The organism is Citrobacter sp. wls757 (assembly GCF_005280935.1).
GTDB classification, from domain to species: domain Bacteria; phylum Pseudomonadota; class Gammaproteobacteria; order Enterobacterales; family Enterobacteriaceae; genus Citrobacter; species Citrobacter portucalensis.
The window spans coordinates 16,766-72,009 of the sequence record NZ_SZWU01000017.1; the positions used below are offsets into that span (position 1 = coordinate 16,766).

Annotated in this window: 59 protein-coding genes, 2 tRNA genes, 1 pseudogene, 1 riboswitch and 1 other annotated feature; of the genes and pseudogenes, 34 read left to right on the forward strand and 28 right to left on the reverse strand. The window is 52.8% G+C overall.

Going from position 1 to position 55,244, the window contains the following annotated elements; genetic code table 11:
• Nucleotides 1–83: a sequence feature (His leader region), on the reverse strand.
• On the reverse strand, nucleotides 59–106 hold the full coding sequence (hisL, locus tag FDW94_RS04645) for a his operon leader peptide (RefSeq protein WP_100250077.1): 48 nt from the start codon (nucleotides 104–106) through the stop codon (nucleotides 59–61). Its footprint overlaps the feature before it by 25 nt.
• 174 nt (nucleotides 107–280) lie before the next feature.
• Here hisL and FDW94_RS04650 point away from each other — a divergent pair, with 174 nt between their 5' ends.
• From FDW94_RS04650 to plaP, 3 genes and pseudogenes are all read left to right on the forward strand, one after another.
• Nucleotides 281–1,105, forward strand: a complete 825-nt coding sequence (locus FDW94_RS04650; protein ID WP_008785162.1) for an SDR family oxidoreductase — start codon at nucleotides 281–283, stop codon at nucleotides 1,103–1,105.
• A gap of 41 nt (nucleotides 1,106–1,146) precedes the next feature.
• Nucleotides 1,147–2,131 (forward strand): annotated as a pseudogene (locus tag FDW94_RS04655) (LysR family transcriptional regulator).
• 214 nt (nucleotides 2,132–2,345) lie between these two features.
• The gene (gene plaP, locus FDW94_RS04665; protein WP_003834188.1) at nucleotides 2,346–3,707 is read left to right on the forward strand and encodes a putrescine/proton symporter PlaP; all 1,362 of its coding nucleotides are present in this window, start codon (nucleotides 2,346–2,348) and stop codon (nucleotides 3,705–3,707) included.
• Nucleotides 3,708–3,764: 57 nt separating this feature from the next.
• On the opposite strand, the gene sbcB is transcribed toward plaP, so the two are convergent.
• Nucleotides 3,765–5,189 carry an exodeoxyribonuclease I gene (gene sbcB / locus FDW94_RS04670; RefSeq protein WP_137377219.1) on the reverse strand — a complete coding sequence of 475 codons (1,425 nt, stop codon included), beginning with the start codon at nucleotides 5,187–5,189 and terminating at the stop codon, nucleotides 3,765–3,767.
• A gap of 399 nt (nucleotides 5,190–5,588) precedes the next feature.
• Here sbcB and phsA point away from each other — a divergent pair, with 399 nt between their 5' ends.
• The 7 genes from phsA (at nucleotide 5,589) to FDW94_RS04705 (ending at nucleotide 12,862) form a co-directional block, all read left to right on the forward strand.
• Nucleotides 5,589–7,862 (forward strand): thiosulfate reductase PhsA, encoded by a 2,274-nt coding sequence (gene phsA, locus FDW94_RS04675; RefSeq protein ID WP_137377220.1) that lies wholly within the window; start codon nucleotides 5,589–5,591, stop codon nucleotides 7,860–7,862.
• A 14-nt stretch (nucleotides 7,863–7,876) separates the two neighbouring features.
• Entirely contained in the window at nucleotides 7,877–8,455 is a 579-nt protein-coding gene (gene phsB / locus FDW94_RS04680; protein WP_003834185.1) for a thiosulfate reductase electron transport protein PhsB, read from the forward strand.
• On the forward strand, nucleotides 8,452–9,219 hold the full coding sequence (gene phsC / locus FDW94_RS04685) for a thiosulfate reductase cytochrome B subunit (RefSeq protein ID WP_137377221.1): 768 nt from the start codon (nucleotides 8,452–8,454) through the stop codon (nucleotides 9,217–9,219). Before phsB ends, phsC begins: the two co-directional genes overlap by 4 nt.
• A gap of 139 nt (nucleotides 9,220–9,358) precedes the next feature.
• Nucleotides 9,359–10,531 carry a serine-type D-Ala-D-Ala carboxypeptidase DacD gene (dacD, locus tag FDW94_RS04690; protein WP_048235085.1) on the forward strand — a complete coding sequence of 391 codons (1,173 nt, stop codon included), beginning with the start codon at nucleotides 9,359–9,361 and terminating at the stop codon, nucleotides 10,529–10,531.
• A 123-nt stretch (nucleotides 10,532–10,654) separates the two neighbouring features.
• A complete protein-coding gene (sbmC, locus tag FDW94_RS04695; RefSeq protein WP_137377222.1) occupies nucleotides 10,655–11,122 on the forward strand; it encodes a DNA gyrase inhibitor SbmC in 468 nt (155 codons plus the stop codon).
• A gap of 107 nt (nucleotides 11,123–11,229) precedes the next feature.
• On the forward strand, nucleotides 11,230–12,288 hold the full coding sequence (locus FDW94_RS04700) for an FUSC family protein (protein ID WP_137377223.1): 1,059 nt from the start codon (nucleotides 11,230–11,232) through the stop codon (nucleotides 12,286–12,288).
• A 238-nt stretch (nucleotides 12,289–12,526) separates the two neighbouring features.
• Entirely contained in the window at nucleotides 12,527–12,862 is a 336-nt protein-coding gene (locus FDW94_RS04705; protein ID WP_003834176.1) for a DUF496 family protein, read from the forward strand.
• Nucleotides 12,863–12,902: 40 nt separating this feature from the next.
• Here FDW94_RS04705 and FDW94_RS04710 read toward each other — a convergent pair whose 3' ends face one another.
• From FDW94_RS04710 to pduA, 21 genes are all read right to left on the reverse strand, one after another.
• Complete coding sequence (locus tag FDW94_RS04710; RefSeq protein ID WP_137377224.1) at nucleotides 12,903–13,769, reverse strand: L-threonine kinase; 867 nt, start codon at nucleotides 13,767–13,769, stop codon at nucleotides 12,903–12,905.
• A 92-nt stretch (nucleotides 13,770–13,861) separates the two neighbouring features.
• Complete coding sequence (locus FDW94_RS04715) at nucleotides 13,862–15,076, reverse strand: acetate/propionate family kinase (protein WP_137377225.1); 1,215 nt, start codon at nucleotides 15,074–15,076, stop codon at nucleotides 13,862–13,864.
• Entirely contained in the window at nucleotides 15,061–15,513 is a 453-nt protein-coding gene (gene pduV / locus FDW94_RS04720) for a propanediol utilization protein PduV (RefSeq protein ID WP_008785152.1), read from the reverse strand. The genes FDW94_RS04715 and pduV overlap by 16 nt, the downstream gene beginning before the upstream one ends.
• Nucleotides 15,514–15,517: 4 nt before the next feature.
• The gene (gene pduU, locus FDW94_RS04725) at nucleotides 15,518–15,868 is read right to left on the reverse strand and encodes a propanediol utilization microcompartment protein PduU (RefSeq protein ID WP_008785151.1); all 351 of its coding nucleotides are present in this window, start codon (nucleotides 15,866–15,868) and stop codon (nucleotides 15,518–15,520) included.
• Nucleotides 15,868–16,422: a propanediol utilization microcompartment protein PduT gene (pduT, locus tag FDW94_RS04730; RefSeq protein WP_003030201.1), complete on the reverse strand. Its 555-nt coding sequence runs from the start codon at nucleotides 16,420–16,422 to the stop codon at nucleotides 15,868–15,870. The genes pduU and pduT overlap by 1 nt, the downstream gene beginning before the upstream one ends.
• A gap of 2 nt (nucleotides 16,423–16,424) precedes the next feature.
• Nucleotides 16,425–17,780 carry a cobalamin reductase PduS gene (gene pduS, locus FDW94_RS04735; RefSeq protein WP_111465401.1) on the reverse strand — a complete coding sequence of 452 codons (1,356 nt, stop codon included), beginning with the start codon at nucleotides 17,778–17,780 and terminating at the stop codon, nucleotides 16,425–16,427.
• Nucleotides 17,777–18,889: a 1-propanol dehydrogenase PduQ gene (locus FDW94_RS04740; protein ID WP_111465402.1), complete on the reverse strand. Its 1,113-nt coding sequence runs from the start codon at nucleotides 18,887–18,889 to the stop codon at nucleotides 17,777–17,779. The genes pduS and FDW94_RS04740 overlap by 4 nt, the downstream gene beginning before the upstream one ends.
• Nucleotides 18,890–18,899: 10 nt before the next feature.
• Nucleotides 18,900–20,285, reverse strand: coding sequence for a CoA-acylating propionaldehyde dehydrogenase PduP (pduP, locus tag FDW94_RS04745; RefSeq protein WP_137377226.1), 1,386 nt, complete (start codon nucleotides 20,283–20,285; stop codon nucleotides 18,900–18,902).
• A complete protein-coding gene (gene pduO / locus FDW94_RS04750) occupies nucleotides 20,282–21,289 on the reverse strand; it encodes a two-domain cob(I)yrinic acid a,c-diamide adenosyltransferase PduO (protein ID WP_137377227.1) in 1,008 nt (335 codons plus the stop codon). Before pduO ends, pduP begins: the two co-directional genes overlap by 4 nt.
• An 8-nt stretch (nucleotides 21,290–21,297) precedes the next feature.
• Nucleotides 21,298–21,573, reverse strand: a complete 276-nt coding sequence (locus FDW94_RS04755; RefSeq protein WP_003030211.1) for a EutN/CcmL family microcompartment protein — start codon at nucleotides 21,571–21,573, stop codon at nucleotides 21,298–21,300.
• Nucleotides 21,574–21,576: 3 nt separating this feature from the next.
• The gene (gene pduM, locus FDW94_RS04760) at nucleotides 21,577–22,068 is read right to left on the reverse strand and encodes a microcompartment protein PduM (protein WP_137377228.1); all 492 of its coding nucleotides are present in this window, start codon (nucleotides 22,066–22,068) and stop codon (nucleotides 21,577–21,579) included.
• Nucleotides 22,065–22,697, reverse strand: a complete 633-nt coding sequence (locus tag FDW94_RS04765; protein ID WP_008785145.1) for a phosphate propanoyltransferase — start codon at nucleotides 22,695–22,697, stop codon at nucleotides 22,065–22,067. Before FDW94_RS04765 ends, pduM begins: the two co-directional genes overlap by 4 nt.
• Nucleotides 22,697–23,161, reverse strand: coding sequence for a BMC domain-containing protein (locus FDW94_RS04770; protein WP_048235096.1), 465 nt, complete (start codon nucleotides 23,159–23,161; stop codon nucleotides 22,697–22,699). Before FDW94_RS04770 ends, FDW94_RS04765 begins: the two co-directional genes overlap by 1 nt.
• Before the next feature lie 24 nt (nucleotides 23,162–23,185).
• The gene (gene pduJ / locus FDW94_RS04775; protein WP_001057752.1) at nucleotides 23,186–23,461 is read right to left on the reverse strand and encodes a propanediol utilization microcompartment protein PduJ; all 276 of its coding nucleotides are present in this window, start codon (nucleotides 23,459–23,461) and stop codon (nucleotides 23,186–23,188) included.
• A 19-nt stretch (nucleotides 23,462–23,480) separates the two neighbouring features.
• Entirely contained in the window at nucleotides 23,481–23,831 is a 351-nt protein-coding gene (locus tag FDW94_RS04780; RefSeq protein WP_137377229.1) for a glycerol dehydratase reactivase beta/small subunit family protein, read from the reverse strand.
• Complete coding sequence (locus FDW94_RS04785; RefSeq protein ID WP_137377230.1) at nucleotides 23,821–25,653, reverse strand: diol dehydratase reactivase subunit alpha; 1,833 nt, start codon at nucleotides 25,651–25,653, stop codon at nucleotides 23,821–23,823. The genes FDW94_RS04780 and FDW94_RS04785 overlap by 11 nt, the downstream gene beginning before the upstream one ends.
• A gap of 15 nt (nucleotides 25,654–25,668) precedes the next feature.
• Nucleotides 25,669–26,187, reverse strand: a complete 519-nt coding sequence (gene pduE / locus FDW94_RS04790; protein ID WP_003030243.1) for a propanediol dehydratase small subunit PduE — start codon at nucleotides 26,185–26,187, stop codon at nucleotides 25,669–25,671.
• Between the two features lie 14 nt (nucleotides 26,188–26,201).
• Nucleotides 26,202–26,876 (reverse strand): propanediol dehydratase medium subunit PduD, encoded by a 675-nt coding sequence (gene pduD / locus FDW94_RS04795; RefSeq protein ID WP_003834131.1) that lies wholly within the window; start codon nucleotides 26,874–26,876, stop codon nucleotides 26,202–26,204.
• Between the two features lie 10 nt (nucleotides 26,877–26,886).
• Nucleotides 26,887–28,551: a propanediol dehydratase large subunit PduC gene (gene pduC, locus FDW94_RS04800; RefSeq protein WP_003030249.1), complete on the reverse strand. Its 1,665-nt coding sequence runs from the start codon at nucleotides 28,549–28,551 to the stop codon at nucleotides 26,887–26,889.
• 18 nt (nucleotides 28,552–28,569) lie between these two features.
• The gene (gene pduB / locus FDW94_RS04805; RefSeq protein ID WP_003834129.1) at nucleotides 28,570–29,382 is read right to left on the reverse strand and encodes a propanediol utilization microcompartment protein PduB; all 813 of its coding nucleotides are present in this window, start codon (nucleotides 29,380–29,382) and stop codon (nucleotides 28,570–28,572) included.
• On the reverse strand, nucleotides 29,382–29,663 hold the full coding sequence (pduA, locus tag FDW94_RS04810; RefSeq protein ID WP_003030255.1) for a propanediol utilization microcompartment protein PduA: 282 nt from the start codon (nucleotides 29,661–29,663) through the stop codon (nucleotides 29,382–29,384). The genes pduB and pduA overlap by 1 nt, the downstream gene beginning before the upstream one ends.
• A gap of 525 nt (nucleotides 29,664–30,188) precedes the next feature.
• Between pduA and pduF the strand changes: the two genes are divergently transcribed.
• The 23 genes from pduF to ldtA all read left to right on the forward strand — a co-directional run bounded on the left by pduF (nucleotide 30,189) and on the right by ldtA (nucleotide 50,253).
• Entirely contained in the window at nucleotides 30,189–30,998 is an 810-nt protein-coding gene (gene pduF / locus FDW94_RS04815) for a propanediol diffusion facilitator PduF (RefSeq protein WP_003030258.1), read from the forward strand.
• 203 nt (nucleotides 30,999–31,201) lie between these two features.
• The gene (gene pocR, locus FDW94_RS04820; RefSeq protein ID WP_003834122.1) at nucleotides 31,202–32,113 is read left to right on the forward strand and encodes a regulatory protein PocR; all 912 of its coding nucleotides are present in this window, start codon (nucleotides 31,202–31,204) and stop codon (nucleotides 32,111–32,113) included.
• 332 nt (nucleotides 32,114–32,445) lie between these two features.
• A riboswitch (cobalamin riboswitch) is annotated at nucleotides 32,446–32,621 on the forward strand.
• An 87-nt stretch (nucleotides 32,622–32,708) separates the two neighbouring features.
• Nucleotides 32,709–34,088 carry a cobyrinate a,c-diamide synthase gene (locus tag FDW94_RS04825; protein WP_079935269.1) on the forward strand — a complete coding sequence of 460 codons (1,380 nt, stop codon included), beginning with the start codon at nucleotides 32,709–32,711 and terminating at the stop codon, nucleotides 34,086–34,088.
• The gene (gene cbiB / locus FDW94_RS04830; protein ID WP_048235101.1) at nucleotides 34,085–35,044 is read left to right on the forward strand and encodes an adenosylcobinamide-phosphate synthase CbiB; all 960 of its coding nucleotides are present in this window, start codon (nucleotides 34,085–34,087) and stop codon (nucleotides 35,042–35,044) included. Before FDW94_RS04825 ends, cbiB begins: the two co-directional genes overlap by 4 nt.
• A gap of 10 nt (nucleotides 35,045–35,054) precedes the next feature.
• Nucleotides 35,055–35,687 (forward strand): cobalt-precorrin-8 methylmutase, encoded by a 633-nt coding sequence (locus FDW94_RS04835; protein ID WP_008785140.1) that lies wholly within the window; start codon nucleotides 35,055–35,057, stop codon nucleotides 35,685–35,687.
• Entirely contained in the window at nucleotides 35,684–36,820 is a 1,137-nt protein-coding gene (gene cbiD, locus FDW94_RS04840) for a cobalt-precorrin-5B (C(1))-methyltransferase CbiD (protein ID WP_003030269.1), read from the forward strand. Before FDW94_RS04835 ends, cbiD begins: the two co-directional genes overlap by 4 nt.
• Nucleotides 36,814–37,419, forward strand: coding sequence for a cobalt-precorrin-7 (C(5))-methyltransferase (locus tag FDW94_RS04845; RefSeq protein WP_003834111.1), 606 nt, complete (start codon nucleotides 36,814–36,816; stop codon nucleotides 37,417–37,419). Before cbiD ends, FDW94_RS04845 begins: the two co-directional genes overlap by 7 nt.
• A complete protein-coding gene (locus FDW94_RS04850; protein ID WP_008785138.1) occupies nucleotides 37,409–37,978 on the forward strand; it encodes a decarboxylating cobalt-precorrin-6B (C(15))-methyltransferase in 570 nt (189 codons plus the stop codon). Before FDW94_RS04845 ends, FDW94_RS04850 begins: the two co-directional genes overlap by 11 nt.
• Nucleotides 37,971–38,744, forward strand: coding sequence for a cobalt-precorrin-4 methyltransferase (locus tag FDW94_RS04855; protein ID WP_003030275.1), 774 nt, complete (start codon nucleotides 37,971–37,973; stop codon nucleotides 38,742–38,744). Before FDW94_RS04850 ends, FDW94_RS04855 begins: the two co-directional genes overlap by 8 nt.
• Nucleotides 38,725–39,780 carry a cobalt-precorrin 5A hydrolase gene (gene cbiG, locus FDW94_RS04860; protein ID WP_003834107.1) on the forward strand — a complete coding sequence of 352 codons (1,056 nt, stop codon included), beginning with the start codon at nucleotides 38,725–38,727 and terminating at the stop codon, nucleotides 39,778–39,780. Before FDW94_RS04855 ends, cbiG begins: the two co-directional genes overlap by 20 nt.
• Nucleotides 39,780–40,505, forward strand: coding sequence for a precorrin-3B C(17)-methyltransferase (locus FDW94_RS04865; protein WP_003030278.1), 726 nt, complete (start codon nucleotides 39,780–39,782; stop codon nucleotides 40,503–40,505). The genes cbiG and FDW94_RS04865 overlap by 1 nt, the downstream gene beginning before the upstream one ends.
• Entirely contained in the window at nucleotides 40,502–41,287 is a 786-nt protein-coding gene (locus FDW94_RS04870) for a cobalt-precorrin-6A reductase (RefSeq protein WP_008785136.1), read from the forward strand. The genes FDW94_RS04865 and FDW94_RS04870 overlap by 4 nt, the downstream gene beginning before the upstream one ends.
• A 10-nt stretch (nucleotides 41,288–41,297) precedes the next feature.
• Nucleotides 41,298–42,092 carry a sirohydrochlorin cobaltochelatase gene (locus FDW94_RS04875; RefSeq protein ID WP_008785135.1) on the forward strand — a complete coding sequence of 265 codons (795 nt, stop codon included), beginning with the start codon at nucleotides 41,298–41,300 and terminating at the stop codon, nucleotides 42,090–42,092.
• On the forward strand, nucleotides 42,089–42,802 hold the full coding sequence (locus FDW94_RS04880) for a cobalt-factor II C(20)-methyltransferase (RefSeq protein WP_111465413.1): 714 nt from the start codon (nucleotides 42,089–42,091) through the stop codon (nucleotides 42,800–42,802). The genes FDW94_RS04875 and FDW94_RS04880 overlap by 4 nt, the downstream gene beginning before the upstream one ends.
• Entirely contained in the window at nucleotides 42,799–43,536 is a 738-nt protein-coding gene (cbiM, locus tag FDW94_RS04885) for a cobalt ECF transporter S component CbiM (protein ID WP_003834098.1), read from the forward strand. Before FDW94_RS04880 ends, cbiM begins: the two co-directional genes overlap by 4 nt.
• Nucleotides 43,537–43,538: 2 nt before the next feature.
• On the forward strand, nucleotides 43,539–43,820 hold the full coding sequence (locus FDW94_RS04890; RefSeq protein WP_003030289.1) for an energy-coupling factor ABC transporter substrate-binding protein: 282 nt from the start codon (nucleotides 43,539–43,541) through the stop codon (nucleotides 43,818–43,820).
• On the forward strand, nucleotides 43,807–44,484 hold the full coding sequence (locus tag FDW94_RS04895; protein WP_008785133.1) for an energy-coupling factor ABC transporter transmembrane protein: 678 nt from the start codon (nucleotides 43,807–43,809) through the stop codon (nucleotides 44,482–44,484). Before FDW94_RS04890 ends, FDW94_RS04895 begins: the two co-directional genes overlap by 14 nt.
• Before the next feature lie 8 nt (nucleotides 44,485–44,492).
• Nucleotides 44,493–45,308 carry an energy-coupling factor ABC transporter ATP-binding protein gene (locus FDW94_RS04900; RefSeq protein WP_003839037.1) on the forward strand — a complete coding sequence of 272 codons (816 nt, stop codon included), beginning with the start codon at nucleotides 44,493–44,495 and terminating at the stop codon, nucleotides 45,306–45,308.
• Nucleotides 45,305–46,825 carry a cobyric acid synthase gene (locus FDW94_RS04905; RefSeq protein ID WP_137377231.1) on the forward strand — a complete coding sequence of 507 codons (1,521 nt, stop codon included), beginning with the start codon at nucleotides 45,305–45,307 and terminating at the stop codon, nucleotides 46,823–46,825. The genes FDW94_RS04900 and FDW94_RS04905 overlap by 4 nt, the downstream gene beginning before the upstream one ends.
• Nucleotides 46,822–47,367: a bifunctional adenosylcobinamide kinase/adenosylcobinamide-phosphate guanylyltransferase gene (cobU, locus tag FDW94_RS04910; protein WP_008785131.1), complete on the forward strand. Its 546-nt coding sequence runs from the start codon at nucleotides 46,822–46,824 to the stop codon at nucleotides 47,365–47,367. Before FDW94_RS04905 ends, cobU begins: the two co-directional genes overlap by 4 nt.
• Nucleotides 47,364–48,107: an adenosylcobinamide-GDP ribazoletransferase gene (cobS, locus tag FDW94_RS04915; protein WP_003834082.1), complete on the forward strand. Its 744-nt coding sequence runs from the start codon at nucleotides 47,364–47,366 to the stop codon at nucleotides 48,105–48,107. The genes cobU and cobS overlap by 4 nt, the downstream gene beginning before the upstream one ends.
• A 24-nt stretch (nucleotides 48,108–48,131) precedes the next feature.
• Nucleotides 48,132–49,196 (forward strand): nicotinate-nucleotide--dimethylbenzimidazole phosphoribosyltransferase, encoded by a 1,065-nt coding sequence (gene cobT, locus FDW94_RS04920; RefSeq protein WP_008785130.1) that lies wholly within the window; start codon nucleotides 48,132–48,134, stop codon nucleotides 49,194–49,196.
• A gap of 127 nt (nucleotides 49,197–49,323) precedes the next feature.
• Nucleotides 49,324–50,253, forward strand: a complete 930-nt coding sequence (ldtA, locus tag FDW94_RS04925; RefSeq protein ID WP_048235113.1) for a L,D-transpeptidase — start codon at nucleotides 49,324–49,326, stop codon at nucleotides 50,251–50,253.
• A gap of 24 nt (nucleotides 50,254–50,277) precedes the next feature.
• On the opposite strand, the gene FDW94_RS04930 is transcribed toward ldtA, so the two are convergent.
• The 5 genes from FDW94_RS04930 to mtfA form a co-directional block, all read right to left on the reverse strand.
• Nucleotides 50,278–50,961, reverse strand: a complete 684-nt coding sequence (locus FDW94_RS04930) for an ABC transporter ATP-binding protein (RefSeq protein ID WP_137377232.1) — start codon at nucleotides 50,959–50,961, stop codon at nucleotides 50,278–50,280.
• 10 nt (nucleotides 50,962–50,971) lie between these two features.
• Complete coding sequence (locus tag FDW94_RS04935; RefSeq protein WP_137377233.1) at nucleotides 50,972–52,660, reverse strand: iron ABC transporter permease; 1,689 nt, start codon at nucleotides 52,658–52,660, stop codon at nucleotides 50,972–50,974.
• Complete coding sequence (locus FDW94_RS04940) at nucleotides 52,644–53,681, reverse strand: extracellular solute-binding protein (protein ID WP_003834073.1); 1,038 nt, start codon at nucleotides 53,679–53,681, stop codon at nucleotides 52,644–52,646. The genes FDW94_RS04935 and FDW94_RS04940 overlap by 17 nt, the downstream gene beginning before the upstream one ends.
• Before the next feature lie 260 nt (nucleotides 53,682–53,941).
• Nucleotides 53,942–54,017 (reverse strand) — tRNA-Asn (locus tag FDW94_RS04945).
• 132 nt (nucleotides 54,018–54,149) lie between these two features.
• A complete protein-coding gene (gene mtfA, locus FDW94_RS04950) occupies nucleotides 54,150–54,914 on the reverse strand; it encodes a DgsA anti-repressor MtfA (protein WP_032943883.1) in 765 nt (254 codons plus the stop codon).
• 93 nt (nucleotides 54,915–55,007) lie between these two features.
• Between mtfA and FDW94_RS04955 the strand changes: the two genes are divergently transcribed.
• Nucleotides 55,008–55,097 (forward strand) — tRNA-Ser (locus FDW94_RS04955).
• The last annotated feature ends 147 nt before the right edge of the window (nucleotides 55,098–55,244 follow it).

Here is a 55,244-nt window from a genome sequence, read left to right on the forward strand (position 1 = left end):
ATACGCTCATGCACCGCTGGAAGATTTAAACGTCTCCCAGCACACATCGCCTGAAAGACTAGTCAGGATGATGGTGATGATGGTGTTTGAATTGAGCGCGTGTCATAAATTTTCTCGATGAATGTTTATTCATTTGATGTCTTTTAACCTAAACCACTTTAGCTACGGAAAGCAAGGGCTTTTTTTGATCATTAATTCATTTCATATTGATACTATGAATTGTCAGCCACCGTGGGCTGGCGTAGCCTTGCGTTATAGGCCAAAAGTCAGGAGAGAAGGCATGAAAAAGGTCGCAATTGTCGGGTTAGGTTGGTTAGGCATGCCGTTAGCCATGTCGCTGGCGGCGAGAGGCTGGCAGGTTACCGGCAGCAAAACCACATTGGATGGGGTGGAAGCGGCCCGCATGAGCGGTATCGAGAGTTACTCGCTGCGCCTGGAACCTGAACTGGTCTGTGAGGCTGACGATCTCGATGCACTGATGGACGCCGATGCGCTGGTTATTACGCTGCCTGCGCGTCGTAGCGGTCCTGGGGAAGCATTTTACTTGCAGGCCATGCAGGAACTGGTCGACAGCGCGCTGGCGTATCGGATCCCACGAATTATTTTTACCAGTTCGACGTCAGTCTATGGTGACGTTCAAGGCACAGTGAAAGAGGGGACGCCGCGTAATCCGGTCACGGCGAGCGGTCGTGTCCTGAAAGAACTTGAAGACTGGTTGCACAATTTGCCAGGCACATCGGTGGATATTTTGCGTCTGGCCGGGTTGGTCGGTCCGGGAAGACATCCTGGTCGCTTCTTCGCTGGCAAGACGGCACCTGACGGACATCATGGCGTCAATCTGGTGCATCTGGACGATGTGGTTTCTGCCATCACGTTACTGCTGCAAGCGCCTAAAGGGGGACACATCTATAATATATGTGCGCCTATGCATCCAGCGCGTAACGTGTTCTATCCGCAGATGGCCCGCCAGTTGGGGATGGAGCCGCCGGAATTTCGCGGCGGTACGGATAACGGTAAAGGTAAAGTCATTGATGGCAACCGTATTTGTAATGAGCTTGGGTTTGAGTACCAGTATCCTGACCCGCTGGTGATGCCGATGGAGTGACAATCCAGCAGAGTGCCGCTGTATACCGCCAGGGGGCGAGTATGAAACCACTGCTGGACGTTCTTATCATCCTCGATGCATTAGAAAAAGAGGGCAGTTTCGCGGCGGCGTCGGCAAAATTGTTTAAGACGCCGTCTGCGCTCAGCTACACCGTCCATAAGCTGGAAAGCGATCTTAATATTCAGCTACTCGATCGCAGCGGACACCGGGCTAAGTTCACCCGCACCGGGCAGATGCTGCTGGAAAAGGGGCGGGAGGTGCTGCACACCGTCCGCGAACTTGAAAAGCAGGCGATTAAACTTCACGAAGGCTGGGAGAATGAACTGGTTATTGGCGTAGATGATACGTTTCCCTTTTCACTGCTGGCCCCACTCATCGAATCTTTCTATCAACACCACAGCGTGACGCGCCTGAAATTTATCAATGGCGTGCTGGGCGGCTCCTGGGATGCTCTCACTCAGGGCCGGGCGGATATTATTGTCGGTGCCATGCACGAACCGCCTGCTGCGAGTGAATTTGGCTTTGCGCGACTCGGGGTTCTGGAACAGGTATTTGTGGTTGCGCCGCATCATCCGCTGGCGCAGGAACAGGAACCGTTAAATCGTCGTACCATTCGCCGTTTTCGCGCCATAGTGGTGGGCGACAATGCGCAGCATGCCAACGTCTCAGGCTCCCAGGTGCTTGACGATCAAGAAGCCATTACCGTTTTTGACTTCAAAACCAAGCTGGAACTGCAAATCAGCGGTTTGGGATGTGGCTATATTCCGCGCTACCTGGCGCAGCGATTTCTGGAGAGCGGCGCACTGATTGAGAAAAAAGTGGTCGCGCAAATGGTCTTTGAACCCGTGTGGATAGGCTGGAATGAACAGACTGCCGGGTTGGCCAGTGCCTGGTGGCGGGATGAAATTTTAGCAAATAGTGCTATTGCGGGGGTGTATGTTAAAACGGCTGCTGACAAATCAATCAGTTAAGAAAAAATATTCTTTTGTGGTCGCTTCAATCTCTTGTTATTTCTCCCCAATTTAGGGCAAAATACGCCGCTTGCAAAAAATGACATTAACCGACGTTTTAATACGCGTCGGTTATTTTTTTGCATCAAACCAATCATTCATAAAAGAGGCCGGGCTTCGTACCGGATAGATACTTACTTAAAAATCGACAGTTGTTGTCGCTGAGGATTAACAAAAAATGGGGCAATTTTTTGCTTACGCGACGGTTTTCGCCGTAATGGGGGATAACCATGTCGCATAACGCTACTCCAAACACCTCTCGCGTGGAATTACGTAAAACGCTTACGCTGGTTCCGGTTGTCATGATGGGCCTTGCCTATATGCAGCCGATGACGCTGTTCGATACATTCGGTATCGTATCAGGAATGACCGATGGTCACGTCCCGACAGCTTACGCCTTTGCACTGATCGCCATCCTCTTTACCGCACTGAGCTACGGTAAACTGGTGCGTCGCTATCCGTCTGCAGGCTCTGCCTACACTTACGCCCAGAAATCCATTAGCCCGACCGTTGGCTTTATGGTGGGTTGGTCATCACTGCTGGACTACCTGTTCGCTCCGATGATCAACATTCTGTTGGCAAAAATTTATTTTGAAGCCCTGGTGCCGTCGATACCGTCATGGATATTCGTGGTGGCGCTGGTGGCCTTTATGACCGCCTTTAACCTGCGCAGCCTTAAATCCGTTGCGAATTTCAACACCGTAATCGTGTTGTTGCAGGTGGTGTTGATTGCAGTGATCCTCGGCATGGTCGTTTATGGCGTGTTCGAAGGGGAAGGTGCTGGTACATTGGCAAGCAGCCGTCCGTTCTGGTCAGGTGATGCACACGTGATCCCGATGATCACGGGCGCTACGATCCTGTGCTTCTCGTTCACCGGTTTTGACGGTATCAGCAACCTGTCAGAAGAAACCAAAGACGCTGAGCGCGTGATCCCGCGTGCGATTTTCCTGACTGCGCTGATTGGTGGCCTGATCTTTATCGTCTCCACCTATCTGTTGCAGCTGTACTTCCCGGATATCTCGCGCTTCAAAGATCCAGACGCTTCACAGCCGGAAATCATGCTGTACGTCGCTGGTAAGTTCTTCCAGGTTGGCGCGCTGATTTTCTCTACCATTACCGTACTGGCGTCCGGTATGGCGGCGCATGCTGGCGTAGCGCGTCTGATGTACGTGATGGGGCGTGACGGCGTGTTCCCGAAAAGTTTCTTCGGTTATGTACACCCGAAATGGCGTACTCCGTCTATGAACATCATTCTGGTTGGTGCGATTGCTCTGCTGGCAATCAACTTCGACCTGGTGATGGCGACGGCGCTGATTAACTTTGGTGCGCTGGTGGCGTTTACCTTCGTTAACCTGTCGGTGATCTCCCAGTTCTGGATCCGTGAGAAGCGTAACAAGACGCTGAAAGACCACTTCCAGTATCTGTTCCTGCCGATGTGCGGTGCGCTGACCGTTGGTGCGCTGTGGGTGAATCTGGAAGAGAGCTCAATGGTTCTGGGTCTGATCTGGGCCGGTATCGGTCTGATTTACCTGGCTTGTGTGACCAAAAGCTTCCGCAACCCGGTGCCGCAGTACGACGAAGATGTCGCGTAATAACAGCATTTAACTAAAAAAAACGGAGACATGTTCTCCGTTTTTTATGTGTGGGATTTATACAATCTCTTCGGCATACTGCCAGAGTGATTTCAGCAGCATCAACTTTTCTTTGTTATCCGCATACTGCTGGCTCAATAACTGCAGTTCATTGGCGTAATTTTGCAAAAACTCCGGTGTGAATACCTGGCGGCGATGGTCCAGCCAGCGTTGCTGTTCTGCTTCGTCCAGCGTTCCCGGGAAGTTACGTGCACGGTAATTAAACAACAGTTTTTCAATGCGCTTATCGACAAAGGAGATATCCAGCGCCGGTAAATTGCGTGGTTCGGTTTCCAGAACGATTTTCATCGCCGCACGGTCAGCATCGCTGAAAAAGCCGTTGTACAGTTGGGCATCCACGTTATCTGACGGTGTAAAGGGTTCCGCATCTGCAAAGATCGCGACCACTTTGTCGCGTATCTGCGGATTTTCACGCAGAACTTTGAGATTATCCAGACAGTGCTGGCGGTTAATGCCAAGACGGTCGGCATCTTCCGGACGCAGGGTATTAGCCTGTGCCAGTACCGGACATTTGTTGATGTGCACCAGTTTAACCGGTACGGCCGGGTTATCACCCAGATCCACTTTAGACGTGTAGAGCTGCTCGCGCAGGGCATCACTGTCGAGTTCGAGCAGCGGCGAAATATCACCGGCTAAGTCGACCATAATAACCGCGTTACGATTCTCCGGATGCCACGCCAACGGCGCTACCCAACTGGTGTTTCCGCGCCATGCGCCGAACATACCAGAGACATGGACCAGCGGCTTCATTTGCGGGACATCAATCAGCGCGGCCAGCTTGTGCTTATTACGATGGCTGTAGAGATAATCAAACAGACGCGGCTGGCGCGACTTCACTAATTGCGCCATTGCGATTGTGGCGTATACGTCCGCCATAGCATCGTGAGCATTGGTATGCTCAATACCGTTGGCTTTGGTCAAATGCTCCAGGCGGAAGCTGGGTAAGCCGTCGTCGTTTTCCGGCCAGTTAATGCCTTCAGGGCGCAGGGCATAGCAGGCGCGCATCACATCCAGCAGATCCCAGCGCGAATTATCGTTCTGCCAGCTCCAGGCATAGGGATCGTAGAAATTGCGATACAGGATGTTGCGCGTCACCTCATCATCGAAGCGCACGTTGTTATAGCCCAGAATACAGGTTTTCGGCACGGTGAACAGGGCGTGGATGCGTGCAGCAAATGCGGCTTCATTCTCTCCCTTTTCTCGTGCTTCCTGCGGTGTGATACCCGTAATCAACACCGCCTCAGGCTGCGGCAGATAATCGTCCGCGGGTTTGCAATAAAAGACTTCTGGTTCACCGATGATGTTGAAATCATTATCTGTGCGGATAGCCGCAAATTGCGCGGGTCTGTCCAGCGCCGGATGGGTACCAAAGGTCTCGTAATCGTGGAAGAGAAAACCAGGTTGCTGCTTGCCGTCATTCATTGTTCAGTTATGTCCGGGATCAATTTAGCGCTGGTTCAAGAATACCAAAAAATAGCGAGATAATCAGCTATGGCATTATCGAAGCTGGATTGTGTACGCAATAAAATTGAGATAAACAGGACATTAATGGAATTAATTAATAAATTCCGCACTGTTAAAATAAATTACGGAAATAAAATATCTTGAGGTTGCGGGTTTGTAAATAATCTAACTGATAACCATTATTGTTATTTCCCTTTTATTTACTGTGTTCTGGAAACTTTAAAAATCTTTTATAAACAATGGTTTTTTATTTATGTCAATTCGCTGTCATGCATTGTAATGAAATGTGATTGATGTAAAAAATAAATAATCCAAACGCCATATAATTATTGGATATATCTAATAACAGGAGGTTATATGAGCATTAGTCGGCGTAATTTTTTGCGAGGAGTGGGTATAGGCTGTTCAGCCTGTGCGATAGGCAGTTTCCCGCCTGGGGCACTGGCGCGAAATTCTCCAGAGAGCATCAAAGGGAAAACATCCCTGACGCCAAGTTTGTGCGAGATGTGTTCTTTTCGCTGCCCAATTCAGGCTCAGGTGATTAATAATAAAACGGTTTTTATTCAGGGAAACCCTAATGCGCCACAGCAGGGGACACGTGTCTGCGCTCGCGGCGGCAGCGGCGTTAGCCTGGTCAACGACCCTCATCGCATTGTTAAACCCATGAAACGCACAGGACCTCGCGGGAGCGGTGACTGGCAGGTTATTAGCTGGGAACAGGCGTATAAAGAAATCGCCGAAAAAATGACGGCAATAAAAACGCAATATGGTCCCCAGGGAGTCGTCTTCTCGTCTAAATCTGGCTCGCTGTCTGGTCATTTATTTCACCTCGCGACGGCTTTCGGGTCACCGAATACCTTTACTCACGCATCAACGTGTCCTGCCGGTAAAGCCATTGCCGCTAAAGTGATGATGGGTGGCGATTTAGCCATGGATATCGCCAATACCCGTTATATGGTCTCTTTTGGCCATAACCTCTATGAAGGGATCGAGGTTGCTGATACGCATGAGCTGATGACCGCGCAGGAGAAGGGGGCGAAGATGGTCAGCTTCGATCCCCGTCTGTCCGTATTCTCCAGCAAGGCGGATGAATGGCATGCGCTCAAGCCGGGCGGCGATTTACCGGTGCTGATGGCCATGTGTCACGTCATGATCAATGAAAATCTGTATGACGCGGACTTTGTTGCGCGCTACACCACGGGGTTTGAGCAACTGGCAGAAGCGGTACAAGAGACCACGCCGGAATGGGCGCAGCAGCTCGCGGATGTGCCTGCTGATGTCATTGTTCGGGTCACCCGCGAAATGGCCGCCTGCGCGCCTCATGCCATCGTCAGTCCGGGCCATCGCGCGACGTTTTCGCAAGAAGAAATTGATATGCGGCGCATGATTTTTACCCTCAATGTGCTGCTTGGCAATATTGAGCGTGAAGGCGGTTTGTATCAGAAAAAAGCGGCGGCAACTTACAATAAGCTGGCTGGAGAGAAGGTCGCTCCGGTGCTGGCAAAACCCGATGTCAAATTACCCAAGCCAACGGCGCAGCGTATCGATCTGGTAGCCCCGCAGTTTAAGTACATCGCGGCGGGCGGTGGTGTGGTGCAAAGCATCATTGATGCTGTGTTAAACCAGGCGCCTTATCCGGTGAAGGGATGGATTATGTCCCGACACAACCCTTTCCAAACCGTAACCTGTCGACCAGATCTGGTCAAAACCGTTGAACAGCTCGACCTTGTGGTCAGTTGTGATGTCTATTTAAGCGAAAGCGCGGCGTATGCCGACTACCTTTTGCCTGAATGTACTTACCTTGAGCGCGATGAAGAAGTTTCAGACATGTCGGGTCTGAATCCAGCCTATGCCCTGCGTCAGCAGGTAGTAGAACCTATTGGTGATGCGCGTCCGAGCTGGCAAATCTGGAAAGAGCTGGCCGTGCAGTTAGGCCTTGGCCAATTCTACCCATGGCAGGATATGCAAACGCGTCAGTTATACCAGCTTAATGGCGATCATGCGCTATCTGCTGAATTGCGTCAGAAAGGGTATCGGGAGTGGGGTGTTCCGTTGCTGCTGCGTGAACCTGAAGCGGTGCGTCAGTTTGTGGAACGCTATCCGGGCGCGGTGGCGGTTGACAGCGACGGTACCTATGGCGAGCAACTGCGCTTTAAATCTCCGTCAGGAAAAATCGAACTCTATTCCGAAGAGCTGGAAACGCTCCTGCCTGGCTACGGTATTCCGCGCGCGCGCAATTTTGCGCTTAAAGGCGACAGTGAACTCTATTTTATCCAGGGAAAAGTGGCGGTTCATACCAACGGTGCGACGCAATACGTGCCACTGCTTAGCGAGTTGATGTGGGATAACGCGGTGTGGATCCACCCGCAAACGGCCCGTGAAAAAGGCATCAAAAGCGGTGATGACATCTGGCTGGAAAATGCGACCGGCAAGGAAAAAGGCAAAGCGCTGGTCACCGCCGGAATTCGGCCCGATACGCTGTTTGTTTATATGGGATTTGGCGCCAAGGCGGGAGCCAAAACCGCAGCGACAACGCACGGCATCCATTGCGGTAATTTGCTTCCGCATGTTACCAGTCCGGTTTCCGGTACGGTGGTCCACACCGCTGGCGTTACGCTTCGTCGGGCATGAGAAAGGAGAACATCATGAATCAATCTACGAACCCTTATGTCATGCTGCATGACGAGAAACGCTGTATCGGCTGTCAGGCATGTACGGTTGCCTGCAAAGTTCTGAATGATGTGCCAGAGGGATTTAGCCGTCTACAGGTGCAGATCCGTTCACCCGAACATGAACCCGAGGTGCTGTCCCACTTCCAGTTTGTTCGCGTTTCCTGTCAGCATTGTGAAGATGCGCCGTGTGTCAGCGTTTGTCCGACCGGTGCATCATTTCGCGACGAAAATGGCATTGTGCAAGTGGATAAGTCTCGCTGTATTGGCTGTGACTACTGCGTTGCCGCTTGTCCGTTCCATGTCCGTTATCTCAATCCGCAAACGGGAATTGCCGACAAATGTAACTTCTGCGCAGATACCCGACTCGAGAGCGGTCAATCGCCCGCCTGCGTTTCCGTTTGTCCGACGGATGCGCTGAAATTTGGTCGTCGTGACGATCCGGAAATTCAGCACTGGATAAATCAAAAAGAGGTTTATCGCCAGCAGGATACGCGTAGCGGTCCGGTGAGTGTTTATCGGCGTAAAGAGATCCATCAGGAGGGTAAAGCATGAATTCTATCTGGGGAGCAGAGCTTAACTATGCGCCGGACTACTGGCCGCTGTGGCTCATTTATGCAGGCGTTGTTGTTGTGCTGATGATTGCGGGCCTGGTTATGCACGCGCTGTTACGTCGGATGCTGGCACCCAAGACGGCAACCGGAGAAGAGCACCGGGATTACCTTTATTCTCTGGCAGTCCGCCGCTGGCACTGGGGTAATGCGCTGCTTTTTATCCTGCTTTTGCTGAGTGGCCTGTTTGGTCACTTCTCTGTCGGACCGGTGGCATTGATGGTGCAGGTACATACCTGGTGCGGTTTCGCCTTGTTGGCCTTCTGGGTTGGTTTTGTGCTAATCAACGCAACCAGCGGCAACGGTTGTCATTACCGGGTGAAGTTTAACGGGTTGATATCACGCTGCTTGTTGCAAACGCGCTTTTATCTGTATGGCATCATGAAGGGTGAATCACACCCGTTTGCCGCAACGGCAGAGAGTAAATTTAACCCGCTACAACAGCTGGCTTATCTGGCCATCATGTATGCGCTGGTTCCGCTGCTAATCATCACCGGGTTGTTATGCCTCTACCCGCAGGTAATAGGGGCAGGGCCTGTGATGCTGGTGCTGCATATGGTGTTGGCGATTGTCGGCTTACTGTTCATCTGTGCACATATTTACCTGTGCACGCTGGGTGACACTCCGGGGCAAATTTTCCGCAGCATGATAGATGGCTATCATCGTCATCGCAGCCATCACGCAGAAACGGCACCGCGCAAAGGGTAACGTCAGACGCGGTCGAATTCTGAAATCCTTTCCTTACAGCAAGAAAATGTGCCTTATGTCACATTTTCTTGCAATTTATCCATGTTTGTTCGCCAGAACTTCCGTAAAAAGAACGGCTATTTCTCCATTTCCTGAGGACATGCTGTTGAAACGCCGTTTGTTTATTGCCGCTTCACTATTTGCGATGAGTTTTTCGCCCGCGTACGCGACCGACGTCGCCAGTTTCGCTCCACAGCCTCCGGCAATTAATGCCGGTGCGTGGGTATTAATGGATTACACCACGGGCCAAATCCTGACAGCCGGAAATGAACACCAGCAGCGCAACCCTGCCAGCCTGACCAAGCTGATGACCGGATATGTTGTCGATCGCGCAATCGACAGCAAGCGTATTAGTCCGACAGATATTGTCACCGTAGGGCGCGATGCCTGGGCGAAAGATAATCCGGTATTCGTCGGTTCATCCTTAATGTTCCTGAAAGAAGGTGATCGCGTTTCTGTGCGCGACCTGAGTCGCGGGCTAATTGTTGATTCCGGTAATGATGCCTGCGTGGCGCTGGCGGATTACATCGCCGGAGGGCAGCCGCAGTTTGTCGCGATGATGAACAGCTATGTGCAAAAGCTGAACTTGCGGGACACGCATTTTGAAACGGTACATGGTCTGGATGCGCCAGGTCAGCACAGCTCAGCATACGATCTGGCCGTGCTGTCGAGAGCTATCATCCATGGAGAGCCGGATTTCTACCATATGTACAGTGAAAAAAGCCTTACCTGGAACGGAATCACGCAGCAAAACCGTAACGGTTTGTTGTGGGATAAAACTATGAACGTCGATGGTCTGAAGACAGGACATACCTCCGGCGCTGGATTCAACCTGATTGCTTCTGCCGTTGATGGGCAGCGCCGCCTGATTGCAGTTGTGATGGGGGCGGAGAGTGCGAAAGGGCGTGAAGACCAGGCGCGAAAACTGCTGCAATGGGGACAACAGAACTTCGATACCGTGCAGGTATTACGTAGCGGTAAGCAGGTTGGTATTGAACGGATCTGGTACGGCGATAAAGAAAAAATTAGCCTTGGCACAGAGCAGGATTTCTGGATGGCCCTGCCTAAAGCCGAAGTCGCTAATATCAAGGCAAAATATGTTCTTGATAAGAAAGAACTGGTTGCCCCCATTGCTGCCCATCAACGTGTGGGGGAAATTGAACTCTACGATCGGGATAAACTGGTGGCGCACTGGCCTCTGGTTACGCTGGAGTCTGTCAACGAAGGCGGCGTCTTCTCGCGTTTGAGCGATTACTTCCACCACAAGGCGTAGTTTTTCCTGATGTGCCTGACTGGCAAGAGTGCGAATCTACTCACATAATAATCACTGATTCCTTGTGGCCGTCATACCTAAAAATTACACTGTATATAAATACAGTGTAATAACGGAGGTTATATGGAGTACGAGATAAAGCAGGTTGAGAAACGCATAATTGCCGGTTTCCATATGGTTGGACCGTGGGAACAAACGGTAAAGCAGGGTTTCGAGCAGTTAATGATGTGGGTCGACGGTAAGCAGATCGTACCGCTGGAATGGATAGCCGTTTATTACGACAATCCTGACGTTGTTCCGGCGGAAAAACTGCGTTGTGATACCGTGGTGTCTGTGCCTGAAGATTTTGAGATCCCAGAAAACAGCGAGGGGGTGATCCAGACCGAACTGGCGGGGGGCGACTATGCTATCGCCGTTGCGCGCGTTGAAAATCATGACTTCGCGACGCCGTGGTATCAGTTCTTTGAGCGCCTGCTGCAGGATTCGACGTATGCGATAGCCGCTAAACCTTGCTTTGAAGTTTATATGAACAATGGCATGGAGGACGGCTACTGGGACATTGAAATGTACGTGCCGGTACAGTCGAAGTAACTGTTTTTGGTGTAAATCAGGATGAATGTCCTGGTCATCAGGGTGATGTTTTCACTCAAAAAACAGGTACAATTCTGTTCTTTGCAATTCCCTGACGGAGTGCATGAGTGCGTGCAGATAAGTCACTGAGTCCTTTTGAAATTCGTTTGTATCGTCATTATCGTGTGGTGCATGGTGTTCGCATTGCGCTGGCGTTTCTTTTTACTTTTCTGTTGGTTCGCCTGTTGAACATTCCTGAAGGTACATGGCCTCTGATTACGTTGGTGGTAATTATGGGGCCTATTTCCTTTTGGGGGAACGTTGTCCCCAGAGCGTTTGAGCGTATTGGCGGGACAATACTGGGTTCGGTACTTGGGCTGGTGGCTCTTCGTCTGGAGCTCTTTTCACTTCCGCTAATGCTGATATGGTGCGCGGTGGCGATGTTTCTCTGCGGCTGGCTGGCACTGGGTAAAAAGCCGTATCAGGCGTTGCTGATTGGTATAACGCTTGCGGTCGTTTTGGGTGCCCCCGCTGGAGATATGAACACAGCGTTATGGCGCGGTGGCGATGTTATTCTGGGTTCATTACTGGCAATGCTGTTTACCGGTATCTGGCCGCAGCGGGCATTTATACACTGGCGAATTCAGCTGGCGCATTGCGTAACGGGGTACAATCGGGTGTATCAGGCTGCGCTATCTCCCAACCTGCTGGAGCAACCGCGACTGGAGAAGCATTTACAACAGCTTTTAAGTGATGTTGTCAAAATGCGTGGGCTCATCGTTCCTGCCAGCAAAGAAACCCGCATTCAAAAATCCATCTTTGAAGCTATTCAGACGGTTAATCGTAACCTGGTCTGCATGCTTGAGCTGCAAATCAATGCGCTCTGGGCCAGCCGTACAAGCCACTTTGTTATGTTGAATGCGCATACTTTGCGTGAAACACAGCTCAGGACACAACAGGCGCTACTGACGATAACCCACGCATTGTATGAAGGTAATCCACAACCGGTGCTTGCCAATACGGAAAAACTCAATGACACCGTGGTGGAGTTACGTCAGCTTATTGCTGAGCATAAGGGCGATAATGTCGCTGAAACGCCCATTCACGGCTACGTTTGGCTAAATATGGAAATGGCGCGACAGCTGGAGTTGCTCTCTCATTTGATCTGTCGCGCGCTGCGCAAATAAAGAGCAGATGAGGGGATTGGTTCTACTGCTGCTTCGATTCAGCAACGATTAGAGGTATGATACTGAAAAAGGCTAAAACCATTGGTAACTGCAATGGCTTTACCCTCGATAATTCAGGTTTCAACCATGCATGGTCGATGCAGATGCAACTTGAAGTATGGCGGGCATGAAAGTAATGTTGACCCACTTTAGCCGTTGTTTTAACGAATCCGAATCTCACATTATCAGGGGTGTAAAAATGGAAACTACCAAGCCTTCTTTCCAGGACGTGCTGGAATTTGTTCGTCTGTTCCGTCGTAAAAACAAACTGCAACGTGAAATCCAGGACGTTGAGAAAAAGATCCGTGACAACCAGAAACGTGTTCTGCTGCTGGACAACCTGAGCGACTACATCAAGCCTGGAATGAGCGTGGAAGCGATTCAGGGCATTATCGCCAGCATGAAAAGCGATTATGAAGATCGTGTTGATGATTACATCATCAAAAACGCTGAGATCTCTAAAGAGCGCCGCGACATCTCTAAAAAGCTGAAAGCGATGGGCGAAGTGAAAAACGGCGAAGCGAAAGCCGAGTAACGATTTTATGCTTGTCCGGGTCGCTGCATAGCGGCGGCCCTTATTGCAGTTTGACCCCGCCAGTTACCATCCGCAACAAATGCTGTTCCGGCCAGTGTTCCGTCAATTTTTTCTGCGTCAGCATCCATTTAATGTAGTCCACATCATGACGCTTTCTGTCGAGCATCAGACCGACTACGCTGCCACTGTGCGCAACGTTGACACCGTATAAATCACATTCTTCTACCAGCGCTAAAAGTGAATCAAAATTTGGTTTAGGTAACAGCAACTGGCTGGCGATCGCGCTCAGCGTGGCGGCTTCACCCATCCGATAAGGATTTTGACTGATACAGGCTTCCTGTACCTTTTCCCATGCGCGTTTCAGCGCTGGAGCGCCCGCCAGTAACCCTGACTGGCGTGGAGTACGGTGATAATCAGCAGTAAGCAAGGTTTCCGGACTTTCAAGAACCAGCAGATCGAGTTGAGGCTGGGCTTCACAGGCAATTTGCGTGGAGGCGTCGTTGTGATCGAACAGCGTAAGCTGGCGGAAAACGGTGCTGTCGGTAGGTTCCAGCGAAACGCAAAGCTGCGCCAGAGTGGATTCGTCTAGCTGATGCCCCAGATACTGCGCCGTGGCGATTGCCGTGGCGGCGATATCCGCTGTGCTGCTGGCCATCCCTTTAGCGACAGGAATGGTTGACTGGACATCAATTCGAATATCCTGACTCATTTGTGCCGGGTATTGCCAGTGCAGCAATAACCTCTCAACCATCGCCCGCGAAAGTGGACGTTCATCTGTCAGCGGTGAACCTGAAGTGACCTCAACGGTGCTATACCATTCAACCGGGCAGGAGACCAATTTCTCACTGCCCAGAATCCAGCCCTGGATAAGTTCTCCGCACGATGCGGGACATTGCGCAACAGCCACGTCTTCACCTATGTGATCAGAAATCTTCGGCGCATAGTGTCATGGCGATCGCGCTATTACCATGATTTGCCGCAATTTGCGGTGCGGCAGTATTATGCAGGAATGCCCAATGTCACAGTTTCAGATATCGCTAAACGCATAACGTCTTGCGCAATCATCAGCTCTTCATTGGTATTAATCACCGCCACTTTGACCATCGCATTTTCCGTCTGAATGAAGGTGGCATTACGCTGATTTTTTTCCTCATCAACGGCCAGCCCCAGGAAATTCAGATTACGACAAATCGCAGCGCGCACCCGTGCGGAGTTTTCGCCAATACCACCGGTAAACACCAGGGCATCCAGACCGCCCATCTGCATAATATAGCTACCAATGGTGGCACGAATGCGCTCAGCAAAAAGCGTCAACGCCAGCGCCGCCTGGTGATTGCCCGTATCTGCGGCATGTTCAACGTCGCGGTAGTCAGGTGAGATGCCAGAAACACCGAGCAATCCGGACTCATTGTTGAGCAATTGGTTGAGCTGCTGCGGTGTTTTGCCTTCTCGCAGGGCAATCCACGGTAAAATGGACGGATCGATATCGCCACTTCGCGTGCCCATCATCACGCCAGACTGCGGCGTAAAGCCCATTGACGTATTCACCGATTGTCCGCCTTTGATGGCGCAGATGCTGCTGCCGTTGCCCAGATGACAACAAACAACGCGCAGGGCGCTGAGTGGTACACCCAGTTTTTCAGCAAGCTGTGAGCTAACGTATTTGTGGCTGGTACCATGAAAACCATAGCGACGAATACCCAACTCTGCATAGTAACGCCAGGGCAGGGGATAGATGAAAGAAGGCTCATCAAGCGTTTGATGAAAGGCGGTGTCGAACACCGCAACGGCTGGTGTTTTGGGCAATAGCTGGCGGAATACCGCGATCCCCAACGCATTTACCGGGTTATGCAGAGGGGCCAGTTCCGCGAGTCGCTCGATTTCTGCCAGCGTTTCATCAGTTACCAGCGCGGAGTCTTTAAAGGATTCTCCGCCGTGCGCGACGCGATGGCCCACGCCGTCGATCTCTTCCAGACTGTTGATAATGTGGTGGTTGAGCAGTTTTTCCAGGAGCAACGTTACGGCTTCACGGTGATCGGCTACGGGCAAAGTCTCCTGCCATTTCTGCGCTGGCGTTTTTAGGGTGACCTGCGCATCAGACAAACCGATACGTTCAATCAACCCCTGACAGATCATTTCACCCTGCGGCATCGCCAGTAGTTGAAATTTAAGCGAGGAACTACCTGCATTAATGGCCATTATTTTGTGAGACATGAAGGTTCCTTTGCATTCAGAAAAATGAACATCTCATCGACCCCAGTATTCTCCAGCGCGCTGGTGACAAATACTTTTTGCGCACCAGCCTGAACTAACCAACTCTCCACAAGAGAAATACGCTGCGGATTGGCTAAATCGGCTTTGGTAACGAGGCCAATAACGGGTCGGTTCATTGGTCCGGTAAAACCGGGAGAAAATGGTGACCACGGCGCGTCAGCATTGAGTACCAGCGCAATAATGTCTGCTTCACAGGCGCTGGCCAGCAGCGCACTGTACAGGCAGCGGTTCTCAAGATATTCACCCGGTGTGTCTATTGTCGTAGGAGACCAGACTATGGCCTGGGTCTTCTGATAGTGAAGCGCTTCTCCCCGCATGCACTGCGTGAGCGACGTTTTACCGCACTGGCTGGGGCCAATTAGCATGATACGTTTCATGAGATTACGTCCGGGTGATGGGACACGCGGTAAAACGCATCATTTCGCCCAGCGTTCGGGTTACCTGTTTCAGCGCGTACTCAACGGCGGAAACATCACCCGTCAGTACCACCGCACCGGTAAACCGGTCGAGAAAACCAATCTCTACCGCCCCTGATTTCGTGGCGATATCACAGGCGATGATTGAGGCTTCGCTGGGGGTAATGGTCAGAATACCGATTGCGGAAACCGCATCTGGTAATCCCAGCTTCTTGAACAAATCTTTACCTGGATTAGCAATAAGATGCGCCAGCGTGACCTGTTTGCCAGGTACATATTCCTGAATCATTCGATCCGTGGTGGGTTGTCTTTCCATTATCCCTCCACCATTTGTCGCCACATGCTTTCATGCGGGCGGGGTATTACAGAGCGGTAAACCAGCAGGCCTTTTTCACCCGCGCTTTCACTGGCAACCGTCACTGCGTTATTCACATCGGATACATCGCCAGCAACGACCATGTAGCACTTGCCGCCAATACCAAATGCCATATGGACACGTACCAGCGTGACGTTGGAGGCTTTAACCGCCCGGTCGGCGGCGCAGATGCAGGCAGCAACGCTCCATGTTTCGACAATACCAACTGCCTGACGCTTATCCACGCTGTTTAGTCCGCTGATTGCGGGGAGTACGCTGGCATGAATGTTGGGGAGTACCAGACTGTCAACGAGCATATCGCCAGCAAGAGATGTTCCAGTGGCAATCGCCTGTTGTACGGCACCTACGTCACCACCGAGCATGAGTAGAAATTTTCCCGGGCAGATGGTCTTGCTGACCAGTAAATTCACATTCGCGCTTTTTAACATGGCATCACCAGCTTCCATCCCTTTGGCAATGCTGGTGAGTTCTAAAATCCCTATAGCCTGAGACATGATTAACCTCTAATTACCGTGATAGATTGCTCAGTGATTTCGCTGACAATACCGTCAATACTGGCGTGAACAGGCGCGCCTAATGCACCGGACGGCACATCGGCAACGCATTGACCGCGAACAACGCGTTCCCCTTGTTCTACACATGGGATGGCGCTGGCACCAATATGCTGGCGTAACAACAGCGTCGTTTTATCTGTGGAATAATCAGTCTCAGCCAGTGGCGCATCGTGATACCAGTCGCTAAGACCCAGTTTGGTAATAAGGCGCTTAACCGGGATCAACCGGTATTTCGCCATTTCATCCTCAGGATTTAGGGGCCCTTCATAACGATGGTTGAGCGCCCGCAGCTCGCGTTTCAGCATACGGTTGATGCGCATCGGTGAAATCCCAACCGGGCAGGCTACGCTTTCACACACGTTACATTCTGAACAGGTCAGGGCCGTGAGCAGCAACTGCGGTGTGGCCGCCTGCTGATAATTAACCGCACGAACCAACAGGTGCGGGGATAATTCATGGCCGATCAAATGCCTTGGGCACAAATCCGTACACAAACGGCACTGCTCGCAAACGGTTTTTGCTACAGAAAGCACGGTGCGTTCATCCTGCATCCGCCGCTGAATCAACGCATGAGACTTAGGCAAAACCAGCAGGCCCCCGGTGGTCTTGCTTACGGGGGTATCCAGTGAAGTAATCAGGCCGCCCATCATCGGACCACCGTTAATAAAGCCGGGATCGTCAACGGTTGCGCCACCGGCCAGCGCCAGAACGTCACGTAAAGGCATTCCGATAGGGACAGTGAGTGTGATGGGACTGGCGACTGCACCGTTAACGGTCAGGGTGCGACGCGTAACGGGGTACTGCTGCTCAACTGCTCTGGCGATGTTGAGCACGGTCTGGACGTTATTGACCACTACACCGACGCTGACTGGCAGCGCGGCAGGCGGAACTCTCCGACCTGTTGCCATCCAGATGGTCAGAACCTCGTCACCAGCCGGGTAGACATCAGGCAAAATATGTAAGCGGATCCCGGCAGGCAGAAGGGGCGTTAATGCATTGATAGCCTTCTGGTATTTCTCTTTGAGCGCAATAATCCCGGCACTGGCTCCGGTCGCCGTCATGGCATATTGAACGCCGCGGATAAGTCGCTCAGCCTGGACGGCCATCAACTGCTGGTCAACTTTCAGCATTGGCTCACATTCAGCCGCATTGACCAGAAAGGTATCGACCTGCGCCTGTAATTTTACGTGAGCAGGAAAGCCTGCGCCTCCGGCGCCGACAACACCCGCTGCGCGAACGCGTTCGCGAATGGTCTGTGCATCATAAAGCGTGGACTCTGCCGTCATGGCTGTCTTCATAATAATTCCTCAAGCAGTTCCTGCATGGCACTGGCATCGGCAACACGAGGATTGGTTTGCAGCGTGACGTCAGCCAGCGCGGCCTGAACCATCGACGGGATACGTTGTGACCAGGCTTGCTTTCCGTCTTTAAGCGCGTCAACAAAAGAAGGCAACGCACACTGTTTTTTCAGTAGCTCAATATGATGAATGAGCGCATTCAATGCTGCTGTATCGTTCGCGTTATCCGGGCATAGGTGGCAGGCTTTAGCAAAACGGGCATAGCGCTTCGCAGCTCGCGGATCGCGGGCATTAAAATGAATGACATGGGTCAGCAGCAGCGCATTGGCAAGTCCATGCGGCAGATGAAACTGACCACCCAACTGATGGGCAATCGCATGATTGATCCCCAGTCCAGCCTGACTAAATGCCATTCCCGCGAGCGTTGATGCATTGTGCATTTTCCCCCTGGTTGCCAGACAGTCGCCTTTGCTGACGGCGACAGGCAGGTACTGGAAGACGATTTGAGCCGCTTTTTCAGCCAGTGCGTCTGTGAAGTCGCTGGCCTTCGTGGACACGTAAGCCTCCAGCGCATGCGTTAACACGTCCATGCCGGTATTCGCGGTGATGGCAGGTGGTACGCTGACAACCAACGTTGGATCAAGGATGGCCATGTCCGGGTAAAGCGCATTATTGAATAATGGATATTTAATGCCTTTATCCGGATCGCTAATCACGCAGGCACTGGTTACCTCGGAGCCTGTGCCGCTGGTGGTGGGAATTGCAACACAGGTTTCAATTTCAATACCGAACTGTCGGCTGAACCAGACGATGGCTTTTGCGGCGTCCAGTGCTGAGCCGCCACCAAAACCCATCACGACGTCCGGTCGCAGGGACTGCATTTGTGCAATCCCTTGTACTACCGTACCGATGGTGGGATCGGGGGTGATATCGCTGAAAATGCTGATGCGGTTATCCGCTGGCAGAGCGTTGCGCAGCTTTTCAATCAGGGGAGAACGCGCGAGAAAACCATCGCAAATAATCCAGATATGCTTATTCGTGAAACGCTTGAGCACATCCAGACTTCCCTGGCCGCTGTACAATCGAGTTTGCAGTGAAAAGCTATTCATAACGGCCCCATTAGCGAATAGAAAAACCGTTTGTCAGCACGCAACGACGAGAGCGTGCGAAAGTGCGCGCAGATGTTGTTCCTTCACCGGTTGGCGTCGCAATAGTGAAGGTTGTAAAACCTTCGCCACCAACGCCGATCCCGGCGTAAGAGGGGCCATTTTTCACAAAGATGGAGGTCTGAAGCGTGCGCGCGGCAAGGTTCAAACGTGACACATTTTGCGAATGCATAATGGCGGTGTGATGCAATCCCTCTTCAACTTTCAGGGCCAACGTTAATGCACTGTCAAAATCGCTCACCGTTACGACGGGGAGCATTGGCATCAATTGCTCGCTGGTAACCCACGGGTCGTCAGCCTTGACGATGCCTGTCAGTAATCGAGGTACTTTTGCCGGAACAGGTATTCCTGCTGCTTCCAGTAAGGTTGCCGGGCTTTTACCCACCAGTTTTTTATTGGCTATGCCTTCTGGTAGACAGACAGCGCGCAGTTTGTCTACCTCTTCGCTATTGAGAAGCATCGCACCAAAAGACTGCATCTGTTGAACCAGTCGTTCGGCAACGGCATCAACAACAATCAGGCTCTTCTCAGCGATGCAGGGGAGGTTGTAATCAAAGGATGCGCCATTGATGATATCCTCTGCCGCCTTAACCAGGTCGGCCGTTTCATCAACAATGCAGGGTGGATTTCCTGCGCCTGCGCCGATGACTTTTTTCCCGCTTTTCATGCCCATAGCAACAATGCCTGGGCCACCGGTAATCGCCAGAACTGCGATTTTAGGGTGCGCCATCATCTGCTGGGTAGCCTCAAAAGTGGGTTCTGTGACCGTGACGACAAGATTACGAATTCCGCAGCAACGGAAAGCAATATCTTCGATCATGGCAATCAGCTTGAGTGAAACCTTTTTAGCACCCGGATGCGGACTGAAGTAAACGCTATTCCCTGCCGCCAGCATGCTGATGCTGTTGTTAATAATGGTCTCTGTCGGGTTTGTACTGGGGGCGACAGAACCAATCACGCCAAACGGTGAATACTCGAATAACACCATGCCGCCGTCACCGGTTAACGCCGTGGTGGTGAGATCTTCGATACCCGGAGTGTTGTCCAGCGCGGCTTTATTTTTAAGGAACTTAGCCTCTTTGTTACCCATCCCCGTTTCGGCAGCGCTCTCAGCAGCCAGTGAAGCAAGATGAGGCGTCAGTTCTTCGCGTAGGGCGTTTATGATGGCGCTGCGGGTTTTCAATGGACATTGCTGGTAACGCAGAAAAGCCTGATGCGCTGCATCGATAGCTTCGCCAACGGACGGAAAAATACCGTTACCCTGAACTTCTGCTTTTGCCGGGGCGAGTTGCTCACTCAAAATGTTACGAATAAGGGTTTCAAGTTCTGAAGTATTCATTGATGTGTTCTCACGTTAATCGCCGCAATGGCCGTTTCTGCAATGTCCATATCCTGTTCAACGCTTCCTCCGCTGATGCCAAGACCCCCGAGGAGTAAACCCTCACGCCATAATGCGTACCCGCCACCGAAGGTGACGACTTTTCCCTGCATATGGCTTTCCAGACCGTAAAGTGCAGCGCCGGGTTGCACTGCCGATGTCAGCTCATGCGTGGCGGTTTTCATCGCCACGGCAGTCCAGGCCTTTTTGGGTGCCAGTTCGCTACTCACGAGTAAAGCGTCAGGCATGCGCCAGGCCACCATTTGGGTCCCGTTCGCATCAACAATGCTTATGACGACCGGAACCTGAAGTTCTTCTGCTCTCGTCACCGCAGCGCGAGTGAGTTGGTGGAGCTCCTGAAAAGACAGAGACATAGTCGGCTCCTTTATGGCAGGTGCTTGAACGGCAGCGAGATAGCGCTCAGCCACTTTCTGAATGATGTCGTTTTGATGAGCGTCATGATCTTCTGCTCGTGCAAGCGCATATAAGCAGTCGGACAGGCGATTGATATAACGCATCAGCACGTGTCTGACGGATATCTCGGTGGAGAGTTCGACTAGTCGTCTCTCTGCACGGCGTGCCAGCGTACGGGCAAAGTGCAGTCGGCTGGCGGCTTCGCTGCGGCCAGGTAGAATAAAGCTGCGCAGGGGCGGTACTCTTCCCATTGCGGTATCGATGGCCGCTTCCAGTGCCGCAATTTCTTCTGAGCTGATGTAGCGCTGCTCTGGCGTTGGTTCTTCGCTTTCGCTTGCCAGTTCGGCGCTGAACCAAAAAAGCTGCAGCTGGATATTTTCAAGTAACTGCCGGTGCTGCGGGGTTTTCGCTGCACAAACGCACAGACTTAGCGCCGCATTCAGTTCGTCCAGCGTACCGTAGGCTTCCACGCGTGGATGCGTTTTGCTCACGCGCAGTCCGGTAAAGAGGGCTGTTGTTCCGGCATCACCAGTGCGGGTATAAATCGCCATAGTTCCTCCTAACGAGAAAGCGTGTCGACAATGCCGACGATAGCCAGATCGATGGCCTCATTAGGGCCAGAAAAAACGTGTCTGGCGCTGGATCCGCTGCTGAGTAATACCAGTTCGCCGGTCCCTGCGCCGACAGAATCAACAGCGACTTCATCTCCACTCACAGGGGATGCAGGAAGCTCTCCGTCAGCACTTACCCGACGTACCAGCAACAGTTTTTTTCCCACCAGTGATGGGGATTTTTGCGTGGAAACCACAACGCCTGTAACCCGGGCCAGATGCATAGCTCACTCCTGCTTAATTAGTTGGACATTTCGCAGACTGACTGCTTCCTGAGCCAGAGCCGTCACAACACACCGACGGCGCAACACCAGTACGCCATCCCTTAATTGGGCGACGTCGGCATAGCTGAGAAGCTTCTCAGGATGCAAAAAGATGATTCGTCCCCGTTCGTCATTGAACTCCAGCGGCAGACGTGCGAGTTTTTTCACGGGGATTGCGGGTAACAATCGGTGTTGTAGTGAAATTTTCACGCGGACTCCGCATGCCAGCGCGTCGTGAATCTTTCCCACCGACATGTTGGCTGGGCAGCCTTCGGCAATTTGTTCCAGTAATGGCAGATCCACTTGCTGGAGATGGAGCGACGAGTACTGGCAGCATACTGTCCGTGAATCGATTTCCGGTAACTGCGCGACGCTAAGAGTGAGCGTGCTTTCCGCGCGTTTTTTTAATCGGGAAACAACCTCCTCGATAATGCGTTGCAGCAGTTCGTTGTTCATCGTGAGGTCACCAGTGTGGCGAATGCCTGGGGATTATCAGCGCCTGCAGCATTGGCTTCGTCTGTATCAATATGCATTTCGAGGCGCATATCCGGCGAAACGCGTACGGCGACGTTATCGAAAATCAGTCGACGTTCATCGCCATTAATGGCGACCGAAACTTTATCGCCATGGGAAACCCGCAGAATCAGAGCATCGAGCGGAGACATATGGATATGCCGTTGGGCGACGATCACCCCGGATGCTAAGTCCAGTTCAGCAAATGGGCTGACGAGACGAACACCGGGTGTGCCCTGAATATTGCCCGACATCCGCAGCGGAGCAGCAATTCCCAACGTGCGGGCGTCGGTACGAGAAATTTCGACCTGGCTGGTACTGCGCAGCGGGCCGAGTAAACGCACATTTTTTAACTGACCTTTTGGCCCCACCAGCGTGACAGTCTGCTCTGCTGCATATTGTCCTGGCTGCAGCAGCCCTTTTTTCTCACTAATGGGGTGATTGGGAAACAAGCGACCGTAATCTTCAGCGCACAGATGAATATGACGATTAGAGATCCCCAGCGGAATCGGGCGCTCGCGCATTTCGTCCAGAACCTTAGCGACAGTGGTCTCCAGTTGCTGTTTATCCATTACGCTTCACCTCGTTTGCCAGAGTGAAGACAAAGCGTGCGCGGCTCGCCTTTTTGGCGAGGGCAGGCAGGATCAAGACACAAATTGCAGCTAATCAACTCTGCATCTTGCGGTGCTTCGGGTACATCATGGTCTACAAATATCTCTTCATGCGCTACGGCTGGTATGGGTTCGGGCGTTGGCTCAGGCTCCAGGACAACGCTATGCGACAGGATCCCATCCCCGGGTCTGGAAATGACTTTGTGAGCCACCAGTCCATCTCGCTGGTCAGCGAAACTGACACCGGTGGAAATGGCCGCCTGGACGGAGGCCACATCCCCGATTATCTTGATCACCGTCCAGCCTGAGCCGTTGGTTTTTTCGAGGCCCACCAGCGTGATGGAGGCGGCTTTCGCCATGACGTCCGCGCAACTGATGGCTAATGCCAGACCACTAACTTCAAGTAATCCCAGTGATTGCTTCACGCTGTGCTCCTTGGTTGCAACGACTTATGCGGATTTAGGTAAAATGGCTTCAACGTCGCTGTGCGGACGCGGGATAACGTGGCAGGATTTCACCTCACCAACGGCGCTTGCGGCTGCGCTTCCTGCATCTACGGCTGCTTTCACCGCGCCGACATCACCGCGAACCATAACGGTGATAAGGCCAGAGCCGATTTTTTCGTAACCAACCAACTGCACGTTTGCGGATTTCACCATGGCATCAGCGGCTTCAATAGCGCCGACAAGCCCTTTTGTTTCAACCAGTCCCAGTGCGTTATTCATACTGCTTTTCTCCTGTGGGTTATGAGTGGCATTCCCGGAACGGAATTCCTTTAACCAGCCGCGCAGCGTTGTTACCAATGCTGCGGCGATCGTGGCTATTTTGTTGATACGTCAGCGTAAAAAGTGGTGTTGATGTGGGTAAGTTTTTGTAGTGCACGACCAGTTTTTCGCGGCTACAGCCAATACCGACCAGCAATGGAGACTGGCAGGCGGCCAACCATGCGTTGTGGATAACGTCAGTTGAGCTACTCTCCTGAATCACAAAGGGGATCCCTTCTTCTTCAATACCCAGCAGTACGTCATTCCAGACGTCAGCACAGTCAGCACTGGTGAAGATAACGATGGCTGGGGTGGTGAGATTACTTTCCATGAGCGAATGCCTTATGCCAGGAGAGAATCAGTCCTGTCGCAACCGCATTGCGCGGACCTTCGGTACCACGAATGTTGCCGCGCCCGGCAACCAGTCGATAATGCGCCAGAGCATCGGTGACCAGCTGTGGAACTTCAAAATCCAGAGATGAGCCGCCAACCAGCACCACAAAGGGAATATCCCGAATGTTCCCGGTCGGACTGACCTGACGTAGCGCTCTGAGTGCGTTAGTAACGAAAACGCGCTCCTTGGCGCTTCGACGAATGGCCCGTACTTTCTCCAGCGCCAGTTCACCAGGCAGTGGCACCAGTTCATCGGGTTTCACTACGCACACGCGCGCAAAAACCGTTGGTGGGAGTGGCGTAGGGAAGAACTGAACGCTGCCGTCTTCGTGGCGAAGGTGGAACAAGCTCTCAACTTTCGCCAACGGATACTTTTTAATCTCTTCAGCGAGATAACGGTCATCCAGACCCAGTTCACGGGCAATGATCATCGTGACCATATCGCCTGCGCCTGCCAGATGCGTGGCAATAATTTCGTCCTTAGGATTGATGATAGAAGCGTCGGTTGAACCCGCGCCGAGATCCAGAATAGCCAGTGGTCGTGTTGTGCCCGGAGTTGTTAAGGCTCCCAGAATGGCAGCTTCGGCTTCGGCCCCGCCAACCTGGACATCAATGTTGAGCTTTTGCGTGATCTCATGGGCAATCATCGCCATTTGCAGGCGGTCTGATTTCACCATAGAGGCTATGCCGACAGCCTGTTCCAGCGAGAACTCACCGGCAAGTCCACCCGTCACACTGACGGGAACCGAGGTATCGACCGCCAGCAGATCCTGAATAAAAATTTCATGACTGGGTTTGTTGGTTAATTCAGCCATCGTCTGGCGCACATGCTCCAGCATGCCGCCAATATTGGTGCCAGCTTCTCCGGTCACGTTATCCAGTTTTGGGCATTCACCAACCGCTTTCATAATCGCTTCGGCGCCCGCGGCAACGTCGACCCGTACGGTACGACCCTGAGACTGTAGCTCCAGATTTCCGGCAGGAATCGCTCGCGCTTTCACATCACCTGACGGCGTTTTGACCACCACGGCTGAACGGTTGCCGATCAGCGCCCGTGCCATCGGAACAATGTTTTTAGTCTCATCGGCATTGAGGCCAAAGACAGTTGCAATGCCGTAGGGGTTAGAAAGGGTTTCAATGACCTTTCCTGGTACAGCGACCTCAATGGCAGCCAACATCCCCAACGGGATACGGTCGATATGAAGGACTTCATCGACGATGGGTAGGGGATGAGTCAGACGATTACTGACCAACACACCGTCGTCCTGCTGCAAAATAACGCCAGTCAACTGGTATCCGGCACGGACGGAGGCATTAATCATCGTAGCGACATCGGCGAAATCAAATGCCGATGACACCACCAGAATATAGGGCGTATCCGCCGGGAGACTGAGAAGGTCTTCCGGCGTAATAGTGACGCCCACGCCTAACCCGACGCCGCCCGGTGTTTTAGGGTTATGGCCGATCATGGTGGATTCAGTGATGATGGTTTCGGTTATTGTTTCCATCGCCACATCGCCAATGACCGGGGTGGCTTCGTTAATACGGATGAGCGAAATATCGCTGACATTGATACCGGCGTTTTTTGCCGCCAGCGTAAGGGCCTCCTGAATGCCAAACACATTACGTAATGTGCCCTTAATTCCGGTGGTTTCTGCCAGCGCGCTGCCGGTGATGCTCAGCACGCCAGACTCATCCTGAGTAGCCAGAGCGACTTCTGTTGATGAGTTGCCTATGTCAATGCCAGCTATATATCGCATGATCCTTTCCCTGAGTTAGTCGTCGCCTTTGAGTTTTTTACGCTCAACGTACAGCGCTGCCGCTTCACGAACGAAAGCTGCGCAGATTTTTGCCTGATAACGATTTTCGAGATCGTCGGCGATAGCCATCAGCTCATCTTTTGTTGAGCGGTACGGGCGCAGCGCGTTGTAGATCTCAAGAATGCGATCGTCAGGAACAGCGGTTAGCTCGGCTGCGCGCTCGAAGTTCATCGCCAGCCTGTCACGTCCGGCATCTTTGGCAATTTCCGCCTGCAGGCGCAGTGTTTCAGGGGTGATGCGCATGTCCTGCGCGGTCACTTTGTTGCTCAGAACATTTTCAAGCGTGAAGTCGTCCAGCGTTTTGTTGGTCGCAGTTTTTACCCACTCAGGATGTTTATTCGCGAGAGGGTAATCCGTGACTTTCGCGGTATGTGCTGATGAACTCGCCGCGGGCGGAGTCGCGGACTCGCCTTGCAGGCTGTTCATCCGGCTCAACACATCCCGAACCATCGATTCAATTGCGTCGGTATTCATGGAGGTATCCTTTATCAAAGCGCCACGCGCAGTTCCTGCGGGTTTTTGCCTGTCACAACGTATTTGGTCTCTTTAATGTGCAGAATGGCTGATTTGGCCTGGTACTTAGGACGGGCCATCTGGTCATTCAAAGTAGGGACCGGTTGCGGAGATTCACGCTTGGCATAACGCGCGGCGTTTTTACCGATCTGACGATAGGTTTCCAGCGTCAGAAGCGGTGCCTGAGGGAACAGCTCCAGGTTTGAAAGCGGCGGTAACCCCTGCTGGTGGATCACCGTGGTACCTTTTGACTGGATGCCGATAGAGATTCCGGAACCGCTCAGACGGTTCCCCTCAACGGCGACAAACGCCACATCGGAGGATTTAAAGCAGCGGATAACGCGCGCTTTAATGCCTTCTTCTTCAATACCGGCAATCACTTCGCGCAAGATATTCTTATGCGGGATCCCTACGATATTGACGGTTTGCGAGAGCCCGAACGCCGGCCCTACGGCAATAATCACTTCGTCCTGTTGCTGGCCTTGTTTGGCTTCACCAATCTCGGTCAGAAAGCTGTCTCCCTGTGTCGCCGCAGCCTGAGGTGCGCTTGCCGCTGTAGATGCGCGGAAAGAGACGGGTTTGTCGCTGGTCTGCATTTCAGACAACACATCTTCAATTATCTGGCGCAGCAGTTTTTCATTAATTTCCATTTTTCACCCCTTAGCCAAGCTCGTTGGGATCAAGTGCGCCAGGGATGTTTTTGATTTCTTCCCAGCGTTCGCCCTGCAGGCGATAACCTGTTGCCGGACCGGCGTAGTCGTTAACATCATTGACAGCGGATAGCACCTGTCCGTCGCCAACGATAATGGCGGAGGTATGCAGGTAATCCCCGGTTAACTTGGCTTTCTGGATGTTGAGCATGTCCTGAGCGACATCGGTAAATCCGCCCTGAGCTAGGGCTTTCACCACTTCCAGACCGTTACGGTTTTTATTGATGATCTCTTGTGCAAACTTGATGTCTTCAACGATGTTACGTTCCGGCATATCTTTCGAACCGTGGGCGTAGGTCGCAGCTTCCACTTCTTCATCAGTGATTGGTGGTAATCCCATCCCGGCAAAGACGGCCTGCAGCGCACGTGCCGCTTTGTTACGAATGGCGATAACGTCTTCTTCGCGAACCGGGCGCAGACCGCCGTCTACTTTCAGGTCGCGCTGAAGAACGTTGTAGTCGTCAAAATCTTCAGCATCCTCGTTCGAACCCGCAAACATGTTGTCGTAGTTCGGCACCGCGGAATAACCAGAAGAAATGAAGTCAGTACCCGGCAGGAACTGCATCAGCAGACGCGCAGTACGACGCATATCCGAGTGGGTAAAGGTTTGGTCGTTGCTGGAGGCGCATTCCAGATCCAGAGAGGAACAAATCAGGTTTTCAGCCAACACTGCACGAATGCCTGACGGCACGGCGGAAGGGACACCGATGCAGCTTACTGAACCGTTTTGCAGGCCCTGTACGCCCGCAGCTTTGGTGATGTAAATGCAGCGGGCTTCCAGATAAAGCATCGATTTGCCTTCGGCGTAACCCATCTGAACTTCTGAGCCAGAGCCGGAGGTAAAGCGCATTTTCAGACCACGGGAAGCATAGGACGAGGCGAGGAAGCCTTTCGACCATGGCGTGTCATCGCCGTCGGTAAAGACGGGTTCAGTACCATAGACGGAGATGGTTTCCGCGTAGCAGGTGTGGCCTAGCATGCCGAGTTTAAGTTCGGTAGCTTCTTCCAGCGAGCACTGGGTTAATACGCCTGGGCGTCCAACCTGTGAGCCGACTAACAGCGCAATGGCGTTAAATGGCGCATAACGCGCAACGGCAACGGTTGTTTCCTGTTCGTCAAACCCGCGCCATGCGCCTTCAGCGGCATCAGCGGCAATCTGCACCGGGTTATCTTTGACGTTTGTGACGTGCGCTTGTTGAGAGGGTGTACGACGAGCGCGCATTTTCTGCATCGCCATCATCATCTCAACGACGTTCATATGGGACACCACTTCGACAATTTTTGCCGGCGTCATTGCGGTGGTCAGCGGCACTATGTCTTTGCGCTTTACGTTAGGGTCGCAAAGCATATTGGCCAGTTTGACCGAGTCCATCGCCATGACCTCTTCAGCGCGCGCCAGGTTAATGCCATAGCGGGCAATGAAATGGTCGATTAAGTCAAATTCACTGGCGGATTTACCGTCCAGTTCAGTGACTGTACCGTTGACGATTTTAATCGACGGTTTGGGGTCGTTCGGGCTTTCCATCGCAATGAAGCCTTCTTCGATCCACTCCTTAACGAAACCATCCTGATTCACAGGGCGCTTCGCCAGTGCTTCAAATCTTTTCGATCTCATGAATCAGCCTCACTGATATCAGATGTAGGACGGACGATCGTTTTTCGGCTCTGAGCCGAGGGTCCCGAGTACGGTTTTACCGATTTCACGGGCGGAGATAACGGCCTGACGAACAGCGCCAGAGTCACCCGAAATAACCAGAATGGCTTCGTTACTGAAGCTGGTGCCATGGGCAGGGGAGCTGTAGGCCACAACTTCCACGTTGGCGGATTTCAGGGCCGTATCGGCCATCAGGACACCAACGGATGCTGGCGCGCCGACGATAACGCCACAGGCACGGCCAATCGGTGCGCCAAAGGCTTTTTCCAGCGCGTAGCTGGCGCGTGCGGTGTACTGCATTTCGATGTGACCGGCTTCGTTGGCATAAACATCGCCAAAGGTGCGATCCAGTTCTTTCAGTGCGACTTCAATGCCGCGTTTCACGTCGGAAACATCGTTGCCACCAAGAATAATCAGCGAGCCATGACCTGCGCCGCCTTTGGTATCACGTGGTAACTCAATACTGACGACTTCAGTATTGGTGGCTTTTACCGCTTCATCGGCGGCCATGATGTGCGGGCCTGCGCCAGTACGGGCGCCAAGGATGCCAATGGAGCGATACCGTTTTTCAAGTTTCATCGCGTCCAGTAGGGCGCTGTCTACGTTGGCGATTACCAGACCGACGGTGTCGCCAATCGCGGTACCGACAAACTCCGTTAAACTGCAGCTTTTCTCTGCCATAGCCGTTTCTCGTGTTGGAGGATTATTTTCAGGGATAGCCTGCTGTTCCGGCGTTGCCACGCGAGCAATCACCTGCGCCATGATCTGTTCAACCAGCTCATTGCTGCTCATTAGCTAATTCCCTTCGGTAAGATTTTTTCTACATCGGTATGCGGGCGTGGGATGACGTGTACGGCTTTCACTTCTCCCACATTACGGGCTGCGGCGGCACCTGCATCTGTTGCTGCTTTGACTGCGCCGACATCGCCACGGACAATGACTGTTACCAGTCCCGAACCAATTTTTTCGTAGCCGACCAGCATTACATTGGCTGACTTCACCATTGCATCTGCGGCCTCTATGGCTGCAGTTAAGCCTTTGGTTTCTACCATTCCTAACGCTTCTTGTTGCATAAAGACCTCGCCTGGGTTGTCCCGATTTTCATGACTATAAAAAGAAGCGAGGAAAAAGAATGGCTGAGTTGAAAGTAAGAGTGAAAAAATAGTGGGGTTATGGTGAGATAAAATTGCTATATGTCATAATAACAATTTGTTTTTGTTGGTTATTTTTAGTTTAAGTAATGTGACTATTTGGTTATGTTAATTCCATATTTACACTTTTCCGAGTGACATTTTAAATATCATTTGCTATGCGAGAAAAATGAAATTGTGATGATCGTTTGAAAATGGAATTCTGCTGTTCGCAATATTTTATTATTTTGAAAATGTACTTTTAATAGGGTAAATCCTCGTTTTACCGCCTGCCTTAATAAAGGTGATAGCAAGAATTTGCTATCACAACACGATTTTTAAGGGCATGTCGCTTGCAGATTGCCAACAATTTGCCGATACAGATTTTTATAGTAAGCCTTGAAGTAATCTTCCTGCCAGCAAGGAGTCCGCTGGTAAAGACACGAACTCTGCTTAGAAGGTGTCACAATGAACGATTCACTAAGAGCGCAATGTATTGCTGAGTTTTTGGGTACCGGACTATTTTTGTTTTTTGGTATTGGGTGCCTGAGCGCCCTGAAGGTCGCGGGTGCCAGTTTGGGATTGTGGGAGATCTGCATCATATGGGGTTTGGGGATCTCGCTTGCAGTTTACCTGACAGCCGGGATTTCTGGGGCCCATCTCAATCCCGCTATTACCATCGCACTTTGGTTGTTTGCCTGTTTTCCGGGTCGTAAGGTACTACCTTATTCTGTCGCTCAGATAGCGGGGGCCTTTGGTGGCGCTATGCTGGCCTATTTGTTGTACGGCAGCTTATTTATTGAGTATGAATCAGCCCATCAAATGGTACGCGGTAGTCTGGAAAGCCTGCAACTTGCCAGCATTTTTAGTACGTATCCTGCCGCCGCACTGAGTGTCTGGCAGGCCGCACTGGTCGAAGTGGTGATTACCTCCATTCTGATGGGGATGATTATGGCGCTAACGGACGACGGTAACGGTGTTCCCAAAGGCCCGTTAGCACCACTGCTGATTGGTATTCTGGTTGCTGTTATCGGCGCATCAACCGGTCCACTTACCGGCTTTGCGATGAACCCGGCACGTGATTTTGGTCCCAAATTGTTTGCCTGGATGGCCGGGTGGGGTGATGTTGCGATGACCGGGGGGCGCGATATCCCTTATTTCATCGTGCCGATTGTGGCACCCATCATCGGCGCCTGTGCGGGCGCAGCAATTTATCGTTATTTTATTGGCAAAAATTTACCGTGTAATTCGTGTAAGTTGGAGGAAAACGAGAGCTAGCTTCACGAAAGATGTTTATTATTGAAAGGTAAAAACTGTTTTCGTGATCCGGTTTCCTGAACGGCTTAAAAAGTCTCCCAACAATGGGAGACTTTTGTTATGTTCAATGCTGACTTTCATCAGAGCGCTGGATCGCGAGATGAAAATGAATGTGTGAATAATATGTTTTATTTATAACAATAAATTAACTGAGAGGTTTTATCATGATTTCTGCGAGTGCCCTGAACTCAGAACTCATTAATAAAATCGCACAGGATTTTGCACAGGCCACCAGTCTGGCTGTTGTGGTTGTCAATATTCACGGTGATGAAATTTCTGAGCTTTTTAATTTCACTCCTTTTTGCCAGTTGATGCGCCAGCATCCTCAGCATAGTACGCGTTGTCGTATGAGCGACCGCTGTGGAGGGTTGGAAGCCTCTAAATCCGATCAACCCTGCATTTATCGCTGCCATGCCGGGCTTACCGATTTCTCAATTCCGCTGGTCATCGCGGGACACCTGGTAGGGTTCGTGCTTTGTGGACAAGTACGCTTAAGTAACGATGTAGGCCTCGTTGATATTCTGAACGTCGATGACCGCTGGCAAGCCGATCCAGAGTTGGTAAACGAGTTCCGTAATGTACCTGAAATGGACTATTCTCGCGTCATTGCTTCAGCGGATTTACTCAAGCTCATCGTCGAAAATTGCCTTAAGAAACAACTTAATTTTGTTGTTATCAAAGATAACCCGCAGCAGTCAGAGCCGGTACGCGCTAACCGTAGTACTAACCCTCATGACAGTAAAATGAAAAAAGCCCTGCGCTATATTGATGCACATTTATCAGACGATCTACGTCTGGAAGATGTTGCCTCTCATGTTTTCCTTAGCCCGTACTATTTCAGCAAATTGTTCAAAAAATATCAGGGTATTGGTTTTAACGCATGGGTAAACCAGCAAAGAATGGCCAGTGCCAAAGAGCTGCTTTGTCACAGTGACTGGAGCATAGCCAGCATTGCGCGTAATTTAGGCTTTTCGCAAACAAGTTATTTTTGCAAAGTTTTCCGCCAGACCTATCAGGTTACGCCGCAGGCATTTCGCCAGCAAATAAATGTCATTTCACGCGGCGAATCCGCTTAAATAGCAATATTTTGCTATTGCCGATTTTTGATATCGGGCGCTATGTTAGTCATTATAAAATGAAATGTGACAACAGCAGTCAATAAATTGTCATAGCGCAACAAAATAATGGTATTAGAGGGATAAACTGCACCAGTTTTTATTTTTGTGATGAGATACAGTGTCTGTGTGAATGACTTTCTTTATTCTTAGCTGATACTTTCATTCAAAAAGTGAACGTGTGAATAAGTGGGTTAAGGCCAGAAAATTGGCTGAATGAACTCGGAAAGATATTAAATTGAATTATTGTCATGAGGTCGTGAATTTACCTCATAACAGAGAGCTTAATTAACTAGGCTCTTGAACTGACAGGTTTGCCACATTTGTGGTAGGGAAGGGGGTGAGAATCCCCCGCAGCCCCCGCTGCTGTGATGCTGACGACCCCGTATGGACCACTGATCGCAAGATTGGGAAGGACGGGTGAGGATGACGCTAAGCCAGAAGACCTGCCTGTCAGTGACTACCAACAACTTCGGTGGGAAGTGGGTGGTTCAGATGCATACAGTCGAGAGACTGGGTATCTCTACACCCCTACCACCCTGAACAGGATCAGGGTATGGCGGCCAATTTTCACGCATTTGTTCTTGCAGGTACCGGAAGCGGCTGTGGTAAAACCACGGTGACGCTGGGCTTGTTGAGCTTGTTGAAAAAACGCGGTTTGCGCGTCCAGCCTTGCAAAGTAGGTCCTGATTACCTTGATACCGGCTGGCATACAGCGGTATGCGGTACCGCTTCCCGCAATCTTGATAGCTTCATGCTTCCCGTCCCCACGCTGAACGCTCTATTCAACGAGCAGATGCAACATGCGGATATCGCCGTTATTGAAGGTGTTATGGGGCTGTATGACGGCTATGGTACCGACCCAAACTACTGCAGCACCGCCGCGATGGCTAAACAGTTAGGCTGTCCGGTCATCTTACTGGTTGATGGCAAAGCCGTTTCCACTTCAATCGCCGCAACGGTAATGGGTTTTCAGCATTTTGATCCCACCCTGAACATCGCCGGGGTTATTGTTAATCGGGTTAACAGCGAAACGCATTACCAGTTACTGAAAGTCGCAATCGAACGTTACTGCGATGTACCCGTCTTGGGCTACGTACCCCGTATGGATGGGGTTGCCCTTCCCGAACGTCATCTGGGTTTAGTAACCGCACGTGAGTCGGTTATCAATCAGCAACCGTGGCAGGCTTTTGCCGCGACGCTGGAGCAAACCCTTGATATCGACGCACTTCTGACATTAAGCCAGTCAACCAATCTTCCTGCTGGCGAATGGCCCGCGCTTCCTGCCGCAGACGCCGGAGCAGGGCTAACGGTTGCCATTGCCGATGACGAAGCCTTCAACTTCTACTACCCGGATAACATTACGCTGCTGGAACGTACGGGGCTTAAAGTTGTCCGTTTTAGCCCGTTGCACGACACCTGTTTACCGGACTGTCAGATGATCTGGTTAGGTGGCGGATATCCAGAGCTACACGCTGCGGCGCTGGCTCGCAATGTCTCGATGCTGAATCAACTGCGAGAGGCACATCAACGTGGCGTCGCGATTTATGCAGAGTGCGGCGGGCTGATGTATCTCGGCAGTTCGCTTGAGGACAGCAACGGCGATACCTGGCTGATGGCGGATATCATTCCCGGCCACAGCAAAATGGGGAAACGTCTGACCCGATTTGGCTACTGCGAAGCGCAGGCCGCGCAGCAAACATTGTTAGCTGCAGAAGGCGAAGTGCTGCGCGGACATGAATTCCACTACTCCGATTTTACTCCTGAAACGCCAGCAGTAATGAACTGTCGCAAAGTGCGCGATGGTAAAACGCTGCAAGCCTGGTCCGGCGGCTGGCAGGTCGGAAACACCTTCGCCAGCTATCTACACGTTCATTTTGCTCAACGTCCGCAGATGCTTAACCATTGGCTGGCAGCTGCGAGGAGTGCGCTATGACGATCCTTGCATGGTGTATTGCCTGGCTGCTTGATTTTATCATCGGCGATCCGCAGAACTGGCCACATCCGGTGCGCTGGATTGGCAATCTGATTTCTGCCGTGCAGCGAGTTATTCGGCGTTATTGCCATAGCGACCGTGCGCTGCGCATCGGCGGCGCGGTGATGTGGATTGTGGTGGTTGGTCTGACCTGGGCTGTGTCCTGGGGCGTGCTGGCACTGGCAGAATCTATTCATCCCTGGTTGGGGTGGGTGGTAGAGATATGGATGATCTTTACCGTGCTGGCCGGGCGCTGCCTGGCAAAAGCCGCGCAGGATGTCGAACGTCCTCTACGTGCCGGTGACCTTGCTCAGAGTCGGGAGAAATTGTCATGGATTGTGGGGCGTGATACCTCACAGCTGCAACCGCAGCAGATCAATCGCGCGGTGGTGGAAACCGTGGCTGAAAACACCGTAGACGGCATTATCGCGCCGTTGTTCTTTCTCCTCCTCGGCGGTGCGCCCCTGGCGATGGCCTACAAAGCGGTAAACACCCTTGACTCCATGGTGGGCTACAAACATGAAAAATACCGCGCTATTGGTATGGTCAGCGCGCGTCTGGACGATGTCGCGAACTTTATTCCTGCAAGACTGAGCTGGCTGTTGCTGGGCGTGGCGGCATTTTTATGTCGTAAAGACGGCTCGCGAGCTTTACAGATTGGCTGGCGCGATCGCTACAACCATAGCAGCCCAAACTGTGCGTGGTCAGAGGCATCCGTAGCCGGGGCATTAGGCATTCGTCTGGGTGGTCCTAATGACTATTTTGGCGAGCGCGTTGAGAAACCGTGGATCGGTGATGCACAGCGCGACATTTCGGTAGACGACATTTCCCATACGATTCGACTGATGTGGGTGGCATCGACGCTGGCACTGGCGCTGTTTATTGCGCTGCGGTGGCTGTGGGTCGGTGTAGCCTGAGGACAACATAATGCAATACATCCAGCAACCCCAGGCGATTGAAGCCAAAAGTTTCGACATTATTGGCGAGATCATCCGTGAAACCCGTCCGGACTATCAGTTTGCCAGTCCGTTACATGAAGCCATTATCAAGCGGGTTATTCACACGACGGCAGATTTCGACTGGCTGGACATTCTGTGGTTTTCCAGTGATGTGCTGGAGCAGTTTTGTGCGGCGCTTAGCCGTTCGAGCGTGATTTACACCGACACCACGATGGCGCTTTCCGGGATCAATAAAACGCTGCTGGCAAAATTCGGCGGTGAATGCCGCTGCTACATCAGCGACCCGCGGGTTGTGCGTACGGCAAAAGAGCAGGGTATTACCCGGTCCATGGCGGCAGTCGACATTGCGGTGAAGGAAGAGGGGGAAAAGCTGTTTGTCTTTGGCAACGCGCCGACTGCGCTGTTCCGCCTGCTTGAGCATGATGTTGCCGTCAGCGGTGTGGTGGGTGTACCGGTCGGGTTCGTTGGTGCTGAAGAGTCGAAAGATGCCCTGACCCAAAGCAATTTGCCCGCCATTGCAGCGTTAGGCCGCAAAGGGGGAAGCAATGTCGCCGCCGCTATCGTCAACGCCATGCTTTATCACATGCAGGGGGCGCGATGAGCGAGGCCTTCGATACGCCGGTGTGGCACAACGGTAAAGCGCTGCGTAAAGGATATACCACGGGATCGTGCGCCACAGCGGCGGCAAAAGTTGCCGCGTTGATGGTATTGCGCCAACACCTCATCCATCAGGTTTCCATCGTGACGCCTTCCGGGGTGACGCTGTGCCTGAACGTGGAGTCACCGCATATCGAAGGGCAGCAGGCAATAGCGGCCATCCGCAAAGACGGTGGAGATGATGTGGACGCCACCCACGGCATGCTGATTTTTGCTCGCGTGACGTTAGACGATAGTGGCGTGATTGCCTTACAGGGCGGTGAAGGGGTCGGTACGGTAACCCGCAAAGGGATTGGCCTGCCGGTGGGCAGTTCGGCGATTAACCGTACACCTCGCCAGACCATTGAATCAGCTGTCCGCGAAGCGATTGGCCCAAATCGTGGGGCGCAGATTGAAATCTTCGCGCCAGAAGGCGAAGAACGGGCGCAAAAAACCTACAACTCTCGCCTTGGCATTCTTGGCGGCATTTCGATTATCGGCACCACGGGTATTGTCACGCCGATGTCAGAAGAGAGCTGGAAGCGTTCACTGTCGCTTGAGCTGGAAATTAAGCGGGCGGCAGGGCTGGAGCGTGTTGTACTGGTGCCGGGAAACCACGGCGAGCGTTTTGTGCGCGAGCAGATGGGTATCGACACCCAGGTTGTGGTCACCATGAGCAACTTTGTCGGTTACATGATTGAAGAAGCTGTACGTCTGGGGTTCCGGCAAATCGTACTGGTGGGGCACCCCGGCAAGCTCGTCAAAATCGCGGCGGGGATTTTCCATACCCATAGCCATATTGCCGATGCCCGCATGGAAACGCTGGTGGCTCACCTCGCGCTACTTGGCGCACCGCTGGAACTGCTGACGTTGGTCAGCGAGTGCGATACCACCGAAGCGGCGATGGAACATATCGACGCGTACGGTTTCCAGCATATTTATGACCATCTGGCTCAGCGCATTTGTATGCGTGTCCTGCAAACGCTGCGCTTTACCAAAAATCCCCCGACCTGCGATGCCATCATGTTTTCTTTTGATAATCAGGTTCTTGGCAGTAATCGTCCGGTCGCAGAGATTGCTGAGGAGATGCAATGTTAACCGTTGTAGGGATGGGCCCCGCCGGTTTGCATTTGATGACGCCTGCGGCACGAGAAGCGGTCGCGACGGCGGATGTTCTGGTCGGTGGAAAGCGGCATTTGCAGCAATTCCCGGATTTTGCCGGTGAACAGTTTGCTCTTGGCGCCAATATCCCGGAACTCCTGAGCTGGATTAGCGCGCACCAGGAGAAGCATGTTGTGGTACTGGCGTCTGGCGATCCCCTGTTTTACGGTATCGGGACGCGCATGGTGGCGCATTTTGGTATTGAGAATGTGCGGATTATTCCCGGCATTAGTGCGGTGCAGTACCTGTGCGCGCAGTCCGGTATTGATATGAACGATATGTGGCTGACCAGTAGCCATGGCCGCAGCGTCTGTTTTGATGAGCTGGCGCGACATAACAAGGTGGCGATGGTGACTGATGCGCTGTGTGGCCCGCGTGAAATCGCGCAGCAGCTCATTGCCCGAGGCAAGGGGCATCGCTGGATGGTGATTGGCGAAAACCTGGCGATGGAAAACGAACAGATCCATTTCCTGCCTGTGCGTGAAGTTAACGCTGACTATGACATGAATGCAGTGGTGATCCTTGATGAAAGATGAGCTGTTTCTGCGTGGAGAGAAAGTGCCGATGACCAAAGAAGCGGTACGCGCACTTGCCCTCTCAAAACTTGAATTACACCGCGCCAGTCACCTGATTGATATTGGTGCCGGAACCGGCAGCGTGTCGATAGAAGCCGCGTTGCAATATCCCGGATTACGTGTAACGGCCATCGAACGTAACCCGGCGGCGCTCAGGTTGCTGGATGAAAACCGCCAGCATTTTGCCTGCGCAAATATCGATATTTTTCCCGGCGTTGCTCCCATGACCATCGCTGAAAAAGCCGATGCCATTTTTATGGGCGGCAGCGGCGGCCATCTGACCGAACTGATTGACTGGTCGATGCGCCAATTGCATCCCGCAGGGCGTCTGGTAATGACGTTTATCCTCCAGGAAAACCTCAACACCGCGCTGGCACATCTGGATCATCTTGGCGTACAGGGAGTGGATTGCCTGCAGCTACAGGTTTCCTCGCTTACCACGCTTGGCAATGGTCACTATTTTAAACCGAATAACCCCGTATTTGTTATCGCCTGTCAGAAGGAAGGAAACCATGTCTGAGATTTTTGATCCCCGTAGCGTGTGGTTTGTTGGCGCAGGTCCTGGCGATCGCGAGCTGATTACCCTCAAAGGTTACCGGTTGCTGCAGCAGGCGCAGGTTGTTATCTACGCCGGATCGCTGATTAACACTGAATTGCTGGAGTATTGCCCTGCCGGTGCTGAATGTCACGACAGTGCCGAACTGCATCTGGAGCAGATCCTTGATCTGATGGAAGCCGGAGTGAAAGCGGGCAAGACCGTTGTGCGCCTGCAAACCGGCGATGTCTCGTTGTACGGTTCCGTACGCGAGCAGGGTGAGGAGCTGACCAAACGCGGGATTGACTGGCAGGTGGTCCCCGGCGTCAGCGCGTTCCTCGGCGCGGCGGCGGAGCTGGGCGTTGAGTATACCGTGCCCGAAGTTTCACAGAGCCTGATCATTACGCGCCTGGAAGGCCGCACCCCGGTACCAGAGCGTGAACAGCTGGAGTCTTTTGCCAGCCATCAGACATCAATGGCGATTTATCTTTCCGTCCAGCGTATTCATCGGGTGGCCGAGCGTCTTATTGAAGGCGGCTATCCGGCGACCACGCCCGTGGCGGTGATCTATAAAGCAACTTGGCCGGAAAGCCAGACCGTGCGCGGGACCCTGGCGGATATTGGCGACAAGGTTCGCGATGCGGGCATCCGTAAAACGGCCCTTATTCTGGTCGGTAATTTCCTGGGCTCGGAGTATCACTACTCCAAACTCTATGCGGCGGACTTTAGCCATGAATACCGTAAAGCCTGAGTCAATTGCGCTTTTTTGCCTGACTCCTGGCGGCGTTGTGCTGGCGAAACGTCTGGCAGCCATGCTGCCGGTTACCTGTTTTACCAGTGAAAAGCTGCTGGAGGAGGGGTTTATTCCCTTTGAAAACGGCTTTGCGAATACCGCCCGCGAAGCGTTTACGAATTACTCGGCGCTGATTTTTATCGGTGCGACCGGTATTGCGGTGCGCGTACTGGCCCCGCTGGTCAACGACAAGTTTTGCGATCCGGCGGTGGTGGTCATTGATGAACGTGCCCAGCATGTCATCAGCCTGCTCTCCGGTCACGCGGGCGGTGCCAATGCGTTGGCGCGTTATCTGGCGGGCATGTTGGGCGCTGACCCGGTTATCACTACCGCGACGGATGTGAACGATATGGCGGCACTGGATACGCTGGCATTTCAACTGAATGCCCGGATGAGTGATTTCCGTTCGGCGGTGAAGATCGTGAACCAGATGCTGGTCAGCAATAAGCGGGTTGGTTTGTGGTGGGATGACGAACTGACGCAGGATGTCAGCCATTGCGACCGGCGCGGATTTATCACGGTTACCGATCTCAACCAGCTCCCTGAACTGGATGCGTTGGTGTGCATCACCTTACGCACCAATTTACCTGACCTGCCTGTTCCGCACTGGAAGTTGGTGCCACAGCGCGTTGTAGCCGGAATCGGCTGTCGCCGTGATACGCCGTTCCCTCTGCTGGCCGCGCTGCTTGCCCGGCAGCTCGAAGCCCAACAGCTCGATCCGTTGGCGCTAAAAGCGATTGGCAGCATCACGCTGAAAAAAGATGAACAGGGACTTATCCAACTGGCTTCGTGCTGCCGCGTTCCTTTCGAAACCTTTACCGCTGACGCGCTGCGTGAGCATGAGCACCGTTTCCCAGCCTCATCGTTTGTTCGCAAAACGGTGGGTACAGGAAGCGTTTCCGGTCCTGCAGCCTGGCTGTTGAGCCACGGAAAACTGTTAGGCGAGACCCTGCGAGAACAGGGCGTCACTATCACTTTGGGAGTTTCACACTGATGTTAAGCGTAATTGGAATTGGCCCTGGCTCGCAGGCAATGATGACCATGGAAGCCGTTGAAGCACTGCAGGCAGCGGAAATCATCGTTGGCTATAAAACCTACACCCATCTGGTAAAAGCGTTCACGGGTGACAAGCAGGTGATCAAAACCGGAATGTGCAAAGAGATTGAACGCTGCCAGGCGGCGATCGAACTGGCACAGGCGGGTCACAACGTGGCGCTGATCAGTAGCGGTGACGCGGGGATTTACGGTATGGCCGGGCTGGTGCTCGAACTGGTCAGCAAGCAAAAGCTGGATGTTGAGGTCAGGCTAATACCTGGCATGACCGCTAGTATTGCCGCGGCCTCTTTGCTGGGCGCGCCGCTGATGCACGACTTCTGCCACATCAGCTTAAGCGATCTGTTAACGCCATGGCCGGTTATCGAAAAACGCATCGTTGCCGCCGGTGAGGCAGACTTTGTTATCTGTTTCTACAACCCGCGCAGTCGGGGTCGCGAAGGTCATCTGGCGCGCGCATTTGAGCTGCTTTCCGCCAGCAAAAGCGCACAAACGCCGGTTGGTATTGTGAAGTCTGCCGGACGTAAAAAGCAGGAAAAATGGTTAACCACGCTTGGTGAAATGGATTTCGAACCGGTTGATATGACCAGCCTTGTGATCGTGGGTAACAAAACAACCTATGTTCAGGACGGCCTGATGATCACGCCACGAGGTTATGTGCTGTGAATTACGGTGATGTGCTGGTCATGGGCGGTACGAGCGATGCGCGCATGCTGTGCCAGCAACTGGATGCGGCAAACGTGGCCTACACCCTGTCAGTTGCAACCCCAACAGGGAAACAACTGGCGGGAGACATCAAAGGCCAGGTGCGCTGCGGGCGTCTGGAGCGCGAACAAATGATTGCCTGGCTACAGGAAAATCGGACGCGCTGGGTGATCGATGCCTCGCATCCGTACGCCGAGGTGGTGAGCCGCAACATCATGAGCGCCTGCGAAGCGGCGGGCGTACTGCTGAGCCGCTACCAGCGCCCTGAGCAGTTGAGTGGTTTAACTCACCCGCACCTGTATACCGTACAAAGCATTCAGCAAGCCTGTGAGTTGGCGCGACGCTTCGGCGATCGTGTGCTGCTGACGACCGGCAGTAAAGATCTGGCTATCTGGCGCGAAGGGTTGCCTGAAAAAACGCTGCTGGCGCGCGTTCTGCCTGTTCCTGAGGTCATTCAGCAATGCGCGGATCTGGGATTTGGCGTCGGTGAAATCTTCGCACTGTGCGGACCGTTTAGCGCCGAGTTCAACGCTGCGTTTTATCGCCAGTGCCAGGCTGATGTGGTGATCACCAAAGCATCTGGCGCTGAAGGTGGTTATCAGGAAAAGGTTCAACCCTGTCTGGATGCCGGAATCCCCTGCATCGTGATTACACGTCCGGCACCGTTGGTGACGGGAGAAGAGTTACTGGAAAGTCAGGCCGCCTTTGGGGCGCGTTTAACGCGCTGGCTGGCCACTGCTTAAGGAGTTTGAGATGAAAAAGGCGCTTCTGGTGGTCAGCTTTGGCACCAGCTATCACGACACCTGCGAGAAAAATATTGTGGCCTGTGAGCGCGATCTCGCAGCTAGCTGCCCTGACCGCGACCTGTTCCGGGCGTTTACCTCCGGGATGATAATCCGCAAGCTCAAGCAGCGAGACGGTATTGAAATCGACACGCCGCTGCAGGCGCTGCAAAAACTGGCGGAGCAGGGGTATCAGGATGTGGCTATTCAGTCGCTGCACATTATTAATGGTGACGAATACGAAAAAATTGTCCGCGAAGTGCAAAGTATGCGTCCGCTGTTTTCACGCCTGACGCTGGGTGTACCGCTGCTGAGCAGCCATGAAGATTACGCACAGTTGATGCTGGCGCTGCAACAGCAGATGCCGGCGCTTGGCGAAAGTGAAAAAGTGGTCTTTATGGGACACGGTGCCAGCCACCATGCTTTTGCCGCCTATGCCTGTCTCGACCACATGATGACGGCGCAGCGCTTTCCGGCGCGGGTTGGGGCGGTGGAAAGCTATCCGGAAGTGGATGTGCTGATTGAAAGTTTATCTCAGGAAGGGGTGACGGCGGTGCATCTGATGCCGCTGATGTTAGTCGCTGGCGACCATGCCATCAACGATATGGCCTCCGACGAAGATGATTCCTGGAAAACGTTGTTCAATGCAGCAGGGATACCGGCTACGCCGTGGCTTAGTGGTCTGGGTGAGAACCCAGCGGTTCGCGCTATGTTCGTGGCACATTTACAGCAGGCGCTTAATGTGGCGCTGGAGGAAGCAGCATGAGCGGAAAACTGTATGCACTGAGCACCGGGCCAGGTGCTTCCGACTTGATTACCGTGCGTGCCGCACGCACGCTGGGCGCGCTGGATATTCTCTATGCGCCTGCCGGGCGTAAAGGCGGTGACAGTCTGGCATTGTCGATTGTACGTGAGTATATCGGTGAACAGACCGAAGTCCGCTGCTGCCATTTTCCTATGAGTGCCGATAGCGCTGAAAAAGAGGCCGTCTGGGATGAAGTTGCTGCCGCGCTGGTTCAGGAAGTCGAGGCCGGTAAGCAGGTGGGGTTTATCACTCTCGGCGATGCGATGCTGTTCAGCACCTGGGTCTTTTTACTTCAGCGTATTGGTTGTCCTGACTGGCTGGAAATCGTTCCTGGCGTCACGTCTTTCGCCGCGATTGCCGCGCGTTCAAAAACGCCGCTCGCTATGGAGCAGCAGTCACTGGCGGTGGTCTCCTGTACCGCGCCGGAAGTGGAAATCCAGCAAGCGTTAAAACAGCATGACAGTCTGGTGTTGATGAAAGTGTACGGTCGTTTTGCACGTATCAAAGCGCTGCTACAACAAGAAGGTTTGTTGGACTGTGCATTAATGATGTCTGAAGCCACGCTGCCAGGTGAACAGTGCTGGCGTCATCTCGATGAGGTGAGCGACGATCAGCCGCTGCCTTATTTCTCGACCATTCTGGTCAATAAACAGTGGGAGTATGCACAATGAAGCTTGAACAACAGCTAAAACAGCTGTCTTTCAGCGGGTTGGCTGCGGCGCTATTACTGATGATTGTTCCTGAACAAGCGTTCGCCATGCACATTATGGAAGGTTTCTTGCCGCCGATGTGGGCGCTGGCCTGGTGGCTGCTGTTTTTACCCTGCCTGTGGTACGGACTGGTACGTCTGCGCCAAATTGTGCAGGAGGATAACCACCAGAAGGTTTTGCTGGCCCTATGTGGCGCTTTTATTTTTGTGCTGTCGGCGCTGAAAATTCCTTCCGTTACCGGAAGCTGCTCACATCCTACCGGTGTAGGCCTGGCGGTTATCCTGTTTGGACCGGGCGTGGTAGCCATCCTTGGGGCGATTGTCCTGCTGTTCCAGGCTCTGCTGCTGGCACACGGTGGTTTAACAACGCTCGGCGCGAACGGCATGTCGATGGCGGTAATTGGCCCGGTAGTGGGTTACATGGTGTGGAAAATGGCCTGCCGCGCAGGGTTGCGTCGTGATGTCTGCGTCTTCCTGTGTGCGATGCTGGCGGATCTCGTCACCTATTTCGTGACTTCTGTACAGCTGGGCGTTGCGTTCCCGGATCCCTCTGCTGGCGCTACCGGCTCAATCATTAAGTTCATGGGGATTTTCTGCCTGACGCAGATCCCAATTGCGATTGCGGAAGGGTTACTTACCGTGCTGATTTACGATCAGCTAACCAAACGCCAGTTGATAACCGCACAAGGGCATTAACGATGAAAAAGACGCTGATTATATTGGGCATGGTAGTGGCACTGGTGATCCTGCCGTTCTTTATCAACCACGGTGGGGAGTACGGCGGGTCAGATGGTGAGGCGGAAAGCCAGATTCAGGCTATTGCCCCGCATTATGAGCCCTGGTTCCAGCCGTTGTATGAACCCGCAAGCGGTGAAATTGAAAGTCTGCTGTTTACACTCCAGGGATCGCTGGGCGCAGCTGTGATTTTCTATATCCTGGGTTACACCAAGGGCAGGCAACGCCGTGATGACCGGGCTTGACAGGCTTAGCTATCAAAGCCGTTGGGTTCATGTCTCGCCGGTGCGGAAATTTCTGCTCTGGCTGGTGATGATGATTCTGGCGTTTACTCTGCCCCCATTGGGGCAGGGTATTGAGCTTTTACTTATTGCCGCGCTGAGCTGCTGGCTGCTGCGTATTTCCTTCTGGCGCTGGTGCCGTTGGATGGCATTACCGTTTGGTTTTCTCACGGTTGGCGTGGTGACCATTTTGTTTAGCATCAGCCGCGATCCACAGACGCTGTTGGCCAGCATACCTGTGGGAAGTTACTGGTTGGGGATCAGCGCACCAGGTGTGGTAACCGCCAATGAAACCTTCTGGCGCAGCCTTGCCGCGCTGGCGGCAACCTTCTGGCTGGTACTGAATCTGCCGTTTCCGCAATTAATTATCTTACTCAAACGCGCGCATGTTCCTCGCCTGCTAACTGAGCAGATCCTGCTGACCTGGCGGTTTATTTTTATCCTGTTAGACGAGGCGCTGGCTATTCATCGCGCACAAACGCTGCGTTTTGGTTATCGTAGCTTGCCGTTGGGCTACCGCTCTCTGGCAATGCTGGTGGGATTGCTGTTTACCCGCGTGTTGATCCGCTACCAGCAAATGACCACCACACTGGATATCAAACTGTATCAGGGTGATTTTCACCTGTAAGGAAAAGTATGCTTGCCACCTCAGCGCTTTGGTTTCGCTATCAGGATGACCCGATCCTCAAAGGGCTAACGCTGGATTTTTCGACGCATGCCGTCACCGGACTGGTAGGCGCTAATGGCTGCGGGAAATCCACGCTGTTCATGAACCTGAGCGGTTTACTGCGCCCACAGCAAGGCGCGGTGATGTGGCAGGGCAAACCGCTGGATTACAGCAAGCGCGGCCTGCTGGCGCTGCGTCAACAGGTGGCAACGGTATTTCAGGACCCCGATCAGCAAATCTTTTATACCGATATTGACAGCGATATCGCCTTTAGCCTGCGCAATCTTGGGGTGGATGAAGCTGAAATCGCTCGGCGCGTGGAAGATGCGCTTACGCTGGTCGACGCCCAGCATTTTCGCCATCAGCCCATTCAGTGTTTAAGCCATGGGCAAAAAAAACGTGTAGCAATTGCCGGGGCGTTGGTGTTGCAGGCGCAGTATCTGCTGCTGGATGAACCTACTGCGGGCCTCGACCCGTCAGGCCGCACGCAGATGATTGAGATAATCAAACGCATCGTTGCGCAAGGAAACCACGTCGTAATTTCCAGCCATGATATCGATCTTATCTATGAAGTCAGCGATGCGGTGTACGTTTTACGCCGGGGCGAAGTGCTCACGCACGGTACGCCAGGCGACGTTTTCGCCCGTACGGATCTTATTGAACAAGCGGGATTAACTCAGCCCTGGCTGGTGAAGCTGCATACAGAGTTGGGCTTCCCGCTGTGTAAAACAGAGGCTGAATTTTTTAGCTGTATGCGAGAGAACGCACTGAAGGAGGCGTCATGACGCAGGCAATAATGTTGCAGGGAACGGCATCTGATGTGGGTAAAAGCGTATTGGTCGCCGGGCTGTGTCGTATTTTTTATCAGGATGGACTGCATACCGCGCCGTTCAAATCGCAGAACATGGCGCTGAACTCTGGCATTACGCCAGAGGGAAAAGAAATGGGCCGCGCGCAAATTTTTCAGGCCGAAGCCGCAGGCATTACGCCAGATGTGCGTATGAACCCAGTGTTACTTAAACCGACCAGCGATCGAAAAGCGCAGGTAGTGCTGATGGGTAAAGTGGCAACCGATATGGACGCGGTGAGTTACCACGAGTACAAGCCACGTCTGCGGGAACAGATTCTGTCAGTTTATAATAGCCTGGCGCAGGAGTTCGATGTGCTGGTGCTGGAAGGAGCGGGGAGCCCGGCAGAGATTAACCTGCGCGATCGCGATATCGTCAATATGGGTATGGCCGAGATGGCGCAGTGCCCTGTCGTTTTGGTGGCGGATATCGATCGTGGCGGGGTGTTCGCCTCCATTTACGGCACGCTGGCGCTGTTGCACGATCACGAGCGCGCGCGGGTAAAAGGGGTGATCATCAACAAGTTTCGCGGTGATGTGACGCTGCTGCACTCCGGTATCGAGCAAATTGAAGCGCTGACCGGCGTTCCTGTACTGGGCGTGATGCCATGGCTGGATGTTGATCTGGAAGATGAAGACGGCGTTGCGCTGCAAAAGGGCAAGTATTTGCGCACTGACAAACGCGACATCGACATCGCCGTTGTTCAAATTCCGCACATTTCTAACTTTACTGATTTCAATGCGCTTGCTGCGCAGCCGGATGTGCGCGTGCGCTATGTTCGTCAGCCTGAAGAGCTGGTAGGAGCTGATCTGGTGATTTTGCCGGGCAGCAAAAATACCCTTGGCGATCTGGTATGGCTGCGTGAAAGCGGGATGGCGCATGGCGTAGTGCAATTACATCGTAATAACGTACCGGTGGTGGGGATTTGCGGCGGCTATCAAATGCTCGGCGACACCATCATTGATGAAGTAGAGTCGGGCCTCGGTACGCTGCCGGGTCTGGGCTTACTTAATACAGTCACCCATTTTGCCCAGCACAAAACCACGACCCTGGTTGAGGGACAAATGTCTTCATCGCTGCCTGACTGGCTGGCGGGCACGGCGGGGTTATCCGTTCGCGGTTATGAAATTCATATGGGCGAAACAGCATTAACCGATGAATGCCGGTCGGTGATGACGTTGCACAAAGACGGCGGCAGCGTTGCTGACGGCGCGGTCACTCCGGATGGTCTGGCGTTCGGCACTTATCTTCACGGTCTTTTCGACAGCGATGATTTCACCCGTGCGTTGGTCAATGGCCTGCGAGAACGTAAAGGGTTAGCTCCGCTGGATTCCACCTTCCATTACGCGCAATATAAATCGCAGCAGTTTGATCTGCTGGCGGATGCGATGCGGCAACACATCGATATTGAAAAAATTTATACCATCATGCAGCAACACCGGGAGCCAGTATGATGATTCTGGTTACTGGCGGCGCGCGAAGCGGCAAGAGTCGGCATGCGGAAGCGCTGATCGCTGATTCCCCAAACGTTTTGTATATTGCGACTTCGCAGATTTTTGATGAGGAGATGGCTGCGCGAATTCAGCATCATCGCGATGGACGTCCTGCGCACTGGCGTACAGCCGAACGTTGGCAACATCTTGATGAACTGATCACGACAGCGAACGATCCTCAGGAAGCTATTCTGCTGGAATGCATCACCACGATGGTGACCAACTTGCTGTTTGCGCTGGGCGGTGAAAGCGATCCGGACAGCTGGGATTACGCGGCGATGGAGCAGTCTATCGAAGGTGAAATCCGTTCGCTGATCGCAGCCTGTCAGCGCTGCCCGGCAAAGATCGTGTTGGTCACTAACGAAGTGGGAATGGGGATTGTGCCGGAGAACCGTCTGGCGCGGCATTTTCGTGATATTGCAGGACGCGTGAACCAGCGACTGGCGGCGGCAGCTGATGAGGTCTGGCTGGTGGTATCAGGAATTGGAGTCAAAATTAAATGAGTAAGTTGTTCTGGGCAATGCTCTCTTTTATCAGTCGCTTGCCCGTTCCTGCTCGCTGGTCGCAAGGACTGGATTTCGAGCACTATTCCCGCGGTATTGTAATGTTTCCCCTGATTGGCGTCGTGCTGGGAGGGCTGACGGGGCTGGTCTTTATGGCGCTCCAGCCCTGGTGCGGTATTCCGTTGGCGGCCCTTTTTGCGGTGCTGACACTGGCATTGCTGACCGGGGGATTTCATCTGGATGGTCTGGCGGATACCTGTGACGGCATTTTTTCGGCGCGCCGACGCGAGCGGATGCTGGAAATCATGCGCGACAGTCGTCTGGGCACCCACGGTGGACTGGCGTTAATTTTCGTTTTACTGGCGAAGGTACTGGTGGTGAGTGAACTGGCTTTGCGTGGCACGCCAATGCTGGCCGCGCTGGCAGCGGCATGTGTTGCCGGGCGAGGAACGGCGGTGTTGCTGATGTATCGGCATCGCTATGCCCGCGAAGAAGGGCTGGGCAACGTTTTTATTGGCAAAGTCACCGGGCGTCAAACCTGCGTTACGTTGGGATTAGCGGCGATCCTTGCCGCCGTGCTACTTCCTGGCATGCGCGGCGTGGCAGCGCTGGTTGTCACAATAGTGGCGATTTTTATTCTTGGGCAGTTATTAAAACGCACGTTGGGTGGGCAAACCGGCGATACGCTGGGCGCTGCCATTGAACTTGGCGAGTTGATTTTCTTGCTGGCTCTGCTCTGAGTCAGCCCACATACTGGAACCCTTATGCAGACTTTAACCTCTTTACTCCGCACGATCCCATCACCCGACAGTGCCGCGATGCTGCGTGCACAGCAGCATATTGACGGCTTGCTTAAGCCGCCGGGAAGTTTAGGGCGACTCGAATCTCTCGCCGTACAATTGGCCGGGATGCCTGGCCTGAAGGGGGTGCCGCATGTGAATGGCAAAGCGATGCTGGTGATGTGCGCCGATCACGGCGTGTGGGATGAAGGGGTTGCCGTTTCGCCTAAAGTTGTTACGGCTATACAGGCTGCCAATATGACGCGTGGAACGACCGGCGTCTGCGTCCTGGCCGCTCAGGCTGGGGCGAAGGTTCATGTGATAGATGTTGGGATTGATGCTGAACCTATTCCCGGTGTGGTGAATATGCGTGTGGCACGCGGTTGCGGCAATATAGCCGAAGGCCCGGCAATGAGCCGTTCGCAGGCCGAGGAGCTGTTGCTGGAAGTCATCCGCTATACCCATGAGCTGGCAAAAGACGGTGTAACGCTGTTTGGCGTCGGGGAGCTTGGTATGGCAAATACTACACCTGCGGCGGCCATTGTCAGCGTGCTGACCGGCAGTGATGCTGAGGAAGTCGTGGGTATTGGCGCTAACCTTCCTCTTTCTCGGGTGGGGAATAAGGTAGACGTTGTGCGCCGGGCAATTGCCGTCAATCAACCGGATCGCCATGACGGTGTCGATGTGCTGGCTAAGGTTGGCGGGTTTGATCTTGTCGGTATGGCGGGGGTGATGCTTGGGGCGGCCTCCTGTGGTCTGCCTGTGGTGCTGGACGGTTTTCTTTCGTATTCTGCTGCGTTGGCGGCCAGCCAGATTGCACCGCAGATTAAACCTTACTTGATCCCGTCACACTTCTCCGCTGAGAAGGGCGCCCGCACCGCGCTGGCGCATCTTGAATTGGATCCTTATCTGAATATGGGGATGCGTTTAGGCGAAGGTAGTGGGGCCGCGTTGGCGATGCCGATTATTGAAGCTGCTTGTGCGATGTACAAAAATATGGGGCAGTTAGCCGCCAGCAATATTGTGCTTCCGGATGGTAAGGAAGCGTAGTTACCGCTCAACCTGAACCTCGCCTGATGGCGAGGTTTTTTTATGCGCAAATATGTCGTAACCCACTAAAACAGATAATAAAAGCTATACTTAACGGATATCTGTTGCGACGAAGGAAAGGAAAAAGATGCGTCGTGTAAAACTGCTTTGTTCACTCATTATGCTGCTTGCGAGTCAGGGCGCGCAGGCGGTGAGTTATCCGCTGCCGCCAGAGGGGAGTCGCCTGGTGGGTAGCCCATTGACTATCACGGTTCCACCAGGAAACACCAAGCCGCTGGAGGCATTTGCCGCTCAGTACGGACAGGGGTTGAGCAATATGCTTGAAGCCAATCCGGGCGTCGATGTTTTTCTGCCTAAATCGGGTTCAACGCTGGTTGTGCCGCAGCAACTGATACTTCCGGATACCGTGCGCGAGGGGATTGTCATCAACGTCGCCGAGATGCGGCTTTACTATTATCCTGCTGGCAGCAATACGGTTGAGGTTTTACCCATTGGCATTGGTCAGGCAGGTAGAGAAACGCCGCGTAACTGGGTGACGGCGGTCGAACGTAAGCAGGAAGCACCAAGCTGGACGCCGACGCCAAATACCCGACGTGAATACGCCGCTCGTGGTGAAAGCTTGCCGGCTTTTGTTCCTGCCGGACCAGAAAATCCGATGGGCCTGTATGCAATTTATATTGGCAGGCTTTATGCCATTCACGGGACAAATGCCAATTTCGGTATTGGTCTGCGGGTAAGCCAGGGGTGCATCCGTTTGCGGAATGACGACATCAAGTACCTGTTTGATACGGTGCCTGTAGGGACGCGTGTACAATTAATTGACCGACCGGTGAAATACAGCGAAGAGCCGGACGGTAGTCGCTGGGTGGAAGTACATGAGCCGCTGTCACGAAACCGTTCGGAATACGAGTCTGACAGAAAGGTGCCTTTGCCAGTCACTCCCGCTTTGCGCACCTTTATCAGCGGGAATGACGTGGATGTGAGCCGCGGGAGCCAGGCATTGGAAAGACGTTCCGGTATGCCGGTGAACATCAGCCTGGTACAGAAGCATTATTAATTTTCAGGGCGACCCTGTTTACCTTCAGGTCGGATAGGGCGCTTTTTTAATTTGATACTGCCCCATTTTTACCACGCCAATATGGTCAGCCATTAGCTGGGCCTCGTGTTCACTGTGGGTAACCAACAGCGCCGTTTGCCCGGCGGCGCGCAAAATATCCCGTACCTCGTTGCCAAGACGCTCACGCGTGCGCTTATCCAGGCTGGAGAAGGGTTCATCGAGCAACAGGATTTCCGGATGTGGCGCCAACGCGCGAGCAAGGGCGATACGCTGTTGTTGCCCGCCGGAAAGCTCATGCGGATAGCGGTTGGCATGGCTGTGTAACTCCACCATTTTCAACAGCTCAGTCACTCTGGCCTGTTGTTCCTCACGCGGCATGCGACGCAACCCAAAGGCCACATTTTGTTGCGCGGTCAGATGGGGGAATAACGCATATTCCTGGAAGACCATGCCGACATGACGTTTTTCCGGTTGCAGATGAACACCGGGACCGGCAACACGTCGCTGTGACACATAGATCTCTCCGTTTTGCAGGCGTTCAAATCCGGCTACTGCGCGTAGCACCGTGGTTTTTCCGCAGCCTGAAGCGCCCAGCAGACAGGCAATTTCACCTTTACGTACCGACATTGAAAATCCGCTCAGTACCGATTGCTGGCTGTTGCCATAAGCAACGTGTACATCCTGGAGTCGTAATGCAATTTCTGACATTGTTGCTCTCTTAACCACGGCGAGTCATTTGGTGACGCACCAACAAAATAACCGGTAGCGTGCCAGCTAAAACAATCATTAGCGCGGCGATAGCACCTTCTTCATAGGTTCCACGTGCGGCTTCCGCATACAGCAACGTTGCCAGCGTTTCAAAATTGACCGGGCGCAAAAGCAACGTTGTTGGCAGCTCTTTCATGGCATCAGCAAAAACCAGCAGGGCACTGCTGACTAACGCCGGGCGCAGCAGGGGAAAATGGACTCGTGCAAACGTCCCCGCACCATTCTCACCCAACAGACGAGACGCCTGTTCCAGCGAAGGTGGAATGCGGCCCAGACCAGAATCCAGCGCGCCAATGGCAATCGCCTGGAATCGCATGGCACAACAAATTACCAGCAGGATCCCGGCGGACATCAGCGGCAGGCCGCGAACATCCAGTAAATCTGCCAGCCAGCGGTCGACAGCCATGGCGGGGGGTAAAAAACCAATCGCCAGAATTGTGCCGGGAACCGCATAGCCTAAAGAGGCCAGACGCATCACGCCGCGACGAAATCCCGGCATGGCATTGTCTGCGGCGCTATGACGCGCGCTCCAGGCCACCAGCATACTGACGCAAACCACCACTAGCGTAGTTCCCGCTGCCAGCGATAGCGTATTTTGCAATGCTGACAGTAACGAAGAGGAAAGGGGGTTCTCATCACCTATACGTTTGGCGCTTTCCCACATTAAAAACAGTACCGGAGCCAGAAAACCCAGCACAACCGGCAGTGAAATAACGCCACCGAGCAGCCAACCACGCCAGCCATGCACGCGCGTTGGTTGAATTTCCCGCAGGCTGCGGCTGCTGAATCCTTGTTTTCTGCGACCATAAAATTCCAGCGTCAGAATAAGGAATATAAACATCAGCATCATGCAGGCAATTTGTGCCGCGGCAGATAAATCAGACCGCGAGATCCATGTGGTGTACACGGTAACGGTTAACGTCTGTACACCGAGGAACTCCGATGCGCCAATATCGTTGAGCGTTTCCAGCAGTGCCAGACTGATCCCAACGGCCAACGCCGGACGAGCCATGGGCAAAGCAACACGAAAGAAGGTTCCGGTTGCGCTGCATCCCAGCGTGCGTGCGGCTTCCAGTAAATGAGCCGGTTGGCTAATAAACATGGCGCGGGTTGTCAGATACACGTATGGGTACAGCACTAATCCGAGCAGGATGATTGCGCCGGAAAGTGAGCGTAAATCTGGCAGCCGGAACTGTCTTGGGCTGTCAAAACCCAATAAAAAACGGATAAAGGTTTGCAGAGGGCCAATCGGATGCAGCAGATCGAGCCACGCAAAGGCCACAATGTAGGTCGGCATCGCCAGCGGCAACAGTAACGCCCAGCTAAGAATTTTACGTCCAGGAAAATCCCATGCCGTTACCGCCCATGCGCTGCCTACGCCAATCACGCCGACCATCACCGCGACACCGGCTAATAACAGCACGGTATTTTTTAGTGCGGCAGGCAGTACATACGTCAGGAGATTATCCCAGTGAGATAAATCGGCCTGGGTAGCCTGCCAAATCAGCGCAATGATCGGTGTCAGAACGCCAAGCGCTACGCACAGCGCGCCAAGATGTAGCGGCGTTAATAATGACTGCGGCCCGGAAACCAGGCCGCGTAACGTCGGAAACTGCAGAGGTTTATTGATCGAATCCAACTTTATCTACCAGCAGACTAGCTTGTTTACGATATTTAACGATTTCGGTTAACGGCGTTTTATCGACGTCGATTTCACCAATAGTTGCACTGATAACCGGATCAAGCGTCACGCCTTTCAGTACCGGGTATTCGAAGTTCGCTTTCGCATACTGCTGCTGGGCAGGTGCGGAAACCAGATATTCCATCAGCTTAACGGCATCGGCTTTATTTGGTGCATAGCGGGCTACAGCTGCGCCACTGATATTGACGTGTGTACCGCCATTTTCAAAGGTGGGTTTAACGACTTTAATCGCATCGCCCCACTGACGTGCATCACTGCCTTCTTTGGCGTTTTTCATATGGCCGACGTAATAGGAGTTGGCGAGACCAATATCGCAAATGCCACCGAGAATATCGCGAGCTACATCGCGGTCGCCACCGGTAGCTTTACGCGCCAGGTTAGCTTTCACACCGCGCAGCCATTCTTCGGTCTTTGCTTCACCGTGATGAGCAATCATTGCGGCGATCAGCGCTGTGTTATACGGGTGCTGTCCGGAACGAATACAAACTTTACCTTTGTACTCAGGGCTGGCGAGTTGTTCGTAATGCCAGTTATCGATTGGCAGTGACTTCTCGGCATACAGCACGCGGGCACGCATCGACAGCGCAAACCACTGATTATCTGCGCCGCGCAGATTAGCCGGAATAGCGGTTTTCAGTGCTTCTGACTCTACTGGCTGAGTTACACCTGCTTCCACTAAATCAATGAGGTTACCGGCATCAACGGTCATCAGCAGGTCAGCAGGTGAATTTTTACCTTCAGCTTTAACGCGCTCAAGCATACCGTCCTTGATATAGACCGTACTGACTTTGATGCCGCTGGTTTTGGTCCAGCTATCAAGCAAAGGCTGGATCAGACCCGGTTCACGGGTGGTATAGAGCGTTAACGTTTCCTGAGCGAAAGCCGGTAGGCTAACAGAGAAGACCAGGGCAGAGGCAAGGGTGATACGGCGCAGTCCGGCGCGAGGCAGAGAATTCATCGTTTATATCCCAGAGTAATTGGAACGTACAGTGAACCGAGCGGGGGGCTCGTTCCTTTGGCTCGCGTACAATAAATGATAATCACTAGCACTTACAATAATTGCAAAGTTTAAACGATTTACATTTACATAACTTTAATCAACGTTGTGATGCGGCATGTAACAGCGGTGCAGAGCAGGCAGGGGGCTTATGAGAGGGATTTTATAGCGACCTGAAAAGCAAAAAGCCTGCTTAGTTTCCTAAGCAGGCTTCTTAAATATGGCTCCTCTGACTGGACTCGAACCAGTGACATACGGATTAACAGTCCGCCGTTCTACCGACTGAACTACAGAGGAATCGTGTGAACGAGGCGCATATTACTGACCTCATCATGAGGTGTCAACAGTAAAATTAGCGCGTCATTTCAATTGGTTAATTAATCTTCAAATTCAGCGTTAATGCACATTTGGTGAGCGACAATGGCCACCTTAGCGGGTATCGCGTAACCGCTCCATGGGGTTCTGGCGGTAAAACTGAATGAAACGTTGCCATAATGCCGGAAAACGTGGTGCAAATAATTCAGGGGCACTGAAGAAATACTCCGATAGAACGGCAAAGCATTCGGCAGGATCGGTCGCTGCGTAGGCATCTATACTGCACGCGGTTTCACCGACCAGATCAATTTCATCCTGAATGTTATTCATTGCGGCATGCAGGTCGTGCTCCCAACTGGCAATATCTCGCAGAGGGATCGCCGGAATACCGCTGGCGCGGTCGCCATTACGCATATCAAGCTTATGTGCCACTTCATGGATGATCAGATTGAAGCCGGAGGCATCAAAAGAATCCTGAATGTCGAGCCAGTTGAGGATTATTGGACCTTGCTGCCAGCTTTGCCCGGACTGTACAACACGTTGATTATGTACCAGCCCAATATCGTCTTCCCATTCATCGTCCACGACAAACGGGGCAGGGTAGATGAGAACTTCATGAAACCCGTCGAGCCACTCGATCCCCAATTCCAGAACAGGCAAACAGAAAAGCAGCGCAATGCGCGCACTTTTTAGTGGATCCAGTTCAAACCCCTGAAGCGCTACCAATCTTTTTTGCTGTAAAAAGCGCTCGGCCAGGGCGATAAGCCTGGCTTGTTCTTGCTCGGTGAGATTCACCAGAAGAGGAATAGCCAGGGCGTCGTCCCACGGCCAGTCGTCACTCCGGGTTGTTTCTTGCTCTTTCCAGGGCCACTTAATCATCGTTTTGCTCGCAAACTCGTCACTTGAACGAAATTGACGGAACGGGGTCTGTTAAAATGCCAAATTACCTGGCATCATGGCAACCGCCAAAACGGAGAGATGCCAGAGCGGCTGAATGGACCGGTCTCGAAAACCGGAGTAGGGGCAACTCTACCGGGGGTTCAAATCCCCCTCTCTCCGCCACTATTCAAGCACTTGCACGCCTCGCTTTCAACGACAGTTCTCATGGATGTTTTTTTCTTTGAGTATCCTCACAAGTTTATCGTTGTAATGCCCGTGTGATAAAAAAATACGTTTCGTATAAATAAAAAGCCCGCTTCATATGAAGCG

Coding starts and splice junctions, on each gene's coding strand:
- FDW94_RS04650 (WP_008785162.1), top strand. CDS start 281: ATGAAAAAGGTCGCAATTGTCGGGTTAGGTTGGTTAGGCATGCCGTTA.
- plaP (WP_003834188.1), top strand. CDS start 2,346: ATGTCGCATAACGCTACTCCAAACACCTCTCGCGTGGAATTACGTAAA.
- sbcB (WP_137377219.1), bottom strand. CDS start 5,189: ATGAATGACGGCAAGCAGCAACCTGGTTTTCTCTTCCACGATTACGAG.
- phsA (WP_137377220.1), top strand. CDS start 5,589: ATGAGCATTAGTCGGCGTAATTTTTTGCGAGGAGTGGGTATAGGCTGT.
- phsB (WP_003834185.1), top strand. CDS start 7,877: ATGAATCAATCTACGAACCCTTATGTCATGCTGCATGACGAGAAACGC.
- phsC (WP_137377221.1), top strand. CDS start 8,452: ATGAATTCTATCTGGGGAGCAGAGCTTAACTATGCGCCGGACTACTGG.
- dacD (WP_048235085.1), top strand. CDS start 9,359: ATGCTGTTGAAACGCCGTTTGTTTATTGCCGCTTCACTATTTGCGATG.
- sbmC (WP_137377222.1), top strand. CDS start 10,655: ATGGAGTACGAGATAAAGCAGGTTGAGAAACGCATAATTGCCGGTTTC.
- FDW94_RS04705 (WP_003834176.1), top strand. CDS start 12,527: ATGGAAACTACCAAGCCTTCTTTCCAGGACGTGCTGGAATTTGTTCGT.
- FDW94_RS04715 (WP_137377225.1), bottom strand. CDS start 15,076: ATGTCTCACAAAATAATGGCCATTAATGCAGGTAGTTCCTCGCTTAAA.
- pduV (WP_008785152.1), bottom strand. CDS start 15,513: ATGAAACGTATCATGCTAATTGGCCCCAGCCAGTGCGGTAAAACGTCG.
- pduU (WP_008785151.1), bottom strand. CDS start 15,868: ATGGAAAGACAACCCACCACGGATCGAATGATTCAGGAATATGTACCT.
- pduT (WP_003030201.1), bottom strand. CDS start 16,422: ATGTCTCAGGCTATAGGGATTTTAGAACTCACCAGCATTGCCAAAGGG.
- pduS (WP_111465401.1), bottom strand. CDS start 17,780: ATGAAGACAGCCATGACGGCAGAGTCCACGCTTTATGATGCACAGACC.
- FDW94_RS04740 (WP_111465402.1), bottom strand. CDS start 18,889: ATGAATAGCTTTTCACTGCAAACTCGATTGTACAGCGGCCAGGGAAGT.
- pduP (WP_137377226.1), bottom strand. CDS start 20,285: ATGAATACTTCAGAACTTGAAACCCTTATTCGTAACATTTTGAGTGAG.
- pduO (WP_137377227.1), bottom strand. CDS start 21,289: ATGGCGATTTATACCCGCACTGGTGATGCCGGAACAACAGCCCTCTTT.
- FDW94_RS04755 (WP_003030211.1), bottom strand. CDS start 21,573: ATGCATCTGGCCCGGGTTACAGGCGTTGTGGTTTCCACGCAAAAATCC.
- pduM (WP_137377228.1), bottom strand. CDS start 22,068: ATGAACAACGAACTGCTGCAACGCATTATCGAGGAGGTTGTTTCCCGA.
- FDW94_RS04765 (WP_008785145.1), bottom strand. CDS start 22,697: ATGGATAAACAGCAACTGGAGACCACTGTCGCTAAGGTTCTGGACGAA.
- pduJ (WP_001057752.1), bottom strand. CDS start 23,461: ATGAATAACGCACTGGGACTGGTTGAAACAAAAGGGCTTGTCGGCGCT.
- FDW94_RS04780 (WP_137377229.1), bottom strand. CDS start 23,831: ATGGAAAGTAATCTCACCACCCCAGCCATCGTTATCTTCACCAGTGCT.
- FDW94_RS04785 (WP_137377230.1), bottom strand. CDS start 25,653: ATGCGATATATAGCTGGCATTGACATAGGCAACTCATCAACAGAAGTC.
- pduE (WP_003030243.1), bottom strand. CDS start 26,187: ATGAATACCGACGCAATTGAATCGATGGTTCGGGATGTGTTGAGCCGG.
- pduD (WP_003834131.1), bottom strand. CDS start 26,876: ATGGAAATTAATGAAAAACTGCTGCGCCAGATAATTGAAGATGTGTTG.
- pduC (WP_003030249.1), bottom strand. CDS start 28,551: ATGAGATCGAAAAGATTTGAAGCACTGGCGAAGCGCCCTGTGAATCAG.
- pduB (WP_003834129.1), bottom strand. CDS start 29,382: ATGAGCAGCAATGAGCTGGTTGAACAGATCATGGCGCAGGTGATTGCT.
- pduA (WP_003030255.1), bottom strand. CDS start 29,663: ATGCAACAAGAAGCGTTAGGAATGGTAGAAACCAAAGGCTTAACTGCA.
- pduF (WP_003030258.1), top strand. CDS start 30,189: ATGAACGATTCACTAAGAGCGCAATGTATTGCTGAGTTTTTGGGTACC.
- pocR (WP_003834122.1), top strand. CDS start 31,202: ATGATTTCTGCGAGTGCCCTGAACTCAGAACTCATTAATAAAATCGCA.
- FDW94_RS04825 (WP_079935269.1), top strand. CDS start 32,709: ATGGCGGCCAATTTTCACGCATTTGTTCTTGCAGGTACCGGAAGCGGC.
- cbiB (WP_048235101.1), top strand. CDS start 34,085: ATGACGATCCTTGCATGGTGTATTGCCTGGCTGCTTGATTTTATCATC.
- FDW94_RS04835 (WP_008785140.1), top strand. CDS start 35,055: ATGCAATACATCCAGCAACCCCAGGCGATTGAAGCCAAAAGTTTCGAC.
- cbiD (WP_003030269.1), top strand. CDS start 35,684: ATGAGCGAGGCCTTCGATACGCCGGTGTGGCACAACGGTAAAGCGCTG.
- FDW94_RS04845 (WP_003834111.1), top strand. CDS start 36,814: ATGTTAACCGTTGTAGGGATGGGCCCCGCCGGTTTGCATTTGATGACG.
- FDW94_RS04850 (WP_008785138.1), top strand. CDS start 37,409: ATGAAAGATGAGCTGTTTCTGCGTGGAGAGAAAGTGCCGATGACCAAA.
- FDW94_RS04855 (WP_003030275.1), top strand. CDS start 37,971: ATGTCTGAGATTTTTGATCCCCGTAGCGTGTGGTTTGTTGGCGCAGGT.
- cbiG (WP_003834107.1), top strand. CDS start 38,725: ATGAATACCGTAAAGCCTGAGTCAATTGCGCTTTTTTGCCTGACTCCT.
- FDW94_RS04865 (WP_003030278.1), top strand. CDS start 39,780: ATGTTAAGCGTAATTGGAATTGGCCCTGGCTCGCAGGCAATGATGACC.
- FDW94_RS04875 (WP_008785135.1), top strand. CDS start 41,298: ATGAAAAAGGCGCTTCTGGTGGTCAGCTTTGGCACCAGCTATCACGAC.
- FDW94_RS04880 (WP_111465413.1), top strand. CDS start 42,089: ATGAGCGGAAAACTGTATGCACTGAGCACCGGGCCAGGTGCTTCCGAC.
- cbiM (WP_003834098.1), top strand. CDS start 42,799: ATGAAGCTTGAACAACAGCTAAAACAGCTGTCTTTCAGCGGGTTGGCT.
- FDW94_RS04890 (WP_003030289.1), top strand. CDS start 43,539: ATGAAAAAGACGCTGATTATATTGGGCATGGTAGTGGCACTGGTGATC.
- FDW94_RS04895 (WP_008785133.1), top strand. CDS start 43,807: ATGACCGGGCTTGACAGGCTTAGCTATCAAAGCCGTTGGGTTCATGTC.
- FDW94_RS04900 (WP_003839037.1), top strand. CDS start 44,493: ATGCTTGCCACCTCAGCGCTTTGGTTTCGCTATCAGGATGACCCGATC.
- FDW94_RS04905 (WP_137377231.1), top strand. CDS start 45,305: ATGACGCAGGCAATAATGTTGCAGGGAACGGCATCTGATGTGGGTAAA.
- cobU (WP_008785131.1), top strand. CDS start 46,822: ATGATGATTCTGGTTACTGGCGGCGCGCGAAGCGGCAAGAGTCGGCAT.
- cobS (WP_003834082.1), top strand. CDS start 47,364: ATGAGTAAGTTGTTCTGGGCAATGCTCTCTTTTATCAGTCGCTTGCCC.
- cobT (WP_008785130.1), top strand. CDS start 48,132: ATGCAGACTTTAACCTCTTTACTCCGCACGATCCCATCACCCGACAGT.
- ldtA (WP_048235113.1), top strand. CDS start 49,324: ATGCGTCGTGTAAAACTGCTTTGTTCACTCATTATGCTGCTTGCGAGT.
- FDW94_RS04930 (WP_137377232.1), bottom strand. CDS start 50,961: ATGTCAGAAATTGCATTACGACTCCAGGATGTACACGTTGCTTATGGC.
- FDW94_RS04940 (WP_003834073.1), bottom strand. CDS start 53,681: ATGAATTCTCTGCCTCGCGCCGGACTGCGCCGTATCACCCTTGCCTCT.
- mtfA (WP_032943883.1), bottom strand. CDS start 54,914: ATGATTAAGTGGCCCTGGAAAGAGCAAGAAACAACCCGGAGTGACGAC.